The following is a 55,016-nucleotide window of genomic DNA, read 5'->3' on the forward strand; positions in this document are numbered from 1 at the left end:
TTTTCATGCCCGCGATGGTTCTTGCCGACCTGGACGCCGGAATCGCGCAGGTCGGCGCGGCGCGCGCTTTCGGTGTAGAAGATCGGCAGGTTCTTCTCGCGCGCCAGCAGCAGCAGGCGTTCGATATGCGCCACCGCCGCCCAGGCTTCCGGCCCGCAATGGGTGCGGTAGGTCCTGAGCCCGTCTAGGATGTCCTCCGGCCCGTCGCCGCAGAAATTATATTGCACGTCGATGATGAACAGGGCCGGACGGGAGCCGAAGCCCCCGCGTTTTCCGTAGCCCGAGGCGGCATAGACCTGTCGGTCCCGTTCCGTCAGGAACCGGTCCCAGAGGCGTGGTCTCTCTTCCATGGCGGGTGCTCCGTGATCGTTGCGATTCGTGCCGTGTCAGCGCCGCACGAAGGGATTGGGGATTTCGGCGGTGGTGGAGATCCACACGCTCTTGGTTTCGAGATATTCCATCATGCCCGCGATGCCGCCTTCGCGCCCGACCCCGCTCATGCCGAAGCCGCCGAAGGGCGAGGTGGTGCTGGTGGAACGGTAGTTGTTCACCCACACCGTGCCCGCCCGCAGCCGTTCGGACATCAGGAGTCCACGCCGCAGGGACTCGGTCCATACGCCTGCCGCCAGGCCGAATTCGGTATCGTTGGCGATGCGGATGGCGTCTTCCTCGTCGCGGAAGCGCAATACGCTGAGGACGGGACCGAACACTTCCTCGCGCGCGATGCGCATGTCGTTGGTCACGTCGGCGAAGATCGTGGGTTCGAAGAACAGCCCGTTGGGGAAGCCGGGAACCGCGCGGGGTTTGCCGCCGGCCACCAGGCGCGCGCCGTCCTGCCGCGCGATGGCGACATAGGACTGTATTTTTTCGAACTGTGGCCGGGTGGAGATGGGGGCGATCTGGGTTGCCGGATCGGTGGGGGAGCCGAAGCGGACATCGCGGATGAAGTCGACCAGGCGCCCGAGAAACGCATCGTGGATGCTGTCCTGCAACAGCAGGCGTGAGCCTGCCACGCAGGTCTGGCCGGAGGCGGCGAAAATGCCTGCGACCGCCCCCTTGACCGCCTGGTCCATGTCGGCGTCGGCGAAGACGATATTGGGAGATTTGCCGCCCAGTTCCAGCGTTACGCGCTTCATGTGCCGTGCCGCCTTCTCGGCGATGATGCGGCCGGCTTCCGGCCCGCCGGTGACGGCGATGCGCTGGATGCCGGGGTGGCAGACCAGGGCGTCGCCCGCTCCGGCGCCGCGCCCGGTGACCACATTGACCACGCCTGGGGGAAAGCCCGCCAGTTCCACCAGCTTGACGAATTCCAGCAGCGAGGCCGACGTGAATTCGGATGGCTTGAGGACCACCGTCGCGCCCGCCGCCAGTGCCGGCGCCAGCTTGAGGCTGGTCAGCGGCAAGGGCGAGTTCCACGGCATGATGCAGGCGACCACGCCGCAGGGCGCGTAGGTCGTGAAATTGAAGATGCCGGGCTTGTCGGACGGGATCACCGACCCGCCGACCTTGTCCGCCAGTCCGCCGTAATAATAGTAATATTGCGCCATGTAGCGCATCTGCATGGAGAGTTCGGCGATCAGCTTGCCGTTGTCCTGAAGCTCGACCCTGGCCAGCCAGTCGGCATTCTGCTCGATCAGGTCGCCCAGCCGGCGCAGCAGCGCGCCGCGCGCGGTCGGCCGCATGGTGGCCCAGGGGCCGGTGGTGAAGGCGGCCGTGGCCGCGCGGACCGCCCGGTCGACATCCGACGCCGTGCCGTCGGGCACGCGCGCCCAGACCGCGCCCGTGACCGGGTTGTCGGAATCGATCCAGCCCTCGCCATCGGAATCGACGAACGTACCATCGATATACTGACGGTAGACGAAGCATCCGTCCTCGGCACGCCGCGTCGGCGCCAGGCGGGAATCGGTCGGGGTCATATCGACAAGCAGCGCGCTCATGCTGGTTTTCCTGGTCCGTTCGGGAGGTTTGACTTGTTATGTATTATGTGTATGACATTAAGTCATGAACCGCAAGCGACATCGTTTCGGTCCCGGCACCCGTGGAGCATGAAAAGAGACGCCATGACAGGAAACACCGCCCGATGAACGGCACGGTCATCATCTGCGGCGCGGGGCCGGTCGGTCTCGTCACGGCGCTATGTCTGGGCCGCGCGGGGGTTTCGGTCTGCGTGCTCGAAAAGCGCGAGACGATCAACGTTGCGTCCAGGGCGTCGACTTTCCATCCGCCGACCCTCGATATCCTCGACCGGCTGGGGCTGCTGGAGCCGGTGCGCGGACGGGCCCGCGTGGTGCGGGGTGCCCAGTATCGCACGGTGGCGGGGCCGTTCGCGCGGTTTGCGTTCGACACGCTCGCCGACCTGACCGCGCATCCGTACCGCATGCATGTCGAACAGGCGGAGATCGCCCGGGCGGCGCTGGAGGCGCTGGAGCGGCTGCCCCATGTGCGCCTGCTGTTTGGCGCCGATGTGCTTTCGGTGGAGAGCGCCGGCGGCAGCGCTGCCGTGCGGTTCCGCCATGATGGACGCGAGCAGGACCGGACGGCGGATTTCGTGCTGGTGGCCAATGGTGCCGGCAGCGCCCTGCGGGAGGGGTTGGGCATCGGTTTCGACGGCAGGGCCTATCCCGGCGAGGTGCTGCGCGTGATCACCCGTGCGTCCATGGCCGAGTACATTCCGGGGCTGGATGGCGTGACCTACCTGTTCGACGGCAATCGTTCGATCAGCCTGCTGGAGATGCATGATTGCTGGCGCGTCATCCTGCGTCCCGCCGACGCGGCGCTGGCGGAGACGCGGCGCGATCGCGCCTGGGTCGAAGCCGTGCTGCGCGATGTCCTGCCGCCCGGCATCGATATGCCGCCGGTCGATGGCTGGGACCTGTATCGCGCCTCGCGGCGCCTGGCCGAGCGCTATGCGGTGGGCCGGGTCGTTCTGATCGGGGATGTGGCCCATGTGACGAATACGCGCGGCGGAATGAATATGAATTGCGGCATTCACGATGGCTGCGTGGTCGCGAATGCGATCGTGCGCGCGCTGGCGAGCGGCGATGCGGCGCCGGTGCCGGCGGCGGCGGAGCGGCGGCACCGGGTGGGGGCCACGCTGCTGGCGGAGCGCACCGACCGCAGCGTCGGTGACCTGTCGCGCTGGGCCGCGCGCGTGCGCGCGATCGCGGACGATCCATGGGAGGCGCGCGCGTTTCTCATTGAGACCTCGATGCTCGACATGATCGACCGGGAGGACATCGATGCGCTCTGACACCCTGGCCGCCGCGACCCTCGCGGCGCTGACGGACCTGGAGGGGACGCCGCGCCTGGGCGTTCTGGTGCCGCCGGCCAATCCGACGGTCGAGCCCGAGCTGGCGCGTCTGCTGCTGCCGGCGGGCAAGCTGTATGCGGCGCGCTTTCCGCTGATGCCGGATACCACGCTGGAGGAACGCAACGCGCGCTATATCGACCTGTATGCCCCGACGCTGGGACAGATGGCGGGGCTGTCGCCGGACGCGGCGGTGGTGGGGCTGACCGGGCCGAGCTACCGGCTGCTGCCTGACGGCGATCGGGCGCTGTCGGAGCGGCTGGGGACGGAGACGATGAAGGTGGCGACCGCCAGCCATGCCATCGCCTGCCTGCTGGAGGCACTCAGTGTGCGGCGCCTGGCGCTGGTCTCGCCCTACCACAAGGCCCTGACGGCGCAGGCCGTGGCCTATTGGGAGGCGGCGGGGCATGACGTGGTGCAGGTGGTGAGCCTGTCGGAAACGTTCCGTGCCTACGAGATGGGAACCGAGGACGTGCGGCGGGGACTGGCCGGGATCGCGGCCGATGCGCAGGCGGTGGTGGTCAGCGGCACCGGCCTGCTGACGCTGCCGGCGATTGTGGCCGCACGGCGGGCGGGCGGGGTGCCGGTCCTGTCCTCGAACATCGCCTGCGCGTGGTGGCTGCGCCGGGCGACCGGCATGCGCGTGCCCGCGCCGGTGCTGGAAGCCGTTCTGCCGGAGGCGGCATGATCGCGGCCGCCGATTCGGCGCGCGATGGGCGGCGGGGGTGGAGGGTGGATGGATCACGCAGGTCGTTCCGTGCTTCATTGCGGGGCAAAACCACGCGAGTTCCCAGAATTTTCATGTCTGCCAAGAAACCGACCGTCCAGACCGCCCTGCGTGACATCGAGCCCCTGTCGCAACAATCGCTGATTCCGTTGCATCATCGTGTGTATGTCGTGCTGTATCGCAAGCTGATGGAAGGCAGTTTTCAGCCGGAAGAACCCATGCCGACGGAGGCGGACCTGTCGGAGGTCTTCGGCGTGTCGCGCATTACGCTGCGCACGGCGATGAAGCGGCTGGAAAGCGAAGGGTTGATCCGCCGCCTGCGCGGGCGTGGGACGTTTCCGCTCGCCGCCCCGATCCGCGCGGCCATGCAGTCGACGGCGGTGCGGCGCAACCAGGTCTCGCTGGCGTTCAAGACCCAGGTGCGGATCGTCGGCCATGAAGTGATCGGCGCCTCGCCGGCGACGGCCGAACAGATGGGGGTCGCGGTCGACGCGCCGCTGCTGCGGATCGAGCGCGTGCGCTCGGACTCGCGATCCGCGATTTCGCATTCCGTCTGCCTGCTGCCCGCGCAGTTCGCCCGCTTCGTGCCGCGACGCCAGTTGGGGACGCTGCCGGTATCCGCCGCGCTGGAAGCGGCGGGGGTGGACCTGCACGGATTCGACGAGCATCTCAGCGCCTGTCCGGCCGATGCGACGGCGGCCGAGGCGTTGGGGGTGGAGATCGGCACGCCGCTGCTGTCCATGCTGCGCATCGCGCGGGATGCCGCCGGGCGGGTCGTCGAACGGCTGATGGTCGTGTACCGTCCCGACCGGTACGAATATTTCCTGTCCTATTCGGCGGAGAGCCTGCGGCAGGGCGAGCATGGGCTGCATCTGAGCGTGCGCGACCTGGCACCGCCCGCGGCGGGAACGGAATGACCGCCGCGCCGCCCGGCCGCCTGCGCGGCGAACTCGGGCTGGCCGATGTCGTGGCCCAGGCGGCCTCGGGCGTCGGGCCGATCTATTCGGCGATCGTCTTCGTGCCGCTGGTGACGGTGGGGGCGTCCGGCTTCGGAGCCGGAGGGGCGGTGCCGCTGTGCATCCTGGTCGCGGCGGTTCTGCTGATGGCCGTCGCCCGCGTCTTCGCGGGGTTCGCACGGCAGGTCCGGACACCGGGTTCCCTGTACGATTATCTCAAGCTTTCCCTGGGGCGGCGGGCGGGGACTGTGTTCGGGCTGCTGTTCTATGCCTGCGCGATCGCGGCCTTCGTCAACGGCACGCTGACCTTCGGCGGCCTCGCGGCCAGGTTGGCCGAGCATCTGACCGGCCATGCGCTGCCGTGGTGGCTGGCGGCGCTGGGCGGGCTGGCCGTGGTGGCGTTGTCGGTTTCCCGCGGCATCACGCTGGCGGTGCATCTGCAACTTGCCGTCAGCGTCGTCTCGATCGGTGCCGTGGGACTGTTCGCCGCCTGGGTCCTGGTGCGGTCGCCGCATCTCTTTGCGGTGGCGCGGACGGGGCTGGTGCCGTCGGCGCAGAGCCACGGGCTGGCCGGCGTCATGATGGGGTTGAGCTTTGCCTTTTTCATGTATGGCGGCTTCGAGGGGGCGGCGAGCCTGGCCGAGGAATGCCGCAACCCGACGCGGGCCATTCCCCGCGCCATGATTCTGACGATCTGGGTCAACGGGGCCTTCTACCTGCTGACAGCCTTCGCCGCGCTGGCGGGGTTCGGGGCCGATGCGGAGCGGCTGGGCGGACAGGACATGCCGCTGCTGGCGCTGGCGGTGGACCCGCGCTATGGCGGCCCGGCGATCGAGGCCATTCTGATGGCGATGACCATCGCCGACGTGCTGGCCATGATCACGGCCGGCAGCATCGCCATCGCGCGCGGGTTGCTGTGCCTGGCGCGGGACGGTGTGCTGCCCGCCGCCTTTGCCCGCACCAGCGCCGGGCGCGGGGTGCCGGTCCTGCCCAATCTGGTGCTGCTGGGCGGAACGGCCGTGCTGGTCGTTGTCATCCGCGCGGCGGCGGGGGCGGCGGCGGGGCAGGATGCCTATAGGGGGTGGTTCATCTGGATCGGCACGTTTGCCAGCCTCAACCTGCTGATCGCCTGGTGCGCGACCTGCATCGGCGGGTTCGTGATGGGGCGTCGCGGCGGGGGCGATCGAGGGACGCGGGTCTGCGCGGCGACCGGCACCGTCGCAACCCTGGCGGTGATCGCGGTCACGCTGGGCCTGCTGGAAGGGACGACGCGGCTGGTGCCGCTGGCAAGCGCGCTGCTGGCACTGGCTGGCTGGTGGGCGATGCGTCCAGCGCGGTCATGAGGTTGGCGCGCGCCTTTTCGATGTGCTGTTCCATCAGCGAGCGGGCCAGATCGGCGTCGCGTGAGCGGATCGCCCGCAGGATCTGCCAATGTTCCTGGTACGCGACGCCCTTGCGTTCCGGCCGGGCCCCGGACCAGCGCCGGTAGAGCCGGAGGAGCGGGTAGAGGTCGCCGCCCAGCGCCGCCGAGATCCGGGGGCTGCGCGCATGGTCGATCAGCAGGAGATGGAAATCGAAATCGTCGGGCGGTACGTCGGGATCGCCCAGGTCGCGTCGGCGCGCCCGTTCCAGCGCCGCCAGCAGGGTGGTGATCGCGTGGTCGTCCATGCGGGTGGCGGCGAGGGCGCAGGCGCGGCCTTCCAGCGCGACGCGCATGTCGAACAGGTCGTCCACCGCCGTGCGGTCCAGCAGCGCGATGCGCGCGCGGGCGAAGGGTTCGCGGGTGACGAGGCCGATGCCTTGCAGGCGGCGTATCGCCTCGCGCACCGGCCCACGGCTGACGCCGAACTGGCGGGCCAGCGTGGCCTCGCCCAACGTGGCGCCGGGCGCGATCCCGCCCGAATGGATCAGGGCCAGAATGTCGCGGAACAGCGCCTCGCCGAGCGAGCGTGCGCTGTCGTCATCCTCCCGGCCGTCCATGCCGTTCTCCTCGGTCCCGTGGTTACCCTGCGTCGGGCGAGCGGCGAAGATAACGCCCGCGGCGCGTCTCCGCTTCGTCCGTCAGGACGGCGTTTTCCATCAGAACGTGGCCGCCGGCAACCGTCAGGGACGGCCAGCCGCGCAGGGTCATCCCTTCGTAGGGCGAGTAATCGGAATGCGATTCCAGCGTCGCGGCCCGCACCACTCGTTCATTGTCGGGATCGACGACCACCAGGTCGGCGTCGTCTCCGACGCGCATATATCCCTTGCCGGGAATGTGGTACAGGGCTGCGACATTCGCGGACGTGACCGCCGCGAGGCGCTCGGGCGGGATGCCGCGCCGGTGCCATCCTTCGGTGATCAGCACCGGCAGCAGGGTCGCGATACCGGGGAAGCCCGCCGAGGCCTGCCAGATGTCGGGGCCCTTGGTGGCCTGCTTGCGCGGAACGTGGTCGGAGCCGACGGTAAGGATCTGTCCCTGTGCGATGCCGGCCCACAGCGCGTCGATATCGCGCGGGCCGCGCAGCGGGGGATTGACCTTGCCCAGCAGGCCCGCCGGGCTGTCGGTCGACAGGGACAGGTAGTGGGCGCAGGTCTCGACCTCGATCGGCGCGGGATGGCGGCGGCCGCGCAGCATTCGGACGATATCCAGCCCCTCGCCGGCCGACAGATGCACGATATTCACCCGGCAGCGCGTTTTCTCGCTGAAATAGCCGACGCGGAACACGTTCTCGGCCTCGAGGAAATCGGGACTCTGCTCGTCCCACGCCGCCAGATCGTCGCGGCCGGATTCGCGCAGCGGCCCGCGCAGGCCGGGAATGATTTCGACATTCTCGCAATGCACGCCCAGTACCGAACCGGGCAGGAGGGCCAGGCGGCGCATCGCCGCGAACAGCAGGCCGTCGTCGATTTCGGTGAAGCCCTTGGCGGCGCCGGACGCGCCTTTGTACATCAGGTAGAGCTTCGCGGAATTGACGCCGAACCGCTCCATCACCTCGGGCAACTGGGCGACATGGCGCAGGCTGGTCAGGCCGAAATGACAGCCGAAATCGAGGCAGGAAAGCCGTTCGCCGGCGGCGATCCAGCGGGGGGTGGACTCCGCCAGATCGGCCGAGCGGTGGAAGCTGAGATAGGACGTGACCCCGCCCAGTGCCGCCGAGCGGGATTCGGTGCGGAAATCGTCATCGCCCGCACCGAAGCCGAAATGCGTGTGCGGGTCGATCAGTCCCGGCATGATCCAGGCGCCGTGGCAGGGAATGATCCGATGGGCGGGGATGTCTTCGCCGGGGGCGAGAATGGCGGCGATCTTTCCGTCGCGGATGGCGACGGAACCCCGGCCGGTTCCGAGTCCGGGCCAGACGATCAGTCCGTCCTTGAGCAAGAGGTCAGCCTGCATGGTCATCCGCTTCATGTTGGGGCCGCGCGGGCGGTGCGACCGCCGCCAGCAGGGCCTCGTGGATTCCGCCCTGTCGCAGGAGGGCGCGTTCGCTGTCGGTCAGCAATGCCGCATGGGCGACGAAACGCCGGGTCCCGGTGGCGCCCATGGCTTCGACCGTGATCGGGGCGCCGTCTTCGATGCCGGCCCGCAATCCGTGGAAGGAGAAGGTCTCGAGGCCCGTGAGCCCGAGTGTCGGCCAGCTTTCGCCGTCCGCGAACAGCAGGGGCAGGACGCCCATGCCGACGAGGTTGGACCGGTGGATCCGCTCGAAATCGCGGGCGATCACGATCCGCACGCCCAGCATGGCCGTGCCGCGGGCCGCCCAGTCGCGGCTGCTGCCGGTGCCGTAGCGATGGCCGCCCAGCACGATCAGCGGCACGTCGCGGGCGCGCCAGGCCATGGCGGCGTCATGGATGGTCTGGAGCGTTCCGTCGGGGCCCGGTGTTTCCCATCCCTTGCCGTTGCCGGCCAGCGCGTTGCGGATACGGATATTGGCGAAGGTCGCGCGCGCCATCACCTCGGGGTTGCCGCGGCGGGCCACGTAGGTATTGAACGCCGCGTGCGGGATGCCCAGGCCGGAGAGGTAGCGCCCCGCCGGGCTGTCCGGCGGGATCTCGCCGCTGGGCGAGATATGATCGGTGGTCAGAGAATCGCCGAACGCCGCCAGGACCCTTGCGCCGCCGAGCCTGTCCGCCGACCAGTCGGCGCCGTTCTGGGCACCGAGGCGGGGGCGGCAGAGATAGGCCGAGTTCGGCCGCCAGGGGTAGGTGTCGCCGCCCGGCGCCGCGAGGGCGTTCCACAGGCGGCGGCTCTCCTCCGGCGCTTCGCCGGGAGGACCCCGGCCGGCATGGTCGCCGAGCGCCCCCGCCAGTTCTTCCGGCGTGGGCCAGAGGTCGCGCAGATGGACCGCCGTGCCGGCGGAATCATGGCCGATGGGGTCCGTTTCCAGATCGAGATCCACGCGCCCCGCGAGCGCGAAGAGGACGACCAGGGGCGGCGAGGCGAGATAGTTCGCCGGCAGCAGGCGGTGGATGCGGCCCTCGAAATTCCGGTTGCCCGACAGCACGGCGACGGCCCGTACGCCGTGCCGCTCGATCGCCCGTTCCATCGCCGGCAGCAGCGGGCCGGACTTGCCGCCGCAGGTGGTGCAGCCGTAGCCGGCGATCGCGAAGCCCAGCGTTTCGAGCGGGGCGAGCAGGCTGGCGCGTTCCAGAAGCGCTTTCACCGAGGGCGAGCCGGGGGTCATGGATGTCTTGACCCAGGGGGGGACCCGCATGCCGCGCGCGACCGCCTTCGCGGCGACCAGTCCGGCCGCCAGCATGACAGCGGGATTGGCGGTGTTGGTGCAGGAGGCGATGGCCGCTATGGCGACCGCGCCGTCGGCGATGGCGTCCGCCTGGCGCGGGCGGCCGTCTTCCTCGTCCTTCAGCGCGTGGAAGGAGCGTGCGGCCTCCGCCAGGGGCAGGCGCTGTTCCGGACGGCTTGGACCCGCGATCGACCGGCCCAGTGTCGACAGGTCGATCCGGATGACGCGGTCATAGTCCGGAGCGGGCGCGGGGGTGGCCAGCGACCGGAAGACGCCGCCACGCCGGGCCCGTGCCTCCAGATCCGGCGCGTCGCCGCGGGTTGCGGCCATGTAGCGGCAGGTTTCCTCGTCCACCGGGAAAAAGCCGCAGGTCGCGCCGTATTCGGGGGCCATGTTGGCGAGTGTCGCGCGTTCTTCCAGCCGCAGGTGGCGTATGCCAGGGCCGAAGAATTCGACGAAGGCGCCGGCGACGCCGGCGCGGCGCAGGGTTTCCGTCACCAGCAAGGCAAGGTCGGTCGTCATCACGCCCGGCGGTGGGGTGCCGTCGAGCAATGCACCCACGATTTCGGGCACCGGCACGACATAGGGCTGGCCGAGCAGGGCGGCCTCGATATCCAGTCCGCCCACGCCCCAGCCCAGCACGCCAAGCGCGTTGACCATCGGGGTGTGGGAGTCGCCGCCCAGCACGAATTCGGGATGGACGACCGTGCCGGCGAGCGCCGGGGTTTCCACCATGATCCGGGCCAGGCGTTCCAGGTTGATCTGATGGATGATGCCGCTGCCCGGCGGATGGAGCGTCAGCCCCGCCATGGCCTGCCGCGCCCATTTGAGAAAGGCGTAGCGCTCGGTATTGCGTTCGTATTCGCGGGCGAGGTTCCGCACCAGGGCGTCGGGCGCGCCGCTGATGTCGACTTGCAGGGAATGATCGACGATCAGGTCAAGCGGGACGCTGGGCGATACCGCCCGGACATCGCCGCCGCGCGCCGCGACGATGTCGCGCATGCCGGCCAGATTCTGCAGGACCGGCACCCCGCTGGAGTCGGGCAGGATTACGCGGGAGACGGCGAGCGCCACCCCGCGGCCGCGGTCGGCGGGAGCGCGGCGGACGATCGCGACGAGGTCGGCCAGGGTTGAATCCGCCAGATGGTCGCCATCGGCCAGCAGGGCCTGACGCGCGACATTTTCCAGCAGGATGCGCGCGGAGAAAGGAAGTGCGTCGGGGGGCGTGCCCAGCCGGACGGCGATCGCGGCCGGATCGATCTGGCGAGGTGTGGTGTCGGTCCAGTAGGAGCGTTTCATGTGTTGACACTATTTTAGAGCATGACGGTAAATCAAGTCAGATTTTGCCTTAAGTGTTGACAGTTTGTCGGAGCGCTGACTTATTCCGGTTTCGGATATTTGACATGAAGGACTCCGATGACTCGTTCCACGGCTCTTCCCTCCGCCGCCGCGCGCCTGCGGGGTCTGATCTCATCCGGCGCGTTTCTCGTCGCGCCGGGGGTCTATGACGGCTATAGCGTGCGGCTGGCCGCGGCGGCGGGATTTTCCTGCGCGGCCACCAGCGGGGCGGCCATCGCGAACGCCGTTCTGGGTATCGAGGATGTGGGCCTGATGGGGCTGGCGGAAAACGTGGCGCAGTGCCGCGCCATCGCCCGCGCGGTGTCGATCCCCGTGACGGCCGACGCGGATAACGGCTACGGCAATCCGATGAATGTCTGGTACACCACGCGCATGTTCGAGGACGCGGGAGTGGCGGGCATGAATATCGAGGACCAGGCCAGTCCCAAGCGGTGTGGCCACATGCCCGGAAAGACGCTGGTCGGCACGGCGGAGATGGTCAAGAAGATCGAGGCGGCATGCATGGCCCGGCGCGATGACGATTTCGTCGTCATCGCGCGCACCGATGCCCTGGCCGTCGAAGGGCTGGAGGCCACGCTCGAACGGGTGCGGGCCTATGTCGCGGCCGGTGCCGACATGATCTTTCCCGATGCCGTGGGATCGGAGGATGTGATCGCGCGCATCGTCGAGACGGCGGGGGTGCCGGTATCGATCAATATGGGTTTCGGCATCCGTGCGCGGCCCACCACGCCGCTGATCGCGCCGCGACGGTTGAAGGAACTGGGGGTTCGGCGGATCAGCCTGCCGCGCATGCTGCCTGCCGCGGCGATCATGGGCATGCGGTCTGCCCTTGCCGCCATGAAGGAATCCGTCGAGACGGGGGAGGCGGTCGAACGGCCGGACCTGCTGGTGGGGATAGACGATATCTGGTCGCTGATGGGATTTCCCGCGATGCAGGCGCTGGAGCGCTCCCTGTTGACGGTGGGTGCCCTTGAAGAGCGATACGGAAACGGCGCGGATGCGTGATTTCGTTTCCTCCAGCCAAAATCGGAAATTTCTATTCCGGAATCGGATTGGTGCGTTGACGTAAGAGTCTCAGGCGGTAAAGTATTATAGGTATGACAATATACAGAAGATCGCATTGTCCGTTGAAGGTTGGTGCCCCATGTCCTCATTGCATTCGCAGGCTTCACGTCTCGCCCGGTTTCTGATGCTTTCAGCCTCGGGGGTCGCCATGATGGCATCGGCCCAGGCTGAAACCCGGACATGGCCGTCGCTGCCCCCACGGGCCGAAGCCCCTGGCAAGGCGGCATCGTCGGCCCCGGCCTCGCGTGGCGCGATCGCTTCCGTGGTGCCCGAAACGCTCGACGTCGTTGCCAACGGGCGTGGTTCCACCCGCCAGCTTCAGGCGGCGACGCGCACGATGATCGCCAATTATGTGCCGGGTACCAGTCCGCTGAAGATCCTCGGCCAGTTGCCGGGGGTCGTTTTCACCTCCTCCGATCCGATGGGGGCGTATGAATGGTCGGCCCGGATCTATTCGCGCGGGTTCAGCGAAAACCAGCTCGGTTTCACGCTCGACGGCATTCCGCTCGGCGAGCAGGGGTACAATACCTATAACGGGTTGAGTTCGACGCGCGCGGTTCTGACCGAGAACCTCCGTGATGCGACGATCTCGCAAGGCGCGGGTGCGGTCGATGTGGCATCGACCAGCGACCTGGGCGCTGCCATCAGCTTTCATACGCTCGATCCGTCGGACAGGGCGGGGGGGCTCGTCGAGCAGACATTCGGCAGCAACGACGCCTTCAGAACATTCGCGCGCGTGGACAGCGGTGTTCTCAATGCGACAGGCACCAAATTTTCCGCCTCGTTCGCCGATTCGACGATCGACAAGTGGAAAGGCTATGGTGCCAACAAATACCAGCAGGTCAATTTCAAGCTCGTCCAGCCGATCGGTGCGCGCAGTTCGTTGACGGCGTATTTCGACTGGGCCAATCGCCAGGAAGTGGACAACCAGGACCTGTCGCTGAACTATATCCATACGCTGGGAACGCGGGTGGACAATTATTATCCAAACTACAAGGCCGCCTACCTCGCCGCGCAGGGTATCTTTACCCATGGTGAAAACCTGACCAACGATCCGCTGGATGTCAGCTATTACGAATCATCGGGGATGCGGCGCGACTATTTCGGCTACCTGACCTTCAGGTCGGATGTCACCAGCCGGCTGAGCGTCCAGGCTTCGGTCTATGGGGATTACGATCCCGGGTTGAGTACGTTCACGTCGCCCTATGGTTCGTCGCCGAACGGTGCGCCTTTGCAGCTTCAGGGATATTCGTTGGATGTGCAGCGCGTCGGCTTTCTGACGTCGGCCAAATACCATATCGCCCATAATCACCTGAGCGCGGGCATCTGGTACGAAAACAATCAGTTCAGAAACGATCTGCATCTGTATCAGGATCCGCTGCTGGGGCAGGGGTTGCCGCCCGATCCGACCACGTGGCTGGATACGCGGGATTCTTTCGATCATGCCTACGGGTATGTGTTCAATACCAACACGTTCCAGACCTATTTCCAGGATACATACGACATCACGTCGACCCTGCATGTGAATGCCGGATTCAAGTCGATGCTCGTGACCACCCATGACGGGATTACGGGCAACGATCCGTCCTATACCGGGTATGACACGCTGCCTTCGGGAACCAAGACGGCGTACAGCCCGTTCCTGCCGCAGGTGAGCGCGAACTGGCGCTTTACCCATAATGACGAACTGTTCTTCGATTTCGCGCGCAACATGCGTACGTTCAATCAGTTCGGGTTGAGCGGGGGGGCATCGGCATCGGCCTGGTCGGTCGGCGATCCGGCGGTTTTCCAGCAATCGATGAGGCTGAAGCCGGAGGAATCCAATGTCTATGAAATCGGCTATCGTCACGACGACCGGTATCTGTCGGCGCTGCTGACCGGTTATCGCGTCAATTTCCAGAACCGGCAGCAGGTCGTCAGTTCCGGGCCGATCATCCAGTTGATCGGTGCGCTCAACAATGTGGGGGGCGTTACGACCGACGGTGTCGAGGCGAGCCTGACGCTGCATCCGTTCGTCGAGCATCGATACCTGCAAGGCTTGTCGTGGTACAACAGCGTGAGCTGGAATCGATCGACCTTCGACAATAATTTCACGGATTCGAACGGGCTCGAACGGATCAAGGGCAAGCAGGTTCCGAACTATCCGTCCTTCATGTGGAAATCGTCGCTCGTCTATCGTTACGGCAATGCCAGCGCGAATCTGGACGCGACCTATATGTCGCGCCGGTATCTCAGCTACATGAACGATGCGTCGGTACCGTCGAACTTCATCATGAATCTCGGCGCGCGTTACCGGTTGGGAGGTTATGGCATCCTTCAGCACATCACGCTGGAATTCAACGTCTATAATCTGCTGAACAAGAGCTATATCGCGACCGTGGGCGAACAGGGCAATCCCATCAGCGGCGATTACCAGTCGATGCTGATCGGGGCGCCGCGTCAGTTTTTCGGAACCGTGCGCGCGGAATTCTGAGCGCGCGGCCTCGGGCGTATGCCCTCGTCAGGCGGCATCGAGCGTCATGAGCGACGCATTGCCGCCGGCGGCGGTGGTGTTGGTGCTGACCAGCCGTTCTTCCAGCAGCCATTCGGGCAGCGGGCCGTCGGCCGTCAGGGTGTGGACCGTCGCCACCGGGCCGGTCAGGGCCTGCAAGGCCGATGCCAGGTCCGGGGAGTCGGGGTCGGCCAGGATGGTGGCGGGGAGCGGGGCCGCCAGGGCGGCAAGGGCCGCCGCGTCGGGCACCGTGCGGATGTGCGCGCGCAGGGCGGGGGGCAGGCCGGCGGTCCAGCCGGTGTCGCCCAGCAGCACCACGCTGTTGCCGGCGGACAGCGCCATGCCGGTGGCGCGGCGGGCGGCGGCCTCGGTCCGGGTGAGGCACAGCACGCTGCCGCGCGGTTCCAGCGACCAGAGATTGGTCTCGCCCACCGGGCCGGGCATCGGCACGCGCAGCCCGTGCAGGGGGTGGGCGGGGATGCCGTCCGGGTGGCCGCCCCGGGCCGAGAAGGCCTGCCAGTCGCGGGCGGCCTGGGGCAGGTGGCCGGGACGGGCGCCATCCTGGTGCGTGGCCGGCGGGGTGTAGGCGGGGCAGGCGGCCAGCAGGCGGCGCAGGATCAGCGGGCCGCCGGCCTTGGGGCCGGTGCCGGACAGGCCGCGTCCGCCGAAGGGCTGGACGCCGACCACCGCGCCGATCGTGTTGCGGTTGACGTAGAGATTGCCCGCCGCGATGCGGCCGGTGACGTGATCGACCGTTTCGGCGATGCGGGTGTGCAGGCCGAAGGTCAGGCCGTAGCCGGTGGCGTTGATCGCGTCGATCAACGTGTCGAGATGGTCGCGCCGCCAGCGCAGGACGTGCAGGACCGGGCCGAAGACTTCGGGGCCGATGGCGGCGATGTCGTCGATTTCGATGAGCGTCGGCGGCAGGAAATGGCCGCCCGGCACCGCGTGGGGCATGGCGGGGGACCAGACGCGGCAGCCGGCGGCGCGCATGCGCGCGATATGGGCGACGATGCCGGCGCGGGCGTCCCGCGTGATGACCGGGCCGATATCGGTGGCCAGCAGCGCCGGGTCGCCCACGCGCAGTTCGTCCATCGCGCCGCGCAGCATCGCCAGCATCGGTTCGGCGCAGTCTTCCTGCACGCAGAGGATGCGCAGGGCCGAGCAGCGCTGGCCCGCGCTGTCGAAGGCGGAGGCGATGACGTCGGTGACCACCTGTTCGGCCAGGGCCGAGGAATCGACGATCATCGCGTTCTGGCCGCCGGTTTCCGCGATCAGCGGCACGGGCTGGCCGCGGGAGCCGGTGCGGCCGGCCAGTTGGCGGGCGATGAGGCGCGCGACCTCGATGGAGCCGGTGAACATCACCGCCGCGATGCGTGGGTCCGCCACCAGGGCGGCGCCGATATCGCCCGCGCCGGGCAGGAGTTGCAGCGCGCCGGCCGGGATGCCGGCCTGGTGCAGCAGGGCGACCGCGCGGGCGGCGACCAGCGGGGTTTCCTCGGCCGGCTTGGCCAGCACCACGTTGCCGGCCGCCAGCGCGGCCGAGACCTGGCCGAGGAAGATGGCCAGCGGGAAGTTCCACGGGCTGATGCAGGCGACCGGACCGAGCGGCGTGTGGGTGGCGTTGTCGAAGCTGCGCCGGATGGTGGCGGCGTAGTAGCGCAGGAAATCCACGGCCTCGCGGAGTTCGCCCACCGCGTTGGGGTAGGATTTGCCGGCCTCGCGCACCACCAGGCCGATCAGTTCGGCGCGGTGGGATTCCAGCAGGTCGGCGGCGGTTTCCAGGCACGCCGCGCGGGCGGCGGGCGGGCGGGCGGACCAGTCGGGCTGGGCGGCCGTCGCCAGGCCGACGGCGTGAGGGACCTGGGCGGGATCGGTGAGGTGGACCGTGCCGGCGATGTCGTCCGGGCGGGCGGGGTTGGGGACCGGGTGGGCCGGCGTGGCGGGGCTGGCGCCGTCGGCCGGGAGAGGGGCGGCCAGGAGGGGCGTGGCCTGCCAGTGGTGCGGGCCGGCATCCATGGCGTCGGCCAGGGCGGCGAGAGAGGGTTCGTCGGCGAGGTCGAGGCCGGCGGCATTGCGGCGGTCGGGGCCGAACAGGGCGGGCGGCAGGGCGATGGCGGGGTGGGGGGCGCCGACCGGCAGGCCGTCTTTCGCCGCGAGGGCGCGCGCCGTGCGTACCGGATCGGCGATCAGCGTGTCCAGCGGGATGGCGCTGTCGCCGATCTGGTTGACGAAGGAGGAATTGGCCCCGTTTTCCAGCAGGCGGCGCACCAGATAGGCCAGCAGGGTCTCGTGCGAGCCGACGGGGGCGTAGATGCGGCAGGGACGGTCGAGGTTCGCCGTGCCGACGACGTGATCGTACAGCCCCTCGCCCATGCCGTGCAGGCACTGGAATTCATAGTGTCCGTGGTGGAAGTCGGGGCCGGCCAGGGCGTGGAGGGTGGCCACCGTGCGGGCGTTGTGGGTGGCGAATTGCGGGAAGACCGCGTCGGGCGCGGCCAGCAGCAGGCGCGCGCAGGCGATGTAGCTGATGTCGGTATGGGGTTTGCGGGTGTAGACGGGGAAATCGGCCTGGCCGTCGAGCTGGGCCTTCTTGATCTCGCTGTCCCAATAGGCGCCCTTGACCAGGCGGACCATGATGCGGTGGCCGGTGTCGCGCGCCAGGGCGATGATCCAGTCCAGCACGGCGGGGGCGCGCTTGCCGTAGGCCTGCACCACGAAGCCGATGCCGTTCCAGCCCGTCAGGTCGGGGTGGCGGCACAGGCCCTCCAGCAGGTCCAGCGACAGGTCCAGCCGTTCGCTTTCCTCGGCGTCGATGTTCAGGCCGATATCGTAGCCGCGCGCCAGCCGGGCCAGGCGGACCAGCACCGGCAGCAGTTCGGCCATCACCCGCTCGCGCTGGGCGCGGGCGTAGCGGGGGTGGATGGCCGAGAGTTTGATCGACAGGCCGTTGCGGTCGTAGATGTCGCGGGCCTGACCCCGGCCTTGGTCCTGGCCCTGGGCCGCGCGGCCGATGGCGTGGATCGCGGTTTCGTAGTCGCGGCAGTAGCGGGCGGCGTCGGCTTCGGTCAGCGCGGCCTCGCCCAGCATGTCGAACGAATAGCGGAAGCCGCGATCGTGGCGGGGCCGGCTGGCATGCAGGGCGCGCTCGATCGTCTCGCCGCAGACGAACTGCTCGCCCATCATGCGCATCGCGACATCGACGGCGCGGCGGACCAGCGGCTCGCCGCCGCGCGCGACCAGGCGGGCCAGGGCGCCGGACAGGCCGTGCTGGCGCTCGGGCGCGACCAGCCGGCCGGTGACCACCAGCCCCCAGGCGGCGGCATTGACGAACAGCGAGCGGCCCAGGCCGACATGCGCCATCCAGTCGCCGGTTCCGATCCGGTCGCGGATCAGCGCGTCGCGGGTGGCGGTGTCGGGGATGCGCAGCAGGGCCTCGGCCAGGCACATCAGGGCCACGCCCTCACGCGAGGACAGCGAAAATTCCTGTACCAGGGCCTCCACCCCGCCGGGGCGGCGGCCGTCGCGCAGCGCGCGGGCCAGGCGGCGGGCGGTGGCGTCGGCCTGGGCCGCGAGGTCGGGCGGGAGGGTGGCGGCGTCGATCAGCGCCTGCACGCACGCGGCCTCGGGCCGGCGCAGGGCCGCCGCGATGCGGGCGCGGGCGGCGTCGCGCGGCGGCAGGGCGGCGCGCAGCGCCGACGTGGGCGGAAGAGAGGCGGAAGACGACGGGACGGGCTGGGATGTCATGGGGCCGCTTGCCGGTGATAAAGCCGAGAGGGAAAACCGAACGATGGGCGTGCGTATCATATCGTATACGATACGCAAGATAATATATGATCTGTCGGGTCGCGGAACGGGGAGGACAGCCATGCTGCCGGAGAGCATCTTCATGAGCGCGCGCCAGGACGCGCGCGGCCTGGCGTCGGAGCGGGTGGGCGATGCGCTGCGCGAGGCGATTCTGGGCGGGGTGCTGGTGGATGGGCAGTCGCTGCCGCAATCCGAGCTGGCCAGCGGGTTCGGGGTCAGCACCATTCCGGTGCGCGAGGCGCTGAAGCAGCTCGAGGTTGAGGGGCTGGTGCTGTTCCAGCAGAATCGCGGCGCCACCGTGACCGGCCTGTCGGAAGACGATATCATCGATTTTTCCGAGATCCGGGCGGCGCTGGAGGACATGGCGGCGGTGCGGGCGGTGCGGCGGATGACGCGGGTGGATCTGGCGCGGATCGAGGATGCGTACGAGGCCTTCGTGGCCGGAACCAGCGAGCAGCCGGAGGGCATGGCGCGGTCGGGCGCGCTGAACTGGGCGTTTCATGGCGCGATCTACCAGGCGGCGGGGCGGCCCAGGCTGCTGGACATGATCGAGGGCGTGCATCGCCGGGTCGATCGCTATATCCGCGCGCATCTGGAGATCGCGGGACGGAAGGCGGAGACCGATGCCGAGCATCTGGCGCTGCTGGAGGCGTGCCGGCGGCGGGACGAGGCGGCGATCGGCACGCTGACGCGGCAGCATATCCTGGATGCCGCGCGTATTTCGCTTGATGTAATCAGGAAGAATCGGGCCGGGCGGCGCGGGTGAGGGAGCGGGCATGGACGGAATGGGTGTGGGCGTGGCGCCGGTGCGCTACAGTGTCGAGACGCGGTGGCTGCACTGGTCCTGCGCGTGGCTGATCGGGGCGCAGTTCGTGCTGGGCGAGGCGATGCATCGGGTGCCCAGGGCGCTGCATGGGCCGATCGTGTCGGTGCATCTGTCGCTCGGGGTGCTGCTGGCGGCGCTGTTCGTGACGCGCGTGGCCTGGCGCGTGACCGGGGGGAGGGCGATCCGCTTCGCCGCCGGGACGGGGCTGGCCGGACGCGCGGCGCCCCTGGTGCATGGCGGGCTGTACCTGATGCTGGGGGTGGAGATCGCGCTGGGCTATCTGGCCCGCTGGTCGGGGGGGAATCCGGTGGAGGCGTTCGGCGCGGTGATCCGCTCGCCGTTCGGGCCGATGTCGCGGGAGACGCATCATCTGTTCGGCAGCGCGCATGGCTGGCTGGCCTGGGCGATCATCGTGCTGGCGGGCGGGCATGGGGCGGCGGCGCTGTATCATGCGCGGGTCGCGCGCGACGGCGTGCTGCGCCGGATGTGGGCGTGAGGGGGATGCGGGGGCTCTCGTGCGGGGTGCTGGCCGTGTTGCTGCTGGCGCTGGCGGCCTGTGGGGTGGATGATCGCGGCGGCCGGCGGCATCACGCGGCTGGAGCCTATATCGGGGGTGGCGCGGGTTACGGCGGGTGAGCGCGTGCCGGGCGGCATTCCGCGGGAGGAAAACGCGATGAACCACACGACACCCTGGCGGGCCGATCCGCTGGTCTGGGGGCACGGGCCCCGGCTGTTCGAGATGTTTCTGGAGCCGACCTGCCCGTTCTCGGTCCGGGCGTTCGGCAAGATGGATGCGCTGCTGGCGGCGGCGGGCGCGGACCGCGTGACCGTGCGGCTGACGATGCAGTCGCAGCCCTGGCACATGTATTCCGGCGTGGTGACGCGCTGCGTCATCGCGGCCTCGACCTTGCCCGGGGGCAGGGAAAGCGCGCGGGCGGTGCTGGCCGCCGTGGGGGCGCATCGGGAGGAATTCGAGTTCGCCCACCATTGCGCCGGACCGAACATGGACGCCACGCCGCGCCAGATCATCGCCCGGCTGGAAGCCTGTAGCGGCGTGGCGCTGGCCGAGGCGTTCGCCATTCCCGACCTGGATCGCGAGATCAAGCGCCATTGCCGCTATGCGCGGCAGAACGGCATCCACGTCTCGCCGACCTTCATGATCGACGGGCTGGTCGATCCGGCCATCGGCAGCGGCGACGCGGTGGCGGACTGGGTGGCGCGTCTGCGCTGACCGGACCGGATCGCCGCAGGATGGCATGGCGGCCGGGCCGCCATGCCGGCGCCGTGCTTACCAGCGATGGTGGTAGTAATCGCCCCGCCAGCCGCCGCGCTCGTCGTACCAGCCGTAATGGCCGCCGTAATAGCCGTGATGCCAGCCGCGATAGGGAGGGCGTTCCTCATACACGCACGCCGTCAGCGACAGGATCGCCAGCAGCGCGCAGGTCGAACGGATCATCGTGGTCATGGTCTGGTTTCCTTGCCTCTGAACCTTCGTCAGTCTGGCGCGGAATCGTGGCGGGTCCGGGGCAGACATGCCGGAGCGGACGGGTGGATCATTTCCAGACCCATTTGCCGACCACCCGCCCGTTGATATGCACCTCGTCCAGCGCGCGGGTGTAGGTGGGGTAGCCGGGATTGATGCTCATGATCTGCACCATCGCCGGATCGGTGGTGCCGTAGACGATTTCCAGCCGCTTCAGCACCAGGCCGAACCCGTCCCACAGCACATAGACGCCGGGTGGCGAGGGGGTGCGGTGCGCGGTATCGACCAGGACCCGCTCGCCGGCCTGATAGTCGGGCTCCATGCTGTCGCCCGCGACGCGCAGGACCACCAGCGCCTCCGGACTGTCGGTGAAGGCGCCCAGGAAGCGGCGGGGCAGCGACCAGTGATCGACCGGCCGGGGGCCGTCCTCCACCGCCAGGTTGCTGGGCAGGGCGCCGGGGCCGGCCTGGGGGGCGACATTATATTCGGGAATGCGGAACTGGCCTTCGGCCGGAGGTGGGTCGCCGCCGAGCGGGACGGCGCCGAACGGCGTGCGGGGCGCGGCGAGATGCGGCCGGCGCGGCGCCGGTTCGTCATGCCGCTGGTCGGGGGAAAGCGGTTCCCAGTTCGGGTCGGTATCGTCGCGGAACACGTTGGCGCTGACCTTGAAGCGGCGGGACAGGGCGTCGCGCACGTCCTCGGGCAATCTCTGGGGCGTGCCCTTGTGGATATATTGCTGGAGATAGGCGTGGTTGCGCCCCAGGGCGAGGGATTCCGCCTTCAGGTTGCTGCCGGCGTCGGCGATCAGCCTGAGCAGCGCGTAACGGGAAGGGGTCAGGACCGACATGACCCTATTATGCCGAGCGGAATAGGGAATTCCCAATAGGATATATCCTCTTGACGGCAGGATTTAGCCTATTATTGTCCCTATCCATGCGGATTGATCCTGTTTCTTCTTCCTGTCGGTGTGATCCCCTGCTGGGGGTCGTCGAACGGTTCCTGACCGCCAGCGGGCTGTCGGCCACGGCGTTCGGGGTGCTGGCGATGCGCGATCCGCGCTTTGTCCACGAGTTGCGGGTGGGGCGGGAGGTGCGTCGGGCCACGCGGCTGCGTGTCGTGGCCTGGATGCGCGCGGCCGGGGCGGGGGACGCCGGAACAGGTGAGGATCCGCCCGACAGCGCATGGGGGGCGTGATGAGGCCATCGAAATATGACTGGGCGCGGCTGGACCCGCAGGTGGATGCCCTGCTGGCGAAGGGGATGCGGGTGACGCAGGTGGCGCAGGCGCTGGAGATGCGGGTGCAGACGATCCGCGACCGGCTGAGCTATCGGCGCCGGGCGCCGAGGGCGGGGATGAAGCGGGTGGCGCCGGCGCTGATCGACCGGTCGTGCCTGAACTGCCGCGCGGCCTTTCGCGTGGCCTCCCCCTTCCTGCGCCTGTGTCCCGTCTGCCGGGCCGATTGTGGCTGAACGACCGGGGGAGGGGTGGGACGAAGGGGCGGGGGCCCGCCGGGGAAACGAGGAAACATCATGACTGAGGCAACAGGCATTCCGTTCGATGCCATCAACGCCGCCGCGCTGGCGCAATGGCCGTCTCTGGTGGCGGGCTGGCTGCCGGCGGGGCGGCGGCGCGGCGACGAATGGGTGGTGGGCGACCTGGACAATGCGCCGGGGCGGTCATTGTCGATCAATCTGCGGACCGGGAAATGGGCGGATTTCGCCGACGGGCCGCGCGGGGGCGATCCGATCAGCCTGTATGCGGCGCTGCACGCGCGGGACGACCGGGTGCGGGCGGCGCGGGAGCTGGGGGCGTTGCTGGGGACGCTGCCGGGGGGGGCGGCTGTAGCGGAGGCGGCGGGGGAGGATTGGCGGCCGGACGTGCCGCCGCCCGGGGCGCCGATGCCCGACCTGCGGGGCTGGGACCATGTCTATGCCTATCGCGATGCCGCCGGGCGGGTGATGCGCTATGTGGTGCGGCGCGATGCGACCGCGCATGCGCGCAAGCGGATCATGCCGTTGAGCTGGGGCACGCTGCGCGGCGCGGATGGCGCGCGGACGGGGTGGCATCCGCGCCATGCCGGCGTGCCGCGTTCGCTGTACGGGCTGGAGCGGGTGATGCGGGCGCGCACCGTGCTGGTGTGCGAGGGGGAGAAGGCGGCGGACGCGGCGCAATGCCTGTTTCCGCGCATGGCGTGCGTGACCTGGACGGCGGGGTGCGGGCATGTCGGCCGGGCGGACTGGAGCGTGCTGGCGGGGCGGCATGTCATCATCTGGCCCGATCATGACGCGCCGGGGGCCAGGGCGGCGGCGGAGATCGCCGCCATCCTGGGGGGGATCGCCGCGACGGTGCGGCTGGTGGACGTGGCCGACCTGGAGCCGGGCGACGATGCGGCGGACCTGCGCGTGCCCGATGCGCGGGCGTGGCTGTGCGAGCGGGTGGGGCCGGTGCTGTGCGGGACCAGCGTGAAGCGGGTCGGCGCGCGGGGCGGGCCGGCGGTGGAGCGGCGGGTGGCCGGGCTGGAGCCGATCGCGGTGCGCGGCGGGGAGATCGACCTGGTGGCCAGCGCGGGCGAGCGGGCGCTGATGGCGGCGAATGCGCCGGTCTATCAGCGCGGCACGCGGCTGGCGCGGCCGGGGCGGCGGGAGGTGGCGGCGGCCGACGGGCGGCTGACGCAGGCGGCGTGCCTGATGGATGTCGGGGTGCCGGCGCTGACCGACCTGTTGTGCCAGGTGGTGGAATGGCGGCGGTTCGACCGGCGCAGCCAGGGGTGGAAGGCGATCGACCCGCCGGCGGCGGCGGCGCAGGTGATCCTGAGCCGGGCGGGAAGCTGGCCTTTTCCGGTGCTGGCGGGGGTGATCACCACGCCGACGCTGCGGCCCGACGGATCGGTGCTGATGGCGCCGGGCTATGACGCGGCGACGCGGCTGTACCATGTCGACGATCCCACGCTGGAGTTGCATCTGCCGGAGCCGACGCGGGCGGCGGCGGAGGCGGGGCTGGCGCTGCTGGAGGGGCTGCTGGCGGAGTTTCCGTTCGCCGCCGCGAGCGACCGGTCGGTGGCGCTGGCCGCGATCCTGACGACGGTGGTGCGGGGGATGATGCCGGTGAGCCCCCTGTTTGCCTTTCGTGCCAATGCGCCGGGGTCGGGCAAGAGCTTCCTGGTCGACCTGGCCAGCGTGATCGCCACCGGGCGGGTCTGCCCGGTGACCAGCGCCGGGGAGGACGTGGCGGAGATGGAGAAACGCCTGACCGGGCTGCTGCTGGCGGGCTATCCGATCATGTCGCTGGACAATGTGAACGAGGAGCTGGGCGGGGACCTGCTGTGCCAGGCGACGGAGCGGCCGATCCTGCGGCTGCGCGAACTGGGGGCGTCGTCGAGCGTCGAGATCGAGAACCGGGCGGTGATCTTCGCCACCGGCAACGCGCTGCGGGTGCGGGGCGACATGACGCGGCGGGCGCTGCTGGCGACGCTGGATGCCGGGATCGAACAGCCGGAACTGCGCCGCTTCGCCCGCGACCCGGTGGCCGACATCATGGCCGATCGGGGGGCGTATGTGAGCGCGTGCCTGACGATTTTGCGGGCGTGGATGGGCAGCGGGGCGGCGGTGGACCTGCCGCCGCTGGCCTCGTTCGAGGGATGGAGCCGCACCGTGCGGGCGGCGCTGGTGTGGCTGGGGCGGGCCGATCCGTGCCTGAGCATGCAGGCGGCGCGGGAGGACGACCCCGAGCGCGGGGAGTTGCGCGAGATGCTGGGGCTGCTGGCCGAGGCGGCGGGGGTGGGGCGGCATTGCGGGCGCACGGTGCGGGAAATCGAGGAATTGTCGGCGCTGGAGCGGCAGGATCCGGCCGGGTATCGGGCCGGGTTGCGGCATGCCGAATTGCGGGATGCGTTGCTGCGGATTGCCGGCACGCCGGCGGGGCGCGTCAATTCCCGCCGGCTGGGGCGGTGGTTCCTGGCGCGGCGGGGGCGGGTGATCGACGGGTTGCGGGTCGTGGAATGCGGGATGGCGCATGGCGGGGTGAAGCGCTGGGCGGTGGAGCGGGTGTGAGGGCCGGGGCAACCAAGGTGGACGACATGTCGTTGACCTGGCGCGGGAAGTGGCCTTCCGTTGCCGATGGACCTTTTGCCGCCGGGGACGGATGCCATGGGGAACGATCATGTGGGACGCGGCCGATCGTGGCCGTGGGGTGTCGGACCCGGGGTGGCGGCGGCCATTCTGGCGATCGGGTCGGCCTGCGCCGCGTCCGAGCCGCCCCGGCCGACGATGTGGTACTGGCATAACTGGGCCGATCATGACGGCGTTAGCCATATGACGAAATGCCCGGTGCGGGATTTCGACCTGAAGAGCATGTCGGCGCCCGCCGGGCCGCAATGGCAGGACCGGCTGGCGGCCGGGCGGGCGCAGGTGATCTTTACCGTGCAGCCGGCGCATTGGAACGGCACCTGGCACCCGGACCCCAAGGTGCAGTGGATCATTCCGTTGCGGGGCACATGGTACGTGACCGCCATGGACGGGCACCGGGTGGCGATGGGGCCGGGCGAGGTTTCGCTGGGGGAAGACCAGTTGAGCCGGAAGGATGCGCGGGGGCGCGTGGGGCACGATGCCGGGAATGTGGGGGACGGGCCGGTGGAACTGATGGTGATCCAGACCGACGAGGCGCCGACGGTGGACCGGCCCTGCCGGTTTCGGTAAGGGGCGGGACCGAATCGTGCGCGGGAAGTCCTGTCAGGGACTGAAAATTTCAAAAATCATTAATATATGTTCCAAAATATTAAATGAAGATGACGTAAATTTTATAGCACAACGCTTCGTCTGGTGTGATTTTCAGGCGGAACGGATATGATGTCAGTGTTTTTCAGCCGGGTTCGGCTGTCTCCACCGGCTGGCGGTTCAGCCATCCGCTGGATGTCGGGCCGATCGGGCCGATCGACGGACAGGTCTCGTATTATCACGTCGATTTCTCGAATCGGCTGCTGACCGTGAGTTCGTCGCCGCAGATCACCAGCCTGACCGGCGCGGCCTCGCTGCTGGAAAATGTCGGCGGGGTGACGACGAACGGCGCGGACCTGGAATTCACCCTGCATTTCGCGCATCATTTCTCGCTGTATGATGCGGTGTCGTACAATCATTCGGTCTATGACAACGACTATCGCTCCGGCACCGCGACCGTGGCGACCGCCGGCAAGAATGTCGTGGCGGTGCCGGACTGGATGAACAAATTCATCTTCGCCTACAGCAATGACGGCTTCTTCGCGCAATTGACCGGGGATTATATCGGCCGGCGCTATGCCACCTACCTGAACGACCTGTCGGTCGCGCCGATGGCGCTGTTCAGCTTCAGCAGCGGCTATACCTCCCGCGCGCTGCCCGTGCTCAAGGAAGGCAGCATCCAGTTCAACATCACCAACCTGACCGGCACGCGCGCGTGGGATACGATCCTGGCGACCAATGCCGCGAAGCAGTTCACCGCCTATCCGCTGGCGCCCCGGCAGTTCTTCGTTACGCTGACCGGCCGGTTCTGACCCCGGGGGCCGGCCAGGCGTGCATCGCGATCCGCGCGATTTCGCGCAGCCGTTCGCGGGAGGCGCCGTCGCGCGCGTGGACGGCCATGCCGCCCAGGACGGAACTGTAGAAGGCGGCCAGGGCGTCGATATCGGTGCCGGCGGGCAGGTCGCCGGCCTCGCGGCCCCGGCGCAGGCGGGCGGCCAGGGCGGCCTCGGAGCGGGTGCGCTGCGTGGCGAGGAGGTCGCGCAGGCGCGCCTGCGCGGGCGGGCACTGGGTGGCGGCCGACGCGATCATGCAGCCGGCCGGCAGGTCGTCGCGCGTGAATTCCGTGGCGGCCGTCGTGAGCAGGTGCGCGACGGTGGCGCGGGTGTCGGCATCCGTGTCCGCGTCGAGAATGGTGAAATACCAGACGCCGGCGACCGTGATATAGGCCTCGATCGCCTCGTGATACAGGGCTTCCTTGCTGCCGAACGCATTGTAGAAGCTCGAGGCGCTGATCCCCATGGTGGAAATCAGGTCGTCGAAGCTGGTGCCGTCATAGCCGCGATCCCAGAACAGGCGCATGGCGGCGCACAGCGCCTGTTGCCGGTCGAACGCCGGCGGCCGGCCACGGCCGCGGCGCGCGCTTTCGCCGGGCGTCGCGTCGATTTTTTTTGGTGCCATCGCTCCATAAATCCTTGAACGCGGGAAGGCGCGTCTCATATGTACCATGTTGGAGCGGGCGCTCCAAATTTTAAGTCGTCGGTTTTCGCAATCCGGGCATGCCATGCCGACCATGCGTCGCGGCCTGCCCGAGCAGACAGGAACAGCACCAGTGAGCAAGCTTTCGGGAAAAGTCGCGATCGTGACCGGCGCCTCCAAGGGGATCGGCGCGGGGATCGCGCGGGCGCTGGCGGCGGAAGGGGCCGCGGTCGTCGTCAATTATGCCTCCAGCCAGGAGGGGGCCGATGCGGTGGTCGCGACGATTGCGCAGGCCGGCGGCAGGGCGGTGGCCGTGAAGGGCGACGTCTCGCGCCGGGAGGACGCGCAGGGGCTGGTGGAGGCCGCCGTGCGCGCGTTCGGCCGGCTGGATATCCTGGTCAATAATTCGGGCGTCTATGCGTTCGGCACCATCGAGGAGATTACCGAGGAGCATTTCCATCGGCAGTTCAACGTCAACGTGCTGGGGATGCTGCTGACGACCCAGGCGGCGGTCGCGCATCTGGGCGCGGGCGGGAGCATCATCAATATCAGTTCCGTCGTCTCGCGTATCACGCCGCCCAATTCGGCGGTCTATACGGCGACGAAGGGCGCGGTCGATGCGCTGACCGGGTCGCTGGCGCGCGAACTCGGGCCGCGGGGGATCCGGGTGAATGCGATCAATCCCGGGCTGGTGGAAACCGAGGGGACACGGGCCGCGAGCGTCGCCGGCTCCGAGATGGAGGACGCCATCATCGCGCAGACGCCCCTGGGCCGCGTGGGGCAGGTGGGCGATATCGCGCCGCTGGCGGTCTTCCTGGCGTCGGACGATGCGGGGTGGCTGACCGGGGAGACGGTGATCGCCTCCGGCGGGCTGCGCTGACACGAGGCCGCCCGGCCCGGCGCGACGGCGCCGGGCCGGGCGGTCGCGGCATAAAAAAACCGCCCCGAAGGGCGGTTTTCCGAGGGTGCCGCTGGCGGAACCTTCACGCAGCCTTGAGATTGACCGCGGACTTCTTGCCATTGCGGCCAGCCTCGATTTCATACGAAATCTTCTGGCCCTCGTTGAGGGTGGCCATACCAGCGCGCTCGAGGGCGGTGATGTGGACGAATACGTCGGCAGTGCCATCCTCCGGCTGGATGAAACCAAAGCCTTTGGTGGAGTTGAACCATTTTACGGTGCCTGTTGTCATAACGAGGCTCCTTTACTGTAGTGCGGTGGTACATACAAAACGTGTACGCAATCGTAACTTATCACGGGACGGCACTGACGCAACGCGCGACGGAGGTCCTCATAAAAGCATCCACCGTCGCTCTCTATATATGAATAAAAAATCGACGCAAATCAAAAAATCCTCCGATTGTCATTATAACACGGGAATATTTCTTACCCCTTTGATTATAAAAACTGTTATTTCGACTTTCGATGGTGGGGCCGGTGGGATCGGTGAGGTTTCGGTCGTCAGGGGGAAGGAAATGGCGGTGCCAGACGCAGGCCGCCGGCCGGAAAGGACCCGACGGCCCCACCCCAACCACCTCGCGTCCCGACAATCTTGCGCCCCTATCGCGCGCGAGGGGCGATCGCGACCCGGTTGCGACCCGCCCGCTTGGCCCGGTACAGCGCCTGGTCGGCGCGGCGGATCAGGCTTTCCGCGTCGTCGGGCCGGGCCGACAGCGCGAGGCCGATGCTACAGGTGACCGGGATCCGGTGCCCGTCGAAGGCGATGGTCGAGCGGGCCACCTGCCGGCGCACGCGCTCGGCCACGTTCAGGGCCTCCACCCCGTCGATGCCCGACAGGATCGCAAGAAATTCCTCGCCGCCGAAGCGGCCGACCGCGTCCATGGGGCGGATGCCGGCGCGCAGCCGCTCGGCCACCACGCGCAGGACCCGGTCGCCCGCCGGATGGCCGAGCCTGTCGTTGATGGATTTGAAGTGATCGATATCGATCATCAGGATCGCGACCGGGGCGTGGTCGGCCCGCGTCATCTCGATCGTCGCCAGTTCGAGGATCGCCCGGCGGTTCCATAGATGGGTCAGCACGTCGATCCGCGTCTTCATCTCCAGCTCCTCGTTCGCGCGGGCGAGGGCGAGCTGGGCCTCGGACAGGGCGGCGACCTGCAATTCCTGGCCGGCCAGGGCCGCCAGGTCGATCAGGGATTCGACCTGTTCCGGGGTGAAGTCGCGCGGCTTGTCGTCGCCCACGCAGAGGACGCCGACGCGCTCGCCCTCGAAATGCAGGGGCGCGCCGGCATAGAAGATCCAGTCCCAATACGGGTCGCCGGTATGGACGCGCGGGTCCAGGCGGGTATCGCGGATCAGGCACACGCCGTCATCCTGGATCGTGTAATGGCAATACGTGTCCTTGCGCATCCTTTCGAGGCCGTCGAAGCCCTGGACGCTTTTGAGCCAGACCAGCTTTTCCCCGACGATGTCGATGCAGGCCGTCGGCAGGCCGAACATCCGCCGGGCCAGGCGGGTGACGCGGTCGAAACGTTCCTCGGCGGGAGTGCCCATCAGGCGGACCTTGTGGACGGCGGCGAGACGGGGACCGTCATGGGGGAAGTCGGATGGGGCGGGCATCGGTGCGGGACAGTCCTGGTTGGGCCTGCCCGACCGAATAGCAACGCGAAATGAAGAACTCGTTATCCGCCGGCGGGGAGCAGGCCGGCGGCGCGGGCGGCGGCGATGATGTCGTCGCCGGGGACATCGATCCAGTGTTCGGGAGACAGGGCGGCGGTCGGGGGGGCGGCGTCGCGCCAGGCCTGCACCATCCGGCTGCCCAGCGTGTAGCCGAACCAGCGGGGGATGTCGGCGCGGCCGAAGAACCAGAGGGCGTGGTCGTAGCCGGTGGCGGCCATGGGCGGCAGGCGGTCCTGGTGTCGCAGGAGGGTGGCGCGGTCGACCGCGCTCTCCCACGGGGCGGGCGGTGTCTGGCCGAGCGTGCGGGCGAAATGGCAGGCGAGGCCCTCGCTGACCAGGGCCTCGCCGAACGTGCGGCCGTAGCCGGGGCCGGCCATGCGCAGGGTGTGATGGGCCTCGTGCAGCATTTCGCGCGTCAGGATGCCGTCGGCGATGGTGGCCGCCGTGTTGGGGTTGGCGGGGTCGATCGTGAGCGATACCAGCCTGGCGTGCCAGGCGCGGCCGCCGATGCCGATTTCGGGGATCGTGCCGGCGCGGCCGCGCTGGACGAGGATATCGAGCGGCGGCGGCGGGCGCAGCGTCGCGAGCAGGGCGTGGGCCCGCGCGACGGCCTGCCGGATGGCGGCCTGTTGCGCCGCCAGGCCGCCGGTCGCGTGCAGCCAGTGAAGATGCCAGTCGTCCATGATGCGCCCCTGTCCGCCCGTGAGGGAGGATGGCGGAGTGGGCGGGGTGGCGTCAATCGGTCTGTATTTTTCCTGTCCAGATAAAAAACAAACCAAACCATCCGTCGACGGGGCGGGGTGGAATAAGGATATCCGGCACCCCGGATCGGGCGATATGGTCGGCGCTGCGAGACGGGGGGGAGGCGATGGCGGCGGACGCGGGCGGGAGAGACGGGCGGAGGTTGACCGAGCGGCAGGGGCGGTTTGTCGCGGAATATCTGGTTGACCTGAACGCGACGCGGGCGGCGATGCGGGCCGGCTATGGCGCGGGCTATGCGCGGCGGCATGCGTGGAAGCTGCTGCGCTCGGCGCGGGTGCGCGCGGCGATCGGGCAGGCGGAGGCGGCGCTGGAGGAACGGACGAAGTTCAGCCAGGACCGGGTGATTGCCGAACTGACGCGGCTGGCATTCTACGATGTCGGCCTGATTGCCGCGCACAGGCTGAACGGACCGGAGGATATCGCGACGCTGCCGGTGGAGGTGCGCGCCGCGGTGACGGGCTGGTCGTGGGACAAGGCGGGGAATTTCACGGTGCGGCTGGCGCCGCGCACGCCCAGCCTGGACCTGCTGGCACGGCATTTCGGCCTGCTGAAGGATGTGAGGCAGCATCTGGACAGGGACGGCAGGCCGGCCGATCCGCCGGCGCTGTACACCGTCGTCGTTCGCTGACATGGGGGTGGGGCGTGGCCTTGCGAAAAGATCGGGAGCTTGAGATGCGACAGCACAAGGAACTGGCCGAGGGTGAGATGATTCCGGGCGAGGCCCGGGATTTCGGCGTGGAGACACTGGCCCGTGTCCAGAACCGGACGGCGGATGGCGGGATGCTGAAGGACCATGAGCGCGCGGCCGCGCCGGCGCCGCGGCCGCGCGGGGGGCGGATGGCGCCGCCGCCGCCGCCCGACCATGGCCCGCATCGCGCACGCACGGGGCGCTGAGGGCGCCGGGGACCCGTGCTGGGGTATAACCGGGACTCGGTGCCGACGATCCGGCGCTTCATGGAATCGGACGCCTTCATCAGGGGATTGATGGGGCCGTTCGGTTCGGGAAAAAGCTCGGGCTGCGTGTGGGAGATCGTGCTGCGCGGGTTGCGGCAGGCGCCGGGGCGGGATGGGGTGCGGCGCTCGCGCTGGGCGGTGATCCGCAATTCCTATCGCCAGCTTGAGGATACCACGATCCGTACCGTGCATCAGTGGTTTCCGCCGATGACGTTCGGGCGGTGGAAGCCGACCGAGCATGCCTATGTCATCAACCGCATGGTGGCGGAGGGGGACGAGAAGCCGGCCGAGATCGAACTGCTGTTTCGCGCGCTGGACCGGCCGGACCAGGTGGGGAACCTGCTGTCGCTGGAACTGACCGGGGCGTGGGTGAACGAGGCGCGGGAGGTGCCGTGGGCGATCGTCGAGGCGGTGCAGGGGCGCGTGGGGCGCTATCCGGCGCGGCGCGATGGCGGGGCGACCTGGGCCGGCGTGATCATGGATACCAACCCGCCGGACGCGGAATCGGACTGGTACAGGTTCTTCGAGGAAAAGGACCACGGGGAGGCGGTGGCGGCGCTGGCGCGGGTGATCCCGGGCATGAGCGTGGAGCGCTTCGCGCGGATCTTTCGCCAGCCCGGCGGGCGGGCGGCGGAGGCGGAGAACCTGGACAATCTGCCGCCCGGCTATTACCAGCGGCTGGCGGTCGGGAAAAGCGACGAGTGGAACAAGGTTTATATCGACGGGGACTATGGCTTCGTCATGGAAGGGCGGCCGGTCTTCGGCGAGTATAATGACGGGTTCCATTGCCGGGCGTGCCGGACGGTGCCGGCGCTGCCGGTGTATCGGGGGTGGGATTTCGGGCTGACGCCGGCCTGCGTGTTTACCCAGATGCTGCCCTCGGGGCAGTGGATCGTGGTGGACGAGCTGGTATCGGACGCCATGGGGATCGAGCGGTTCGCCGAGATCGTGGCGTGCCATGCGGCGCGGCATTTCCCCGGCACGCGCTTTGTCGATATCGGCGACCCGGCGGGGATGCAGAAGGCGCAGACCGACGAGCGGACCTGTTTCGAGATCCTGCATGCGCGGGGGATCGCGATCGAGCCCGGGATGCAGACGCCGGCGATCCGGCTGGAGAGCGTGCGCCGGCCGTTGCGCACGCTGCTGGACGGGGCGGCGCCGGGCTTCGTGCTGCATCCGCGCTGCACCACCCTGCGCCGGGCGCTGATGGGCGGATACCGCTATCGGCGGATGCAGGTGAGCGGCGAACGCTATGCCGACCGGCCGGAGAAGAACAGGTGGTCGCATGTGATGGATGCGCTGCAATACGTGGCGACGCGGCTGTTCGGCGCCGAACTGCGCGGTGCCGGCGGGGCGGAGACGGACGAGGCGTGGCGGGACCTGCCCGATGAGGGGCGGACGCGATCGAGCATTACGGGGTACTGACATGGCTGGACTGCTGATACCGGCATATCCGGGAGTGGGGCGGCGGAGCTGCCGCCAGTGCCGCCATCATGGGGTGGAGGGCGGCGACGTGGTCTGCCGGCGCTATCCGCCGCAGGTGACGGTGGTGCTGGTGCCGCAGGGGGCGCCGCGCGTGGGGCAACTGGCGCCCCAGCCCTTCGCCACCTTTCCGCCGGTGGTGCCCGAGCATGTGTGCGGCGAGTTCGCGCCCGGCGGGGAGGGGGGATGAGCATGGAGGGACACGACATGGATGGCCCCGACATGGATCTGGCGGAGCGGCTGCGGCGCTGGATCGAGATGCCGAACATCGCGGAGGAGCTGGACGAAGCGACGCGCGGGCAGGTGGCCGACCGGGTGGCGCGCGACTGGCGCGCCGACGATGCCACGCGCGCCGAGTGGAAGGAGAATTGCCGCCGCTGGCTGGACCTGGCGCAGCAGGTGGCCGAGCCCAAGACCTATCCGTGGCCGGGGGCGTCGAACGTGATCTATCCGCTGCTGACGGTGGCGGCGGTGCAGTTCGCGGCAAGAGCCTATCCGGGCATCGTGCGCGATCGCGACGTGGTGCGCGGTACCGTGCTGGGCGACGATTCCGGCGTGCCGATGCCCGACCCGCTGCGGCCGGGGCAGGTTCTGACCGGGCCGGACGGCGGGCCGCTGTGGCTGGTGCCGCCGGGGGCGAAGCGGGCGCGGGCGACGGCGATCGGGCGGCATATGAGCTGGCAGTTGCTGGACGAGATGGCCGAGTGGGAGGAGCAGACCGACAAGCTGCTGCTGAAACTGGCCATTGTCGGCACCATGTTCCGCAAGACCTATTTCGACCCGGCCTTGCAGCGCAATGTCAGCGAGACGGTCGACCCGCTGCTGCTGTGCATCGACTACCATGCCAAATCCTTCGCCACCGCGCCGCGCGTGACCGAGGAGATCGACCTCTATCCCTGGGAGATCGAGGAGCGGATCCGGGCCGGGCTGTTCCTGGAGCAGGAATACGGCGCCAATCGCGAGGCCGGGGAGGATGGCGATGCGCCGGTGACCTTTCTGGAGCAGCATCGGCGGCTGGACCTGGACGGGGACGGCTATGCCGAGCCCTATATCGTGACCGTCGCCCGCGATTCGGGGAAGCTGGCGCGCATCGCCGCCGGGTTCGACATGGATGGGGTGCTGTTCGACGCGCATGACCATCGGATCCGCCGGATCGAGGCGATTGCGTATTATACGAAATTTTCCTTTATCCCGTCGCCGGATTCCGCGATCTACGACATCGGGTTCGGCACGCTGCTGCATCCGCTGAACGCGGCGGTGAATACGAGCCTGAACCAGATGTTCGATGCCGCGCACCTGGCCAATGCCGGGGGTGGCTTCGTCGGCTCCGGCATGTCGCTGAACAGCGGGGCCGTGCGCTTTCAGGTCGGCGAATACAAGGTGGTGAACACGCCCGGCGCCACACTGCGCGAAAACCTGGTGCCGTTGCAGTTTGCCGGGCCGAATCCGGTGCTGTTCCAGCTTCTGGGCTTTCTGGTCGATGCCGGGCGGGAGATCGCCTCGGTCAAGGATATCCTCTCCGGCGCCATGCCGGGGGGGAATGTGCCAGGGGTGCTGGGGCTGGCGGTGATCCAGCAGGGGCTGAAGGTGTTCAGCGCCATCTTCAAGCGCATCCATCGCAGCCTGGGCGCGGAGTTTCGCAAGCTCTACCGGCTGAACCGGCTGTATCTGCCCGACGAGGCCGGGTTTGGGGACGGACGCGCGTTCTTTCACGTCACGCGTGCCGATTACGAGCAGGGCGGGGGCGTGGAGCCGGTGTCGGACCCCGAGATCGTGACCGACATGCAGCAGCTTGCCCGTGCGAACTTCCTGCTGGCCTTCAAGGACGATCCGTGGTGCGACGGGCATGAGATCCGCCGCCGGGCGTTCGAGGCCGCCGCCATCGGGCTGGTGGACAAGGTGCTGCGGCCCGCGCCGGCCTCCGATCCGGCGGCGATGGCGCGGGCGGCGGAGCTGGCACTGCGGGAGAAGCGGGAGGCGGCGGAACAGGTCTCGACACTGGCGGAGGCGGCGCTGCGGATGGCGCAGGCGCGGAAGGCGGAGCGGGAATAAGGCTGTTCCTCCTTTGAAGATAAAAATACAGGACAATTGATTTTTAGGAATACCGCGCGACCATCCGGATGCTATCGAGAGACGTCGAAAGAGTCTTTTTGCTTCTTTTTCTTCAGAAAAAGAAGAGAAACAGAAAAGGGAACCCCGATGGAGCAGCGTCAGGCGATGTTGGAGGATCTGTCGGAGGAGGCGTTCCGGGCCTGGCGGCATCATCCGGTGACGCGGGCGGTGCGCCTGTTTCTGACGGATTATGGCGCGAGCATCGAGCAGCGGATGCTGGGCCGGTGGCGGGCGGGGACGATCACGCTGGCGCAGGAGCATGAGGCGCGGGGGCGGGCGGCGCTGGCGGCGGAGATGGCGGAGCTGCAATGGGCGGCGATGCGGGCGTTTTACGGCGAGGGGACGGAAGAGACGGAGGGGCGCGATGCGTGAGGGGCGCATTCTGAAATTCGACCAGCAGGAATTCGTGGTTTCGGACTGGGATGGGGTGAACCGGGCGGGGTATGTGCCGCTGGACGACAAGATCCTGGTGCTGGCGGATGTGCATGCCGAGACGACCAGCGGCGCGGTGCAGTTGCCGGCGGAGTATGTGGAGCGCCAGACGCTGGCGGCGGAGCATGGCACGGTGATCGCGGTGGGGCCGGCGGCGTTTCGCTGGAACGATGACGGCACGCGGCAATGGGTGGGGCGGATTCCGGCGGCGGGGGACCGGGTTTATTTCGAGCGGTACGCGGGGCAGTTGCTGAGGGGCGAGGACGGGCGGCTGTACCGGCTGATGTCGCAGCGCTGCATCGCGGCGATCGCGGCGGAAATGGCGGATGAGGGAGAGGGGGCATGATGGACGGGCAGGAGCGGGGCGAGGCGCGGCAGGTGGATGGTGCGCGCCATGAGGAGCGGGACCATGGGGCCGAGATGCCGGAGGTGGCGGCGGCGCCTGTGGCGGTGGATGCGGAGGTCGAGGACCAGGCGCGGCGCATGGGGTGGGTGCCGCGCGAGGAATTTCGCGGCGACGGGGAAAAATGGCGGCCGGCGCGGGATTTTCTCGACCGGGGGATGACTCTTCTGCCGGTGTTGCAGCAGCAATATCGGGCGCTGGACGGGCGTTATGCCACCATGCAGGCGCAGTTGCGCGACAGCCAGAAGGCGCTGGCGGACCTGACGGACCGGACGCGGCGGGCCGACGAGCGGGCGTATCAGCGCGCGGTGCGCGATATCGAGAGCCGGCGGCAGGCGGCGGTGGCCAGCGGGGACACCACGGCGTTCGCGGTGGCCGAGCGGGATTTGCAGGACCTGCGGGAGACGGCGCCGCCGGCCGTGCCGACCGCGCCCGCGGCGGCGGCCGCGCCGGTGGAGCGGGTGGAGGCGATGCCGAGCGAGATCATGGCGTTCGTGCAGGCCAATCCGTGGTTTTCGAGCCATGCGGAGGCGCGGCAGGATGCGATTGCGATCCAGTCGGCGGTGGACCGGCAGCATCCGGAACTGAGCCTGGCGGAGCGGCTGGAGATCACGCGGCGCAAGGTGCGGCAGTTGCATCCGGCATTGTTCGAGAACCGGCGGCGGGAGGCGCCGCCGCCGGTGAGCCCGTCGCGCGGCGAGGGTGCGCGCGGGGGCAATCCGCGCGGGTTCGATGCGCTGCCGGCGGAGGCGCGGCGGGAATATGACCGTTATGCCCGAGCGCTGGCGGGCAAGGGCAAGCCGCTGACGAAGGATGAATGGGCCGGCTATTACTGGGAGAACGAGGCATGAGCGACGAGACGCGGCAGCGCGCGCCACTGAACGAGGCGGGCGGGCGCAGGGGGGCGCCGGCGCGCCGGCCGTTCGGGTTGCGCGAGCAGAAGCTGGCCTATCCCGACCGCGAGGGCTATCACCGCCACTGGTTCAACGACGAGCCCGGGCGGATCGCGCGGGCGGTGGATGCGGGCTATGCCCAGGTGAAGGACGATTCCGGAAAACCCGTGAGCATGACGGTGGGTGTCGCGCGTGGTGGCGGGGCGCAGGTGGCGTATCTGATGGAGATTCCGGCCGAATGGTATCGGCAGGACATGGCGGCGCAGGAATCGGGACATCGGGACCTGATGAACCAGATCAGGGAAGGGCGGGTGCCCGGCGGCCCGACCGGAGCGGACCGGCAGGCGCAATATGTGCCACGGGATGTCGGGATTTCGATCCGAGAGGAAAGAAGGTAGGAAAAAACGGAAAGCGCTTCTGATTTTCAGGAATACAGCGCGACCATCCGGATGCTATCGAGAAACGTCCAAAAAGTCTTTTTGCTTCTTTTCCTCGGAAAAAGAAGGCGTCCCAGGCAAGACCGACCTGGCGGGGATCTTCCCGCCATTTCTTCAACCGTGCAGAGGTCTGCCCGATGAATTCCAATGCTCCATTCGGCCTGCGGCCGATGGCCTATGCCTCCGGCGCGCCGTATGCCGGTGGCGTGCAGGTTTATTATGTGCCGGCGAGCAATCCGACGCCGCTGTTTCTGGGCGATCCGCTGGTGGTGTTGCCGGGGGCCGATGCCAATGGCGTGCCGGCGGTGGGGATTGCCGCCGCCGGGGCGTCCGGCATGATCACCGGCGCCATGCAGGGGATCGCCAGCAATGCCGGCGAGCTGGTGCTGCCGCTGTTGCAGAACCAGGCGCCGTATCTGCCGGCGGGGCAGGCGGCGTATGTGTATGTGGCCGACGATCCGAATCTGGTCTTTGCGGTGCAGGAGGATTCGGTAGGGGGTGCGCTGGCGGCCGGTGCGGTGTCGGGCAATGTCAACCTGGTGGCCGGGGCGGGATCGACCGTGTCGGCGCAGTCGGGCTGGCAGATCCAGTCGAGCAGCGCCGGCACGCTGGCGACCGGGCAGATGCGGATCCTGCGGGCCTACCAGGCGATCGACAATGCGATCGGCGCCAATGCGAAATGGCTGTGCCGCGTCAATCTTCATTCCATCACCAGTACGCTCGGCGTCTGAGGAGTCTGTTCAATGGCCGTAATTACGACGGGCGCGCACCCCAAGGCCCTGTGGCCCGGCATCAAGGCGTGGTGGGGGCGCAGCTATGACGAACACCGCGTGGAATATCTGGACCTGTTCGACAGGCAGACCTCGGACAAGGCGTATGAGGAGGAGGTCGAGATCACCGGCTTCGGCCTGGCGCCGGTGAAGCCGCAGGGGCAGCAGATCTATTACGACACGGAAGCGCAGGGGGCGGTCAGCCGCTTTACCCATGTGGCCTATGCGCTGGGCTATATCGTGACCTACGAGGAACTGCGCGACAATCTGTACGAGGCGGTGTCGAAGCGCCGGGCCGCGCAGCTTGCGTTTTCGATGCGCCAGACCAAGGAAAACGTGCTGGCCGGGATCTATAACATGGCGTTCTCGGCCAGTGCGCCGGGGGGCGACGGGGCGCCGCTGATTTCGGCCGCCCATCCGACGCTGGCGGGCAGCCAGTCGAACCTGCTGGGGACGGCGGCGGACCTGTCGGAGGCGGCGATCGAGGATCTGACGGTGCAGATCATGCAGTGCCAGAACAATCGGGGGATGCGGATTTCGGCGTTGCCGCGCACGCTCAACGTGCCGTCGGCGCTGTGGTTCGAGGCCAACCGGGTGTGCAACTCGGTCTTGCAGAACGATACGGCGAACAATGCCATCAACGTGCTGCGGGCGACCAACGCGTTCCCCGAAGGGATCAAGCTGAACCATTACTTCACCAGCCAGACGGCGTGGTTCATCCGGACCAATGTGCCCAATTCGCTGACCTATTACGAGCGGGATGCGATCTCGTTCGATCAGGACAACGATTTCGACACGCGGAACGCCAAGGCGGCCTGTTACGAGCGCTATTCCGGCTACTGGGCGGACTGGCGCGGGCTGTACGGGACGCCGGGGGTTTGAAGATCTTCTTTTTCTGAAGAAAAAGAGGCAAAAAGACTTTTGCTCGTTTTGTATGGTATGCGCGGGCAAGGGGATTTTTATTTAACGAATAAAAGTTTCTGGCTCTTTTTTTCAAAAAAGAACAGAACGCTGACAATGGAGCGATCCCGATGACCAAACGCAAACCGACTCCTCCGGCGCCGCGCCGAACCCAGGTGGTGGAGGTGCATCATCATTACCATGGCGCCGCGCAGGTGCCGGCCGAGGCGAAGACGGTGCCGGTGCGCCGCAAGCCGGCGGCGACGCGCCGGGGCTGACGGCGCGCGCCGGGGGGGCATGTCATGGCCGATGTGACGAGTGTGCAGGTGATCGCGAACGGTCCGCGCAACCTGGTCGTGCGTGTGACGGATGTCAGCGACGGGACCGGGCTGGCGGCGATGAAGATCGTGGATGCGCGGGCCGGGGCTTTTTCGGTCGGCGGGGAGGTGCCGGGAGGGAACCTGAAGGTGCGGCGCATCACCTATGACGTGCATGGGATGGTGGCGCGGCTGCAATGGGAGGCGGCCGCGCCGGTGGACCTGGCGACGCTCTCGGGCTTCGGGCACCTGGATTTTCGCCGCTTCCAGGGGCTGGCGGCCCCGGGGGTGGCGGGGGTGACGGGGTCGATCCTGCTGACGACGATGGGGGCGGGGGCGGGGAGTACCGCCACGATCGTGCTCGAGATGACCAAGGGCGTGCCGCAGGCGTGACGGGAGCGGCGATGTGAGCGAGGCCTGGCGGTATCGGCCCGGAGACCATTACGTGCTGGACGATCTGTCGGGCTTCAAGATCCGGCGGTCGCGGGCGCGCGTGATCCCCGGCGGGCAGACCGGGGAGGCCCTGGTGGATGCCCGGCGGTGGGAGGCGCAGCAGCCGCAGGATTTCGTGCGCGGGGTGGCGGACGACCAGAGCGTGGATCTGGCCCGGCCGCGCCAGCAGACCTGCTTTACCGTGGTGGGAACCTGCGTGGTGGCGCCGGCCGCCGCCGGGAGCGACGTGGTGGCGGTGGCGTCGACGGCGGGTTTTGCCGTGGGCGACCAGGTGCAGATCATGCTGGACAGGGGCGAGAATGTCGTGGCCTCGGTCCTGGCGGTCGGAAGCGGAAACCTGACGATCGCGCCGGTTCTGCCCGGTTCCGTCGGGGTGCTGGGCGGGGGGATGGAGAACATGGTGCTGAAACGGGCGAGCGGCGCATGACGATGGCGGGGAGCGCGGTCTGGAACCCTGGCACCGCCGACATCATCAATGGCGCGTTGCGGCTGATCGGCGCGATCGCCAGCGGGGAGGTGCCGCCGGCCAACGAATACCAGGATGCGCTGTCGGCGCTGAACGGGCTGATCAAGGCGTGGCAGGTGTCGGGCGTGCATGTGTGGGCGCTGGGCGAGGGGACGGTGTTCCTCCAGCCCGGGCAGGCCCGCTATGGCATCGGCGGCGGCGGCGCGGACCAGGTGGCGCAGGCTTATGCCGCCACGGTCGTGTCCGCCCTGGCGGTGGCGGGGGTGGCGCAGGTGACGGTGGCGGCGGCGGCCGGCATTGCCGTGGGGAGCCGGATCGGCATTCTGCTGGATGCGGGCGGGATGTTCTGGAGTTCGGTGCTGTCGGTGGCGGGGGGGACGGTTTATCTGGCGTCCGGCCTGCCCGGGCCGGCATCGGCGGGGGCGGTGGTGATCGGGTATGGCGCGCCGTGCGCGCGGCCGCTGAAGATTGTCGGGGCGCGGGCGGTCGATCTGGCGACGGGGGTGGAGACGCCGCTGGTCCCGATGTCGCGGCTGGATTATGCGAACCTGTCGGGCAAGGTGTCGCCCGGCGGGGCGCCGACGCAGTATTTCTATGATCCGCAATTGGGATCGGGGATTTTCAGCGTCTATCCCGCGCCGTTGGATGCGCGGGCGGCGGTGGCCTTTACCTGCCAGCTTCCGTTGCAGGATGTGGGCGGCGCGGCGGACCAGGCCGATGTGCCGCAGGAATGGATTTCCGCCCTGCGCTTTGCGCTGGCGGTGGAACTGGCGCCGGAATATGACTGCCCGCCGCCGCGCTTCGAGATGCTGAAGGCGATGGCGGCGGAGAAATTCGCCGTGGTGGCGCAGTGGGATCGGGAACCGGAGGGGACGGCGACCGGCCCGTTCGGCCAGCCGGTCTATCGGATGATCGCGGGGGCGCTGCGGCTGTGCGGGGCGGTGGGGCCGCAGGAGGTGCCGCGCCTGGGGCTGGTGGAGAATGCCTTCGCGTCGCTGAACGCGATGGTGCAGGCGTGGCAGGCCTCGGGCATTCATGTGTGGGCCGAGGAGGATTGCACGCTGTTCCTGCAACCGGGGCAGGTGCGCTACCTGATCGGCGCCGGGTCGGCCGATGCGGTGGCGGTGAGCAGCCAGTGCGTGGAAACCGTGCTGGCGGCGGCGGGGGTGGCGGCGCAGGCGAGCGTCGCGGCCGTGGGGAGCATCGCCGCCGGGTGGCAGGTGGGGATCTGGCTGGATGGGGGCGGCGTGTTCTGGACCGGCGTCGCGGCGGTGGCCGGGACGGGGCTGACGCTGGCCTCCGCACTGCCGTCCGCCGCGTCGGCGGGGGCGCGGGTGGTGGCCTATCCCGGCGCCATGGTGCGGCCGCTGCGGGTGCCGGCGGCGCGGCGGCGGCAGTTCGCGGGGACGGGCGGGCAGGCGATCGAGATCCCGCTGGTGCCGATGTCGCGGCTGGATTACGCCAATGTTCCGAACAAGACCGTGCCCGGCATGGTGACGCAGTTTTTCTACGATCCGCAACTGGGGGCGGGGGTGCTGCATGTGTGGCCCGCGCCCGTGGACAGCGGCAGCGCGGTGGTGCTGACCGCGCAGCGGCCGCTGGTGCCGTTTGCCGATCTGGGCGCGGTGCCGGACTTTCCCGACGAGTGGCTGGCGGCGATGCGCTGGAACCTCGCGGTGGAATTGTGGCCCGAATATAACGGGTCGGGGAATCCGGCGCAGTACGGGCTGCTGAAGCAGGAGGCCGTCGGCAAGCTGATGGTGGCGCAGGCCTGGGACCGCGAGCCGCAATCGGTGCTGTTCGGCGCCGGGTGCGGCCCGGCCGGGCGGGCGGGGTAGGGCGATGGCGGTGCAGCAGGTGGCGTTTGCCGCGCAATCGTACCAGGCGCACGCGCTGGCGCTGGATGCGCAGCGTTGCGTCAATTTCTATGCCGAATATGCGCCGAAGGATGCGAAGACGCCGGTGCCGGTGTGGGGGTGCCCGGGCATGGTGGCGTTCGCGCAATGCGGGGCGGGGCCGGTATGGGGCATGTGCCTGATGGGCGGGGCGCTGTATGTGGTCTCGGGGCAGGCGCTGTATCGGGTGGATGCGGACGGGTCGAGCGTGGCGTTGGGCGCGACCTGGGTGACGGGGCCGGTGTCGATGGATACCAACGGCACCGACCTGGTGTGGGTGGATGGGGAATCCGGCTGGTGCTATTCGGTGGCCGGCGGTGTCCGGCGGATCGTGGACGAGAATTTCTATCCGGCGGATTCGGTCGTTTATTTCGATACCTATTTCGTTTTCAACCGCGCCGGGACGCAGGAATTCTTTCTGTCGCCGCAGGAGGCGGTGACGCCGTTCGACGGGACGATGTTCGCCGCCAAGGAGGCGACGGCCGACCCGCTGCTGGCGATCGTGAATTCGCACGAGCAGCTCTATCTGTTCGGCGCGGCGCGGACCGAGGTGTGGTACGATGCGGGGAATGCCGCGCCGTCCTTTCCGTTCCAGCGGTTCGACGGCGCGTTCATCCAGCGGGGGATCGCCGGGCCGCACGCGCAGTGCCTGGAGGACAATACGCTCTTTTTCCTGGGCGATGACGGGATGTTCTATCGCCTGGCGGGGTATCAGCCGCAGCGGGTCTCGACCCATGCGATCGAGGGGGCGTGGCAGGCCTATCCGACCCGGGGGGATGCGCGTTGTTTCAGCTATACGCTGGAGGGACATAAATTCGTCACCGTGCTGTTTCCCTCGGCGGCGGCGACCTGGGTGTATGACGTGGCGACCGGGCTGTGGCACGAGCGGGAATCGTGGACCGGGGGCGGGGCCGACAGTTCGATCGGCCGCTGGCGGGCGAACTGCGCGCTCATGGCCCATGGCCGGGTGCTGGTGGGCGATTGCCTGAGCGGTGTGGTCGGGGTGTTGAACCCGCTGGTCTATACCGAGCTGGGGGCGACCATGCGCGGGCTGCTGGCGGCGCCGCCGGTGCAGGCGTTGCGCGGGCGCGTGTTCATGCGGCGGTTCGAACTGGATGTGGAGACCGGGGTGGGCCTGCCGGCGGGGCCGGCGGCGCCCGGCATGGTCTATCAGCCCCAGGGGGTGCAGGTGACGACGCCCGGCGCGCTGGCGCGTGCCACGGCGCCGGAGGGCATGGCGGCGGGGCTGGCCAATCTGCTGGTCAGCCTGTGGGTGGACCTGCCCGATGACGGCGCGCCGCGCGGGCTGATGCTGGGCAATGGCGCGGCGACGGGCGGCCAGCCGGGCTTTTTCATCGGCGTGGCCAATGACGATACGCTGGCGGGCGCGCAGATCGTGGTGCGGGCGGCCGATGCGCGGGGGGCCGCGATCGTGACGGCATCCTACGGTTTCGCCGGCTGGGGGGCGGGGTGGGTGAACCTGATCCTGTCGCTGTCGCCGGGGGAGCGGCAGGTGCAGCTTTATGCCGGGGGGGTGGCGCTGGCGCCGGTTTCGGTCGCCTGGTCGTCGGCGGCGCCGATCGGCAATCCGGCGGGGCAGGGCTGGCGGGTCGCGCCGTGGAACGGGGCCGGCGGGGCGGGATTGCTGGCGGCGCCGCAGTTCGGCGGCCATACGGCCGGGTCGACCGCGACCTATAACGGGTGGGCGAACGCATCCTGCATGCCGGACCGGGACGGGAACATGGTCTCGCTGGGCAGCGGGGCGGTGAATGCCGTGTCGCCCGCGGGGACGGTGGCGTGGACGCTGGCGGCGGCCGGCGTGCGGGCGGATATCCTGGGCGTGGCGCCGGGGCTGGATATGGTGAATTTCGGCCTCAACGCGGTCTCGGTCCTGTTGCGGGGGCAGTATCTGGCGGTGGGGGTGGGCGACGGCGCGGTGTGGGAGGGCATCGCGCTGTACCAGGCCGGTGGCGGGGTTGCGCCGGGGTTCGCGGGATTCGTCTACAACGCCGTTGGCGGGCCGGGGCCGATCTATGGCGCCAATCAATGTTTCCTGGCCGGGGCGCAGACGATCGACGATCCGATCCTGTCCTATCAGGTCGATTATCCGGCGGTGCCGCGCGTGGTGCTGGTGTTTCCCAGTATCGCGCAGATCGTCGGCGGGGCGGCGCGGTCGGGCGGGTTTGGCGGGTTGTATCCGGCGCTGGGCAACAGCGCGGCGTGGGCGGCGTGCCAGGTGCCGGTGTTCAAATACGCCTATCCGGCGCAACTGGGGACGCATCTGCTGACCCGCCATGGCTATAACGGCAATGTCGGGTTCTTTCTGCCGGACGGGCAGGGCGGGACCAACCATTACCTGTATTTCAGCCGGGGCGACATCGCGGCCAATGCGGTGGCGGGCGGGAACGCCAACCCGGAGCTGGCCGGGGTGATCGGGCCGGCCTGCCCGGATGGGGCGATGGTGCGGATCGCCATGGGGGTGGTGAGTTACGACGCGCTGGCGGCGCGGCTGGCCGGCAATGCCCTGACGGGATGGTCGGGCACCTTGCCGATGTACACGATCGATAATGAAAACTGGACCGATTCCACAGGGGCGGCGCAGATTCCGTTCGCGGACGAATATGCGTTCATCGCCGATGGGCGGCCGGGGGGCAGCGATGTGTATGGCGGCCAGCCGGGGCTGGCGCCGATCGGGGCGAGCGGCGAGTGGCTGGTGTCGTTCCTGCTGGTCGGGCTGTCGGACAGCGCGGCCAACCGGGGCAATGCGAGCCTGTGGGACACGGTGCGGGTGTTTCGCTATGCCGCCGGGCGGGCGACGCAGATCGGGGCGCCGGTTTCGGGCGAGGCTTATGCCGCCGGCGACTGGGCGGGCTACACGGTCGGGCCGTGGAGCGATTTCAATGCCGTGGCCTATGTGAGCGGGCCGGTGGTGACGATCTGCGGCAATATGCGGCAGACGGCGGTGGGCACGTATCCCGTGCCGGCCGGGACCCAGTACCAGACGCGGTTCGGCAGCCTGGCCTTTGCTACCGCGCGGATCGCCGACCTGTTCGTGGCCGCGCCGGGGGCGTTCGTCGACCTGTCGGTGGCGGCGAACCGGGCGCTGTTCGCGGATAGTGCCGGTGGGGCGGTCTATCTGGGGTCTGACGGGTCGCGGGTGCTGGGGGTGGCGCCGCCGGTGTTTCTGACCGTGGCGGCGGGGGCGCCGGTTGCGGCCTTTGCCGATAATGGCGGGACGGGGGGCGGTTTCGCGCTGACGGGGGCGATCGTGCCCGCCGGGTCGAACCCGGCGGGCAGCGCGGTCGCGGACGCGCCCGGTGCGGCGGTGGGCGAGCCGCCCGGGGTGGAGCCGCGGATCATGCTGGACTGGTCGGATGACGGGGCGCGGACCTGGAGCGCGCTGCGGCTGTGGCGGTCGCTGGGGCGGCAGGGGGCGTATCTGACGCGGCTGCGCTGGCTGAAGCTGGGGCAGGCGCGGCAGCGGGTGCTGCGGCTTCAGGTGACCGACCCGGTGCGGCGCAGCCTGATCGGGTTCTATCTCGATACCGAAACGGGGATGGAGTGATGCCGGCGGCGCCGCGCCAGACCCTGCCGGTGGGCGACTGGCCGTTCGTGGAGAGCGCGACCGGCCGGCTGACGCTCGCGGCCTATCAGTTTCTGGCCCGGTTGCAGGCCGGGTCCAGCGGGTCGATCCGCAATGTCGCGGTGATCGCCGGGGCGCTGGGGGTGCCGGTGGGGGAGATTGCGGCCGGCGGCGCAGCCCCGGTCGTTCTGCCGGCGTCGTTTCCGCCCCCCGCGCCGGTCGCGGCGCGGGGGGAGCGGCTGCTGGCGCTGCTGGCGGCGGTGCCGCGCCCGGCGGTGGTCGGTGCGCCCATCTTGCCGGCCGGGCCGGGGCGGCCGGCGGATGTGCTGGTGCTGCATCATGGCGCGCGGGTGATGGACGGGTTCGGCGGGCCGGAAGGGCGGGTCGCGGGCTGGGTGGGCGATGTCTTCCTGCAACGCGACGGCGGGGCGGCGGGGGCGGTGTGGGCCAAGGGCGCGGGGGCCGGGACGGCCGCTGGCTGGCTGGCATTGGGGCAGGCGCTGGGACAGGTGGGCGGCGGGGGCATGCTGCCGCTGGTCAATGGGGATATCGCGCCGGTGGGCATGCTGTCCGACCCGGCGGGGCAGACTATCGGGGTGCCGATCTGATGGGCAACAGCACGCTGATTACCGATTATCTCGGCTATGGCCCGATCGCCGCGCGGCCGGCGGCGCCGAGCCTGCCGGCGGGGTGCCTGGGCCTCTATTACGCCACCGATACCGGGCAGATGCAGGTGTGGAACGGCGCGTGGCAGCCCTGGACGCCCGCCGCCGCGTCGTTCGCCGGCAGCCTGGCGGCGGCGGGCGACGGGCAGGGGACGGCGACCGCCGTGGCGTCGGATGTCAGCCTGTTCACCACCGTCGCGGCCGGGAGCGGGGCGGTGCTGGTGGCGGGGCCGGTGGGCACCGGGCGCCGGGTGCTGAACCGGGGCGTGGCGGCGCTGCTGGTCTATCCGCCCGCGGGCGGGGTGATCGACGCGCTGGCGGCGGGGGCGCCGGCGGTGATCGTGCCCGGCGGGGGCGCCACCTTCTGGCAGAACAGTGCAACGCAATGGTATTCGGAATGAACAGAGACGTGCTGATCCTGGCCGGCGCGCTGGCGCTGGCGCCGTGGCCGGCGGCGGCGCAGGTGGCGGGGCCGGTGGGCCATGGCGAGATGCCCGCCTGCCCCGACAGCGGCGGCAACCACCTGAACTACGTGCCCGCGACCGGAAGCTTTGCCTGCGGCGCCAGCGGACCGGCCTGGAGCGGGGCGATGGTCGGTGTCTCCGCGGCGGTGTCGATGGCGGCCACTGGCGGGAGTTTCACGCAGATGCAGGTGTGGAACAGGAAGATCGTCGATACCGCGTCGTTCTGGTCCGCCGCCGCGCCGGGGCAGTTCACGATTCCCGCCGGGGTGAGCCGGGTGCGGGTGTCGCTGTCGGTGGGGCAGACGGGCATCGGCAGCAACCAGTTCGTGGTGCTGCATAACGGGCTGCTGGCGACCGGGTCGTTCAGGATCTCGGTGCCGTCGGGCTACAACAATAACGGGGCGACCGGCATGTCGGGCGTCATCGCCGTGGCACCGGGCGATACGGTTGCCGTTTCCTATGCCTCCGCCTTGGCTTTTACGCTTTCGGCCGACGTCACGACCTGGTTCCAGATCGAGGCCGTGCCGTAGCGGCCTGGCGGGGCACGCGGCCTTCCGCTCTTGACCGGCTGGCCCGCGTCGGCCCACCTTCGCCGATCGAAAACAATGACGGGGTGACCGGACATGGATCTGAGCACGGTTCTCAGGCAGCGCTACGCGACCAAGGCTTACGATTCGGGGCGCCGGCTGCCCGACGCGGTCGTGGCGCAGTTGATGGCGGCGCTGCGCGACAGCCCGTCGTCGGTCAACGCGCAGCCCTGGCACTTCATCGTCGCCGACGACGAGGCCGGCAAGGCGCGGATCGCCACGGGGGCGACGGGCGCGTTTTCCTATAACACGTCGAAGATCCTCAATGCCTCGCATGTCGTGCTGCTGTGCGCGCGGACCAGCCTGCCGCCGGCGCATCTGCTGGCCGTGCTGGACCAGGAGCAGGCGGATGGCCGCTTTGCCAGCGAGGAGGCGCGCGAGGGCCAGCGCAAGACGCGCGGCGGCTATGTGACGCTGCATGAGGAGGCGGGCGACCTGCCGGCCTGGACGCAGAAGCAGGCCTATATCGCGCTGGGCTTCCTGCTGCTGTCGGCGGGCGCGCTGGGGGTGGATGCGACGCCGATGGAAGGGTTCGATGCCGGGGCGCTGGACGCGACCTTCGGCCTGGCGGACAAGGGGCTGGCGCCGGCGGTGATCGTGTCGCTGGGCTATCATGCCGAGACCGACTTCAATGCCAGGCTGCCGAAATCGCGCCTGGCGGCGGATGTGGTGTTCTCGCGCGCCTGATGCGTTTGCCATGAGCACCCTGTCCGGCGCCGATGCGCGCGATGCCGAGCTGGCCGCGCAGTACGAGGCCTATCCCTATCCCGCGCGCGATCCGCGCGACGAGGCGAAGCGGCTGCTGATCGGCAGCCCCAGCCATCTGCGGGAGATCGATTACTGGGTGTTCGGCGCCCGGCGGCCGCAGGCGGTGCCGTTGCGGGCGCTGGTCGCGGGGTGCGGCACCGGGGACGGCGCGATCATGCTGGCCACCCACATGGCGCGCGCCGGCCGGGCCGGCGAGGTGGTGTGCGTCGATCGCTCCGCCCGGGCGCTGGGCATTGCCCGCGCGCGGGCGGAGGCGCGGGGGCTGGCCAATATCCGCTTCGTCGAGGGCTCGCTGACCGCGTTGGACGCGCTGGGGCTGGGGGTGTTCGACTACGTCGATTGCTGCGGCGTGCTGCATCATCTGCCCGACCCGCCGGCGGCGCTGCGCGGGCTGGTGGGGGTGCTGGCGCCCGGCGGGGGGATGGGGCTGATGGTCTATGCCCCCTATGGGCGGACCGGGGTCTATATGGTGCAGGAGGCGCTGGAGACCCTGGCGCCGCTTGGCGAGGCGCCGGCGGAGCGGCTGGGGGTCGCCAGGCGGGTGATGGCCGCGTTGCCGGCCACCGCGTGGCTGCGCCAGAACGGCAATTTCGGCGATCATCTGACCGGCGGGGATGCCGGATTGTACGACCTGCTGCTGAATCCGCGCGACCGGGCCTATACCGTCACGGATTTTCTCGACCTGCTGGATGCGGCGGGGCTGGAGGCGTCGTGCCTGATGGAGCCGGCGCGGTATGATCCGGCGCTGTTCCTGCCCAATCCGAAGCTGCGCGCGCGGGTGGGGGAACTGAGCCGGCGCGAGCGGGCGCGGGTGGCCGAGGCGCTGACGGGCAACATGGCCACCCATGTCGCCTATGTGGTGCGCAAGGGGGCGCGGGCCGTGCCGCCCGATTGCTGCGACCCGGAGGCGGTGCCGGTGATGCGCGAGATGCCGGGGGCCGAGCTGGCGCGGCAGATCCGCCCGGACGGGGTGCTGCCCTTCGCCTTCGGCACGCTGACCGTGCCGGTGCCGGTGCCGCCGCGGATGCGCGCCATCCTGCCCCTGGTGGACGGCGTGCGCAGCGTGGGCGCGCTGATGGCTGAATCGGGGATGGACGAGGCGAGGTTCCTGGCGGTCTGGCGCGTGGGGTTTGCCGTGCTGGAAAGCCTGAACCGGTTGTTGCTGCGGGCGGTCGGATAAGGAGGCCCGCGAAACGGGACATTACGATATGTCGGCATATCAGCGCAGCTCGTCGGGGCTGGTGGCCGGGCCATGGCGGAATGGTGCGCCGCCGGTCCGCCGTCGGCTGAGCAGCGGATAGGCGAGGGTGGCGGCGAGGCAGCCGACGAACCAGGAGAGGCCGGGAAACGCGCCGGCGAGCCGGGTGAACAGGACGAGGTTCGCGCAGCCGGCGGACAGGAGCAGGGTGAGCAGGGCGGCGGGGTTGACCCCGTTGCGATACCAGTAGCGGCTTGTCGCATCGTGGATATAGAGATCGGCGACGGTGATGCGGCCGCCGCCGACGAGGAAATAATCGGCCAGCAGGATACCGTAGAGCGGGCCGATCAGGCTGGCCAGGACATCCAGCGTGAGATGCATGGCGAGCGGATTGTTGTAGAGGTTCCACGGCGTCAGCAGGATGGAAAAGAGGGCCGCGCCCGTGCCTGCCGCCCGCCAGCCGATCCTGTCGGGTGCCATGTTCGAGAAATCGAAGGACGCGGACACGAAGTTCACGACGACGTTGATGCCCGCCGTGGCGAGCATGAAGGCCAGGATGGCGAGGACGATGATCGTGGCGCTGTCGGTGCGGGCGACCGTTTCCACCGGGTCGGTGAGGCGCGCGCCCAGCGCCGGGCCGGTCAGGGCGATGGTGGAGACGGTGAGGGCGATGAAGGCGAGGAAATTGACCGGCAGGCCCCAGCGATTGCCGCGCGTGATGTCGGCGCGGGACCGGCCGTAGCGCGCGAAATCGCCGAAATTGAGGATCGGCGCGGAGAAATACGAAACGGTGAGCATCATCGTGCTGAGCAGCGGTGCCAGGGAGCCGGCGTGCGCCTGGCCGGTGAGGCGCAGGCTGGCCAGACGGCAAAAAGCCCTGATCGACCGTGGCGATGCCAGCCTCACCCCGGAGGGCATGGTCCGCTACCGGAAGAACCTGCTGGCGACGCTGGAAGGGCGGGAGGTGGAACGGGTGGGACAGGCCATGGCCGAAAAGCGGGGAAAGCTGTGGCGTCCGCTTGATCGTTTCGAAACCATCCAGGGCACGATGAAAGGCCCGGTCGATCTGGCCAGCGGGTGCTTTGCTGTAATGGAGAGCGGGCATGAATTCTCGCTGGTGCCCTGGCGGCCGGAGATCGGCAGGCAGCGCCAGAAGGAGATGGCGATACGCAGACGCTTCCCCCGGCTACGCCACATCTTTGCCGACGGTGGCTATGCTGGAGATAAACTGCGTTCCGCGCTTGCCGACATGGGACAATGGACAGTGGAAATCATCAGGCGGTCGGACACAGCGAAGGGCTTTGAACTCCTGCCGCGCCGCTGGGTGGTTGAGCGAACAGTCGCGTGGCTTGGTCGCTGCAGGCGGCTTGCCAAGGATTGGGAAAAGTCCATCGCCTCATCAACCGCATGGACACTGATCGCCTCAATCCGTATGCTTACACGACGGACCGCAAGGCATTGTCAGGATTGAGAAACTTTCGAATCAGGCTCTTATGCATACGTCCTATCATTTTGTGGGTGTTGGATCGCAATTTGAAGTGAATGTTGGTATCGGCCAGACCGTGCCCCCGGATCCGCCTTATTGCCCGAGCGAACAGGGCCTGGCAGGACCATGCCGTCCGCCTGGACGGTCACTGGAGGATTCCGCCCGCATGGCGACCGGCGACGCGGCCGGGCCGCTATTCCTATTTTACCCGCGTGGAGGAGGAGATTCTTGACGCACTTGCCCATGTCGATGCCCGCTGAGGCGTCTCCTCGGGACCCGGACCGGCGCGCCATGCTGCGCGGCGCCGGGATGCTGGGCCTGGCGCTGGGGGGCGCGGGCTGCGCGTCGCGCGCCGGGGCCGATTTCGCGCCGGTGGATCGCCTGCTGCGGGACGCCGTGGCGCGCGGCGACGTGCCGGGCGTGGTGGCGGCGGTGGGGCATGGCGGGCGGATCGTCTATCGCGGGGTCCGTGGCCATCGGGCGCTGCTGCCGGCACCCGAGCCGGAAAGCTGGACCACGCGTTTCGACATGGCGTCGCTGACCAAGCCGACGATCACCGCGCCGGCGGTGATGCAATTGTGGGAGCAGGGCGCCTTCACGCTCGACGAGCCGGTGGCGCGGCGGCTGCCGGCCTTTGCCGCCGCCGGCAAGCAGGACATCACCATCCGCCAGTTGCTGACCCATTATTCCGGCCTGGCGCCCGACCTGGACCTGGCCACGCCCTGGCAGGGCCGGGACGCGGCGGTGCGCCGGGTGATGGCGGCGCGCCCCGACCGGCCGGCCGGCGAGCGGTTCGTCTACAGCGACATCAATTTCATCACGCTGGGGCTGCTGGTGGAGACGGTGAGCGGCCTGCCGCTGGACCGGTATGCCGCGCGGCATATCCTGGCGCCGCTGGGGATGGCGCATTCCGGCTTTCGCCCCGATGCCGCGCTGGGCCCGGAGATCGCGCCGACGCAGTTCGACGACGGCAACGTGATGCTGCGCGGGGTGGTGCATGACCCGACGGCCCGGCGCATGGGCGGGGTCGCGGGCCATGCCGGGCTGTTTTCCGACGCCGACGACATGGCGGCCTATGCCCAGGCCCTGCTGGACCGCCGGGCGGGGCGGGGCAGCGCCTTTCCGCTGAAGCGCGGGACGGTGCTGCTGATGACCACGCCGCAGCAGCCGGCGGACAGGACCGACCTGCGCGGGCTGGGCTGGGACATCGCCACCCATTATTCCACGCCGCGCGGCGACCTGTTTCCCGTCGGGTCGTTCGGCCATACCGGCTTTACCGGGACCTCGCTGTGGATGGACCCGGCCAGCGACAGTTTCGTGCTGATCCTGACCAACCGGGTGCATCCCGATGGCGGCCATGGGAGGCAGATCATCCGGTTGCGCCATGACGTGGCGACCGCCGCGGCGCGGGCGTTGGGGGTGACGTAGGCCGGGCGCCTCAGGACCGGTAGAGCAGCACGTCGCGGCGGCGCCGCGCGAAGGCGGCGAGGCCCGCCTGCCAGCCCGCCGCGATCGTGGCCGGGCCGGTGCCCGCGTCGATCGCGTGGCGGATGGCGTCGGTGCCGCAGAGCAGGTCGAACATATGCCCGTCCGCGCGCCAGAACGCGCCCCGGCACAGGGGGCGGGCGGTGTGGAGCAGCGCCAGGCCGGTCGCCACCGGGTCGAAACGCCGCCGGTCGGTGACGACCAGGTCGAGGCCGTGGACCAGACGGTCGCGATCGACCTGGGCGCTGGGGGTGAACCAGGTCTCGCGGAACAGGACGCCCGGCAGGCCGGCCTGCCGCAGGGCGGCGACCCAGGGGCGGGCATCGACCTCCGGCCCGCCCAGTTGCAGGAACGGTTGGGCGGTGCCGCGCCCGACCGACAGGACCGTGCCCTCGAACAGGCAGGTGCCGGGATAGGCGAGCGCGGTGTCCAGTGTCGGCATGTTGGGGCTGGGAGCGACCCAGGGCAGGCCCGTCTGGTCGTAGAACAGGGCGCGCGACCAGCCCCGCATGGCGACCACGCGCGGCGGCGCGGCGGGGGCGGCGAGGCTGTAGCGGTGGAAGAACAGCGCCAGCTCGCCCATCGTCATCGCATGGCGCAGGGCGATCGGCGCCCGGCCGACGAAGGAGGCGAAGGCCGGTTGCAGCACCGGGCCGGAAGGGGCGACGGCGCCGATCGGGTTGGGGCGGTCGAGCACGATGACGGGGATTGCCAGCCGGGCGCAGGATTGCATGACGTCGTGCAGCGTCCAGGCATAGGTGTAGAACCGCGCGCCGATATCCTGGATGTCGAACAGCAGCAGGTCGATGCCCGACTCCCGGAGGATGCGGTCCAGCGGGGCGCCGGCCTTGTCGTAGATGTCGAAGACGGTGATGCCGGTGGCCGGGTCGGTGGTGCGCGCCTCGGACGCGCCGGCGGGGGCCGAGCCGCGAAACCCGTGTTCCGGCCCGAAGATCGCCGCCAGGCGGACCGTCGGTTCCGCGTGCAGGAGGTCGGCGATATGGCACAGGGCGCGGTCCACGCTGGTCGGGTTGGCGACCAGCCCCACCCTGTGGCCGGCCAGCAGGCGGTAGCCGTCGGCGCGCAGGCGGTCGAACCCCGTCGCGACCCGTGCCGGGACTGGCGGGGCGCAGGGGGCGTCGGCGCGTGCGCGGGTGGCGGCCAGGGTGGATGCCAGGGTGGATGCCAGGCCTGCGAGGACCGTCCGGCGGGGGGGCGTCACGTGACGGCCCTGCGAAACCGCCGGCAGCCGGAGGCCAGGAGGCCGAAGCCGGAGAACAGGACCACGCCCAGCGGCACGATCCAGGTGAAGGCGAGGGCGTGGCCGCCGGGGCGGACCCAGAGTTCGACCAGCCCCATCGCCGCCAGCGTCGCGCCATAGGCCGCCAGCACGGCCCGGCCGTCCGCGCGGGGCGCAAACAGGCCGAACAGGAAGGCGCCCAGCATCGGGCCATAGGCATAGGCGCCGACCGACAGGCCGAACACGACCAGCGAGGTCGCGCCCTGGCCGAAGGATTGCGCCACCGCGATGAGCAGCGCCGCCCAGGCGCAGGTCAGCCACCGGGCCAGCGACAGGTCGCCCAGGCCGGTGGCGCGGGCCACGCGCCGGCACTGTGCCGGGAAATCGGTCATGGCCGCGCTGGTCAGGGCGTTGAGCGTCGAGGACAGCGAGCCCATGGTGGCGCTGAGGATGCCGGCGACCAGCAGGCCGGACAGGCCGGCCGGGGCGCCGTGGACGATGTAGTAGGGGAAGATGTCGTCGCCGCGCAGGGACGGGTAGGGCGACGGGCCGGCCGCGCCGGCCGCCGGCGCGGCCGACAGCAGGATGCCCAGCAGGGAGAGCGCGGCGAACAGCAGCCCGACCACCAGCGCGCTGGCGACCAGCGCCAGCCTGGCGTCGCGCAGGCTGCGGGCGGCGAGCAGGCGCTGCACCATCAGGTGGTCGGTGCCGTGCGAGGCCATGGCCAGGACGGCGCCGCCGGCCAGCGCCGAGGCCGGGGCGAACGGGTCGGCCAGCAGGGCCGTGCCGTGGTCGAACAGGTGGAAGCGCCCGGCGCGCGCCAGGTCGGCGACCGTGCCGGGGGGCAGGCCGTGCCAGAGGATCGCGGCGCAGAGGATCGCCCCCAGCAGGTAGGTGCAGAACTGGATGACGTCGGACCAGATCACGGCCTTGAGCCCGCCGAACACCGTGTAGAGCAACGTCAGCGCCATCAGGGCGCCCATGATGGCCAGCGGGCCGTGCGGCAGGTGGAACGCCGCCAGCAGCATGGCCAGCGGCAGCGTGCCGGCCAGCAGGCGCACGGCCTCGCCGATCACCCGCGTCACCAGGAAGGTGAGGGAGACCGCGCGCTGCACCGTCGCGCCGAAACGCTGGCCCAGGAACTGGTACGGGGTGTGCATGTGGCCCGCGACGTAGCGCGGCAGCAGCAGCCACGCGACCAGGCAGCGCCCGAGCAGGTAGCCCGCCGCCAGCCCGACGAAGACCATGCCGTGACGGAAGGCGACGCCGGGCACGCTGACGACGGTGAGGGTGGAGGTCTCGGTCGCCACCAGCGACAGGCAGATGCCCCACCATGGCAGGTCGTGCCCGCCGCCCAGATAGGAGCGGGCGGTCTTCTGCCGGCCGGCCATCCACAATGTCAGCAGCGGCAGGGAAGCGAGATAGAGGCCCATCACCAGAAGATCGCGCGTTGACATGTCGTTTCTGGCGTCCGTTCGCTTGGGTCGTGGCACGATTAATACCAAAACAGAACCATAGGGAGATTGGTTTTGCAATGGTATTGTCGCGGCGGTATGCGGTATAGAGTGGCAAACCCAACCGCCCCCTCCCCAGGATGACCATGACCATGACCCAGACCGACGCGCCAGTTGCCCCCCTCGCCGGGACCGAGCAGCGGGACCCGCGCTATGCCGATATCGATCTCTGGCCGGTA

General features: G+C 69.2%; 54 protein-coding genes and 2 pseudogenes (2 of these 56 cut by a window edge). 41 read left to right on the plus strand and 15 right to left on the minus strand.

The genetic code is table 11. The annotated features are described in order from the left end of the window. Together HLH48_RS03365 and HLH48_RS03370 are read right to left on the minus strand one after the other, a co-directional pair. Window positions 1-350 carry the 5' portion of an isochorismatase family protein gene (locus tag HLH48_RS03365; RefSeq protein ID WP_182996100.1) on the minus strand. Its footprint begins 373 nt before the window's first position, so the window shows 350 of its 723 coding nt (coding positions 1-350); it begins with the start codon at window positions 348-350; the stop codon falls past the left edge of the window. A 36-nt stretch (window positions 351-386) separates the two neighbouring features. After that, on the minus strand, window positions 387-1,937 hold the full coding sequence (locus HLH48_RS03370; protein ID WP_246386787.1) for an aldehyde dehydrogenase: 1,551 nt from the start codon (window positions 1,935-1,937) through the stop codon (window positions 387-389). 143 nt (window positions 1,938-2,080) lie between these two features. On the opposite strand from HLH48_RS03370, the gene HLH48_RS03375 reads away from it, so the two are divergent. From HLH48_RS03375 to HLH48_RS03390, 4 genes are all read left to right on the plus strand, one after another. Further along, on the plus strand, window positions 2,081-3,250 hold the full coding sequence (locus HLH48_RS03375; RefSeq protein WP_182996101.1) for an FAD-dependent oxidoreductase: 1,170 nt from the start codon (window positions 2,081-2,083) through the stop codon (window positions 3,248-3,250). After that, complete coding sequence (locus HLH48_RS03380) at window positions 3,240-3,995, plus strand: maleate cis-trans isomerase family protein (RefSeq protein ID WP_182996102.1); 756 nt, start codon at window positions 3,240-3,242, stop codon at window positions 3,993-3,995. Before HLH48_RS03375 ends, HLH48_RS03380 begins: the two co-directional genes overlap by 11 nt. 113 nt (window positions 3,996-4,108) lie before the next feature. Next, window positions 4,109-4,951, plus strand: coding sequence for a GntR family transcriptional regulator (locus HLH48_RS03385; RefSeq protein WP_182996103.1), 843 nt, complete (start codon window positions 4,109-4,111; stop codon window positions 4,949-4,951). Further along, window positions 4,948-6,333 carry an APC family permease gene (locus HLH48_RS03390; RefSeq protein WP_182996104.1) on the plus strand — a complete coding sequence of 462 codons (1,386 nt, stop codon included), beginning with the start codon at window positions 4,948-4,950 and terminating at the stop codon, window positions 6,331-6,333. Before HLH48_RS03385 ends, HLH48_RS03390 begins: the two co-directional genes overlap by 4 nt. On the opposite strand, the gene HLH48_RS03395 is transcribed toward HLH48_RS03390, so the two are convergent. Genes HLH48_RS03395 through acnA form a run of 3 tightly spaced genes read right to left on the minus strand, consistent with a single transcriptional unit; the run spans window position 6,233 to window position 11,013 of the window. Further along, on the minus strand, window positions 6,233-6,970 hold the full coding sequence (locus HLH48_RS03395; protein ID WP_182996105.1) for a GntR family transcriptional regulator: 738 nt from the start codon (window positions 6,968-6,970) through the stop codon (window positions 6,233-6,235). The two genes, HLH48_RS03390 and HLH48_RS03395, sit on opposite strands and share 101 nt — an antisense overlap. A gap of 22 nt (window positions 6,971-6,992) precedes the next feature. Then, window positions 6,993-8,366 (minus strand): dihydroorotase, encoded by a 1,374-nt coding sequence (locus tag HLH48_RS03400; protein ID WP_182996106.1) that lies wholly within the window; start codon window positions 8,364-8,366, stop codon window positions 6,993-6,995. Next, window positions 8,356-11,013: an aconitate hydratase gene (gene acnA, locus HLH48_RS03405; protein ID WP_182996107.1), complete on the minus strand. Its 2,658-nt coding sequence runs from the start codon at window positions 11,011-11,013 to the stop codon at window positions 8,356-8,358. The genes HLH48_RS03400 and acnA overlap by 11 nt, the downstream gene beginning before the upstream one ends. A gap of 117 nt (window positions 11,014-11,130) precedes the next feature. Here acnA and HLH48_RS03410 point away from each other — a divergent pair, with 117 nt between their 5' ends. Then, complete coding sequence (locus HLH48_RS03410) at window positions 11,131-12,078, plus strand: isocitrate lyase/PEP mutase family protein (protein WP_182996108.1); 948 nt, start codon at window positions 11,131-11,133, stop codon at window positions 12,076-12,078. Window positions 12,079-12,286: 208 nt separating this feature from the next. Beyond that, window positions 12,287-14,611, plus strand: coding sequence for a TonB-dependent receptor (locus HLH48_RS03415; RefSeq protein ID WP_246386789.1), 2,325 nt, complete (start codon window positions 12,287-12,289; stop codon window positions 14,609-14,611). Between the two features lie 27 nt (window positions 14,612-14,638). Here HLH48_RS03415 and putA read toward each other — a convergent pair whose 3' ends face one another. Further along, on the minus strand, window positions 14,639-18,376 hold the full coding sequence (gene putA / locus HLH48_RS03420) for a bifunctional proline dehydrogenase/L-glutamate gamma-semialdehyde dehydrogenase PutA (protein WP_343065388.1): 3,738 nt from the start codon (window positions 18,374-18,376) through the stop codon (window positions 14,639-14,641). A 121-nt stretch (window positions 18,377-18,497) separates the two neighbouring features. Here putA and HLH48_RS03425 point away from each other — a divergent pair, with 121 nt between their 5' ends. Genes HLH48_RS03425 through HLH48_RS03440 form a run of 4 tightly spaced genes read left to right on the plus strand, consistent with a single transcriptional unit; the run spans window position 18,498 to window position 20,493 of the window. Beyond that, window positions 18,498-19,202 (plus strand): GntR family transcriptional regulator, encoded by a 705-nt coding sequence (locus tag HLH48_RS03425; RefSeq protein ID WP_182996110.1) that lies wholly within the window; start codon window positions 18,498-18,500, stop codon window positions 19,200-19,202. A gap of 10 nt (window positions 19,203-19,212) precedes the next feature. Further along, window positions 19,213-19,758: a cytochrome b gene (locus HLH48_RS03430; RefSeq protein ID WP_182996111.1), complete on the plus strand. Its 546-nt coding sequence runs from the start codon at window positions 19,213-19,215 to the stop codon at window positions 19,756-19,758. Continuing rightward, entirely contained in the window at window positions 19,755-19,898 is a 144-nt protein-coding gene (locus HLH48_RS03435; RefSeq protein WP_182996112.1) for a hypothetical protein, read from the plus strand. Before HLH48_RS03430 ends, HLH48_RS03435 begins: the two co-directional genes overlap by 4 nt. Window positions 19,899-19,935: 37 nt before the next feature. Further along, window positions 19,936-20,493: a DsbA family protein gene (locus tag HLH48_RS03440; RefSeq protein ID WP_182996113.1), complete on the plus strand. Its 558-nt coding sequence runs from the start codon at window positions 19,936-19,938 to the stop codon at window positions 20,491-20,493. A 57-nt stretch (window positions 20,494-20,550) separates the two neighbouring features. Here HLH48_RS03440 and HLH48_RS03445 read toward each other — a convergent pair whose 3' ends face one another. Together HLH48_RS03445 and HLH48_RS03450 are read right to left on the minus strand one after the other, a co-directional pair. Further along, window positions 20,551-20,727, minus strand: a complete 177-nt coding sequence (locus HLH48_RS03445) for a hypothetical protein (protein WP_182996114.1) — start codon at window positions 20,725-20,727, stop codon at window positions 20,551-20,553. Window positions 20,728-20,815: 88 nt separating this feature from the next. Further along, window positions 20,816-21,592, minus strand: a complete 777-nt coding sequence (locus tag HLH48_RS03450) for a S24 family peptidase (RefSeq protein ID WP_246386790.1) — start codon at window positions 21,590-21,592, stop codon at window positions 20,816-20,818. A 50-nt stretch (window positions 21,593-21,642) separates the two neighbouring features. Here HLH48_RS03450 and HLH48_RS03455 point away from each other — a divergent pair, with 50 nt between their 5' ends. The 5 genes from HLH48_RS03455 (at window position 21,643) to HLH48_RS03475 (ending at window position 26,269) form a co-directional block, all read left to right on the plus strand. Beyond that, window positions 21,643-21,939 (plus strand): hypothetical protein, encoded by a 297-nt coding sequence (locus HLH48_RS03455; protein WP_182996116.1) that lies wholly within the window; start codon window positions 21,643-21,645, stop codon window positions 21,937-21,939. After that, window positions 21,939-22,214, plus strand: a complete 276-nt coding sequence (locus HLH48_RS03460; protein WP_182996117.1) for a hypothetical protein — start codon at window positions 21,939-21,941, stop codon at window positions 22,212-22,214. Before HLH48_RS03455 ends, HLH48_RS03460 begins: the two co-directional genes overlap by 1 nt. A gap of 60 nt (window positions 22,215-22,274) precedes the next feature. After that, a complete protein-coding gene (locus tag HLH48_RS03465) occupies window positions 22,275-24,794 on the plus strand; it encodes a topoisomerase (protein ID WP_182996118.1) in 2,520 nt (839 codons plus the stop codon). A 96-nt stretch (window positions 24,795-24,890) separates the two neighbouring features. Further along, window positions 24,891-25,439 (plus strand): cupin domain-containing protein, encoded by a 549-nt coding sequence (locus HLH48_RS03470; RefSeq protein ID WP_182996119.1) that lies wholly within the window; start codon window positions 24,891-24,893, stop codon window positions 25,437-25,439. A gap of 125 nt (window positions 25,440-25,564) precedes the next feature. Further along, the gene (locus HLH48_RS03475) at window positions 25,565-26,269 is read left to right on the plus strand and encodes a porin family protein (protein ID WP_182996120.1); all 705 of its coding nucleotides are present in this window, start codon (window positions 25,565-25,567) and stop codon (window positions 26,267-26,269) included. Here HLH48_RS03475 and HLH48_RS03480 read toward each other — a convergent pair. Next, window positions 26,247-26,915, minus strand: a complete 669-nt coding sequence (locus HLH48_RS03480; RefSeq protein ID WP_246386791.1) for a TetR/AcrR family transcriptional regulator — start codon at window positions 26,913-26,915, stop codon at window positions 26,247-26,249. The genes HLH48_RS03475 and HLH48_RS03480 overlap by 23 nt on opposite strands. A 151-nt stretch (window positions 26,916-27,066) precedes the next feature. On the opposite strand from HLH48_RS03480, the gene HLH48_RS03485 reads away from it, so the two are divergent. Continuing rightward, entirely contained in the window at window positions 27,067-27,813 is a 747-nt protein-coding gene (locus HLH48_RS03485) for an SDR family NAD(P)-dependent oxidoreductase (RefSeq protein WP_182996121.1), read from the plus strand. A 103-nt stretch (window positions 27,814-27,916) separates the two neighbouring features. Here the strand turns inward: HLH48_RS03485 and HLH48_RS03490 are convergent, their stop codons facing one another. The 3 genes from HLH48_RS03490 to HLH48_RS03500 form a co-directional block, all read right to left on the minus strand. Beyond that, window positions 27,917-28,123 carry a cold-shock protein gene (locus HLH48_RS03490; RefSeq protein ID WP_182950141.1) on the minus strand — a complete coding sequence of 69 codons (207 nt, stop codon included), beginning with the start codon at window positions 28,121-28,123 and terminating at the stop codon, window positions 27,917-27,919. 368 nt (window positions 28,124-28,491) lie between these two features. Further along, entirely contained in the window at window positions 28,492-29,511 is a 1,020-nt protein-coding gene (locus tag HLH48_RS03495) for a sensor domain-containing diguanylate cyclase (RefSeq protein ID WP_182996122.1), read from the minus strand. A gap of 62 nt (window positions 29,512-29,573) precedes the next feature. Beyond that, window positions 29,574-30,254, minus strand: a complete 681-nt coding sequence (locus tag HLH48_RS03500) for a DUF2268 domain-containing putative Zn-dependent protease (protein WP_182996123.1) — start codon at window positions 30,252-30,254, stop codon at window positions 29,574-29,576. A gap of 185 nt (window positions 30,255-30,439) precedes the next feature. On the opposite strand from HLH48_RS03500, the gene HLH48_RS03505 reads away from it, so the two are divergent. The 21 genes from HLH48_RS03505 (at window position 30,440) to HLH48_RS03605 (ending at window position 49,094) form a co-directional block, all read left to right on the plus strand. Then, on the plus strand, window positions 30,440-30,961 hold the full coding sequence (locus HLH48_RS03505; protein ID WP_182996124.1) for a terminase small subunit: 522 nt from the start codon (window positions 30,440-30,442) through the stop codon (window positions 30,959-30,961). A 44-nt stretch (window positions 30,962-31,005) separates the two neighbouring features. Beyond that, window positions 31,006-31,227, plus strand: a complete 222-nt coding sequence (locus tag HLH48_RS03510; RefSeq protein WP_182996125.1) for a hypothetical protein — start codon at window positions 31,006-31,008, stop codon at window positions 31,225-31,227. Between the two features lie 60 nt (window positions 31,228-31,287). After that, the gene (locus tag HLH48_RS03515; RefSeq protein WP_182996126.1) at window positions 31,288-32,712 is read left to right on the plus strand and encodes a hypothetical protein; all 1,425 of its coding nucleotides are present in this window, start codon (window positions 31,288-31,290) and stop codon (window positions 32,710-32,712) included. A gap of 1 nt (window position 32,713) precedes the next feature. Continuing rightward, window positions 32,714-32,959, plus strand: coding sequence for a hypothetical protein (locus tag HLH48_RS03520; protein WP_182996127.1), 246 nt, complete (start codon window positions 32,714-32,716; stop codon window positions 32,957-32,959). Continuing rightward, window positions 32,956-34,821 carry a co-chaperone GroES gene (locus HLH48_RS03525; RefSeq protein ID WP_182996128.1) on the plus strand — a complete coding sequence of 622 codons (1,866 nt, stop codon included), beginning with the start codon at window positions 32,956-32,958 and terminating at the stop codon, window positions 34,819-34,821. The genes HLH48_RS03520 and HLH48_RS03525 overlap by 4 nt, the downstream gene beginning before the upstream one ends. Window positions 34,822-34,968: 147 nt before the next feature. Further along, window positions 34,969-35,253 carry a hypothetical protein gene (locus tag HLH48_RS03530; RefSeq protein WP_182996275.1) on the plus strand — a complete coding sequence of 95 codons (285 nt, stop codon included), beginning with the start codon at window positions 34,969-34,971 and terminating at the stop codon, window positions 35,251-35,253. Then, on the plus strand, window positions 35,246-35,659 hold the full coding sequence (locus HLH48_RS03535; protein WP_182996129.1) for a co-chaperone GroES: 414 nt from the start codon (window positions 35,246-35,248) through the stop codon (window positions 35,657-35,659). The genes HLH48_RS03530 and HLH48_RS03535 overlap by 8 nt, the downstream gene beginning before the upstream one ends. After that, window positions 35,656-36,567: a hypothetical protein gene (locus tag HLH48_RS03540; protein ID WP_246386793.1), complete on the plus strand. Its 912-nt coding sequence runs from the start codon at window positions 35,656-35,658 to the stop codon at window positions 36,565-36,567. The genes HLH48_RS03535 and HLH48_RS03540 overlap by 4 nt, the downstream gene beginning before the upstream one ends. Continuing rightward, the gene (locus HLH48_RS03545; protein WP_182996130.1) at window positions 36,564-37,007 is read left to right on the plus strand and encodes a hypothetical protein; all 444 of its coding nucleotides are present in this window, start codon (window positions 36,564-36,566) and stop codon (window positions 37,005-37,007) included. The genes HLH48_RS03540 and HLH48_RS03545 overlap by 4 nt, the downstream gene beginning before the upstream one ends. 176 nt (window positions 37,008-37,183) lie before the next feature. Next, window positions 37,184-37,777, plus strand: a complete 594-nt coding sequence (locus HLH48_RS03550; RefSeq protein ID WP_182996131.1) for a hypothetical protein — start codon at window positions 37,184-37,186, stop codon at window positions 37,775-37,777. A 12-nt stretch (window positions 37,778-37,789) separates the two neighbouring features. After that, the gene (locus HLH48_RS03555; protein ID WP_182996132.1) at window positions 37,790-38,698 is read left to right on the plus strand and encodes a phage major capsid protein; all 909 of its coding nucleotides are present in this window, start codon (window positions 37,790-37,792) and stop codon (window positions 38,696-38,698) included. 149 nt (window positions 38,699-38,847) lie between these two features. Then, a complete protein-coding gene (locus HLH48_RS03560) occupies window positions 38,848-38,994 on the plus strand; it encodes a hypothetical protein (RefSeq protein ID WP_182996133.1) in 147 nt (48 codons plus the stop codon). Window positions 38,995-39,018: 24 nt separating this feature from the next. Continuing rightward, a complete protein-coding gene (locus HLH48_RS03565; protein ID WP_182996134.1) occupies window positions 39,019-39,426 on the plus strand; it encodes a hypothetical protein in 408 nt (135 codons plus the stop codon). Between the two features lie 13 nt (window positions 39,427-39,439). Then, window positions 39,440-39,913 (plus strand): hypothetical protein, encoded by a 474-nt coding sequence (locus HLH48_RS03570; protein ID WP_182996135.1) that lies wholly within the window; start codon window positions 39,440-39,442, stop codon window positions 39,911-39,913. Next, entirely contained in the window at window positions 39,910-41,790 is a 1,881-nt protein-coding gene (locus tag HLH48_RS03575) for a phage adaptor protein (protein WP_182996136.1), read from the plus strand. The genes HLH48_RS03570 and HLH48_RS03575 overlap by 4 nt, the downstream gene beginning before the upstream one ends. Window positions 41,791-41,794: 4 nt before the next feature. Then, window positions 41,795-45,412, plus strand: a complete 3,618-nt coding sequence (locus HLH48_RS03580) for a packaged DNA stabilization protein (protein ID WP_182996137.1) — start codon at window positions 41,795-41,797, stop codon at window positions 45,410-45,412. Beyond that, window positions 45,412-46,038 (plus strand): hypothetical protein, encoded by a 627-nt coding sequence (locus HLH48_RS03585; protein WP_182996138.1) that lies wholly within the window; start codon window positions 45,412-45,414, stop codon window positions 46,036-46,038. The genes HLH48_RS03580 and HLH48_RS03585 overlap by 1 nt, the downstream gene beginning before the upstream one ends. Next, window positions 46,038-46,496, plus strand: coding sequence for a hypothetical protein (locus HLH48_RS03590; protein WP_182996139.1), 459 nt, complete (start codon window positions 46,038-46,040; stop codon window positions 46,494-46,496). Before HLH48_RS03585 ends, HLH48_RS03590 begins: the two co-directional genes overlap by 1 nt. After that, window positions 46,493-47,089 (plus strand): hypothetical protein, encoded by a 597-nt coding sequence (locus tag HLH48_RS03595; protein ID WP_182996140.1) that lies wholly within the window; start codon window positions 46,493-46,495, stop codon window positions 47,087-47,089. Before HLH48_RS03590 ends, HLH48_RS03595 begins: the two co-directional genes overlap by 4 nt. A gap of 93 nt (window positions 47,090-47,182) precedes the next feature. Continuing rightward, on the plus strand, window positions 47,183-47,833 hold the full coding sequence (nfsB, locus tag HLH48_RS03600; protein WP_182996141.1) for an oxygen-insensitive NAD(P)H nitroreductase: 651 nt from the start codon (window positions 47,183-47,185) through the stop codon (window positions 47,831-47,833). A 10-nt stretch (window positions 47,834-47,843) separates the two neighbouring features. Further along, the gene (locus HLH48_RS03605) at window positions 47,844-49,094 is read left to right on the plus strand and encodes a class I SAM-dependent methyltransferase (protein ID WP_182996142.1); all 1,251 of its coding nucleotides are present in this window, start codon (window positions 47,844-47,846) and stop codon (window positions 49,092-49,094) included. Window positions 49,095-49,133: 39 nt separating this feature from the next. On the opposite strand, the gene HLH48_RS03610 is transcribed toward HLH48_RS03605, so the two are convergent. Next, a complete protein-coding gene (locus HLH48_RS03610; protein ID WP_246386795.1) occupies window positions 49,134-49,913 on the minus strand; it encodes a cytosine permease in 780 nt (259 codons plus the stop codon). A 43-nt stretch (window positions 49,914-49,956) separates the two neighbouring features. Here HLH48_RS03610 and HLH48_RS03615 point away from each other — a divergent pair. The 3 genes and pseudogenes from HLH48_RS03615 to HLH48_RS03625 all read left to right on the plus strand — a co-directional run. Beyond that, window positions 49,957-50,265: pseudogene (locus HLH48_RS03615) on the plus strand (DUF3363 domain-containing protein); the annotation flags it as partial. A 9-nt stretch (window positions 50,266-50,274) separates the two neighbouring features. Further along, window positions 50,275-50,583, plus strand: a pseudogene (locus HLH48_RS03620) (transposase); the annotation flags it as partial. Window positions 50,584-50,841: 258 nt separating this feature from the next. Further along, the gene (locus HLH48_RS03625) at window positions 50,842-52,026 is read left to right on the plus strand and encodes a serine hydrolase domain-containing protein (RefSeq protein ID WP_408871444.1); all 1,185 of its coding nucleotides are present in this window, start codon (window positions 50,842-50,844) and stop codon (window positions 52,024-52,026) included. Between the two features lie 10 nt (window positions 52,027-52,036). Here HLH48_RS03625 and HLH48_RS03630 read toward each other — a convergent pair whose 3' ends face one another. Beyond that, window positions 52,037-53,305 (minus strand): exo-beta-N-acetylmuramidase NamZ family protein, encoded by a 1,269-nt coding sequence (locus HLH48_RS03630; protein ID WP_182996144.1) that lies wholly within the window; start codon window positions 53,303-53,305, stop codon window positions 52,037-52,039. Beyond that, window positions 53,302-54,780, minus strand: coding sequence for a sodium:solute symporter (locus HLH48_RS03635; RefSeq protein ID WP_182996145.1), 1,479 nt, complete (start codon window positions 54,778-54,780; stop codon window positions 53,302-53,304). Before HLH48_RS03635 ends, HLH48_RS03630 begins: the two co-directional genes overlap by 4 nt. A 149-nt stretch (window positions 54,781-54,929) precedes the next feature. Here HLH48_RS03635 and HLH48_RS03640 point away from each other — a divergent pair, with 149 nt between their 5' ends. Beyond that, window positions 54,930-55,016 carry the beginning of an N-acetylmuramic acid 6-phosphate etherase gene (locus HLH48_RS03640; protein WP_246386798.1) on the plus strand. The gene runs 846 nt beyond the window's last position, so only the first 87 of its 933 coding nucleotides appear in the window; its start codon is at window positions 54,930-54,932; its stop codon lies beyond the right edge, outside the window.

Source organism: Gluconacetobacter sacchari (assembly GCF_014174255.1).
In the GTDB taxonomy this organism is placed as follows: Bacteria; Pseudomonadota; Alphaproteobacteria; order Acetobacterales; family Acetobacteraceae; genus Gluconacetobacter; species Gluconacetobacter sacchari.

What these genes read in the sequence shown, in the direction of transcription:
- HLH48_RS03505 (WP_182996124.1), top strand. Translation starts at nt 30,440, where the DNA reads ATGGCGGCGGACGCGGGCGGGAGAGACGGGCGGAGGTTGACCGAGCGG.
- HLH48_RS03450 (WP_246386790.1), bottom strand. Translation starts at nt 21,592, where the DNA reads ATGTCGGTCCTGACCCCTTCCCGTTACGCGCTGCTCAGGCTGATCGCC.
- HLH48_RS03575 (WP_182996136.1), top strand. Translation starts at nt 39,910, where the DNA reads ATGACGATGGCGGGGAGCGCGGTCTGGAACCCTGGCACCGCCGACATC.
- HLH48_RS03590 (WP_182996139.1), top strand. Translation starts at nt 46,038, where the DNA reads ATGGGCAACAGCACGCTGATTACCGATTATCTCGGCTATGGCCCGATC.
- HLH48_RS03470 (WP_182996119.1), top strand. Translation starts at nt 24,891, where the DNA reads ATGGGGAACGATCATGTGGGACGCGGCCGATCGTGGCCGTGGGGTGTC.
- HLH48_RS03430 (WP_182996111.1), top strand. Translation starts at nt 19,213, where the DNA reads ATGGACGGAATGGGTGTGGGCGTGGCGCCGGTGCGCTACAGTGTCGAG.
- HLH48_RS03465 (WP_182996118.1), top strand. Translation starts at nt 22,275, where the DNA reads ATGACTGAGGCAACAGGCATTCCGTTCGATGCCATCAACGCCGCCGCG.
- HLH48_RS03460 (WP_182996117.1), top strand. Translation starts at nt 21,939, where the DNA reads ATGAGGCCATCGAAATATGACTGGGCGCGGCTGGACCCGCAGGTGGAT.
- HLH48_RS03390 (WP_182996104.1), top strand. Translation starts at nt 4,948, where the DNA reads ATGACCGCCGCGCCGCCCGGCCGCCTGCGCGGCGAACTCGGGCTGGCC.
- HLH48_RS03555 (WP_182996132.1), top strand. Translation starts at nt 37,790, where the DNA reads ATGGCCGTAATTACGACGGGCGCGCACCCCAAGGCCCTGTGGCCCGGC.
- HLH48_RS03520 (WP_182996127.1), top strand. Translation starts at nt 32,714, where the DNA reads ATGGCTGGACTGCTGATACCGGCATATCCGGGAGTGGGGCGGCGGAGC.
- nfsB (WP_182996141.1), top strand. Translation starts at nt 47,183, where the DNA reads ATGGATCTGAGCACGGTTCTCAGGCAGCGCTACGCGACCAAGGCTTAC.
- HLH48_RS03375 (WP_182996101.1), top strand. Translation starts at nt 2,081, where the DNA reads ATGAACGGCACGGTCATCATCTGCGGCGCGGGGCCGGTCGGTCTCGTC.
- HLH48_RS03445 (WP_182996114.1), bottom strand. Translation starts at nt 20,727, where the DNA reads ATGACCACGATGATCCGTTCGACCTGCGCGCTGCTGGCGATCCTGTCG.
- HLH48_RS03515 (WP_182996126.1), top strand. Translation starts at nt 31,288, where the DNA reads ATGGAATCGGACGCCTTCATCAGGGGATTGATGGGGCCGTTCGGTTCG.
- putA (WP_343065388.1), bottom strand. Translation starts at nt 18,376, where the DNA reads ATGACATCCCAGCCCGTCCCGTCGTCTTCCGCCTCTCTTCCGCCCACG.
- HLH48_RS03525 (WP_182996128.1), top strand. Translation starts at nt 32,956, where the DNA reads ATGAGCATGGAGGGACACGACATGGATGGCCCCGACATGGATCTGGCG.
- HLH48_RS03540 (WP_246386793.1), top strand. Translation starts at nt 35,656, where the DNA reads ATGATGGACGGGCAGGAGCGGGGCGAGGCGCGGCAGGTGGATGGTGCG.
- HLH48_RS03625 (WP_408871444.1), top strand. Translation starts at nt 50,842, where the DNA reads ATGTCGATGCCCGCTGAGGCGTCTCCTCGGGACCCGGACCGGCGCGCC.
- HLH48_RS03530 (WP_182996275.1), top strand. Translation starts at nt 34,969, where the DNA reads ATGGAGCAGCGTCAGGCGATGTTGGAGGATCTGTCGGAGGAGGCGTTC.
- HLH48_RS03495 (WP_182996122.1), bottom strand. Translation starts at nt 29,511, where the DNA reads ATGCCCGCCCCATCCGACTTCCCCCATGACGGTCCCCGTCTCGCCGCC.
- acnA (WP_182996107.1), bottom strand. Translation starts at nt 11,013, where the DNA reads ATGAAACGCTCCTACTGGACCGACACCACACCTCGCCAGATCGATCCG.
- HLH48_RS03500 (WP_182996123.1), bottom strand. Translation starts at nt 30,254, where the DNA reads ATGGACGACTGGCATCTTCACTGGCTGCACGCGACCGGCGGCCTGGCG.
- HLH48_RS03490 (WP_182950141.1), bottom strand. Translation starts at nt 28,123, where the DNA reads ATGACAACAGGCACCGTAAAATGGTTCAACTCCACCAAAGGCTTTGGT.
- HLH48_RS03565 (WP_182996134.1), top strand. Translation starts at nt 39,019, where the DNA reads ATGGCCGATGTGACGAGTGTGCAGGTGATCGCGAACGGTCCGCGCAAC.
- HLH48_RS03425 (WP_182996110.1), top strand. Translation starts at nt 18,498, where the DNA reads ATGCTGCCGGAGAGCATCTTCATGAGCGCGCGCCAGGACGCGCGCGGC.
- HLH48_RS03385 (WP_182996103.1), top strand. Translation starts at nt 4,109, where the DNA reads ATGTCTGCCAAGAAACCGACCGTCCAGACCGCCCTGCGTGACATCGAG.
- HLH48_RS03400 (WP_182996106.1), bottom strand. Translation starts at nt 8,366, where the DNA reads ATGCAGGCTGACCTCTTGCTCAAGGACGGACTGATCGTCTGGCCCGGA.
- HLH48_RS03595 (WP_182996140.1), top strand. Translation starts at nt 46,493, where the DNA reads ATGAACAGAGACGTGCTGATCCTGGCCGGCGCGCTGGCGCTGGCGCCG.
- HLH48_RS03395 (WP_182996105.1), bottom strand. Translation starts at nt 6,970, where the DNA reads ATGGACGGCCGGGAGGATGACGACAGCGCACGCTCGCTCGGCGAGGCG.
- HLH48_RS03635 (WP_182996145.1), bottom strand. Translation starts at nt 54,780, where the DNA reads ATGTCAACGCGCGATCTTCTGGTGATGGGCCTCTATCTCGCTTCCCTG.
- HLH48_RS03605 (WP_182996142.1), top strand. Translation starts at nt 47,844, where the DNA reads ATGAGCACCCTGTCCGGCGCCGATGCGCGCGATGCCGAGCTGGCCGCG.
- HLH48_RS03610 (WP_246386795.1), bottom strand. Translation starts at nt 49,913, where the DNA reads ATGATGCTCACCGTTTCGTATTTCTCCGCGCCGATCCTCAATTTCGGC.
- HLH48_RS03415 (WP_246386789.1), top strand. Translation starts at nt 12,287, where the DNA reads ATGATGGCATCGGCCCAGGCTGAAACCCGGACATGGCCGTCGCTGCCC.
- HLH48_RS03410 (WP_182996108.1), top strand. Translation starts at nt 11,131, where the DNA reads ATGACTCGTTCCACGGCTCTTCCCTCCGCCGCCGCGCGCCTGCGGGGT.
- HLH48_RS03545 (WP_182996130.1), top strand. Translation starts at nt 36,564, where the DNA reads ATGAGCGACGAGACGCGGCAGCGCGCGCCACTGAACGAGGCGGGCGGG.
- HLH48_RS03535 (WP_182996129.1), top strand. Translation starts at nt 35,246, where the DNA reads ATGCGTGAGGGGCGCATTCTGAAATTCGACCAGCAGGAATTCGTGGTT.
- HLH48_RS03370 (WP_246386787.1), bottom strand. Translation starts at nt 1,937, where the DNA reads ATGAGCGCGCTGCTTGTCGATATGACCCCGACCGATTCCCGCCTGGCG.
- HLH48_RS03580 (WP_182996137.1), top strand. Translation starts at nt 41,795, where the DNA reads ATGGCGGTGCAGCAGGTGGCGTTTGCCGCGCAATCGTACCAGGCGCAC.
- HLH48_RS03480 (WP_246386791.1), bottom strand. Translation starts at nt 26,915, where the DNA reads ATGGCACCAAAAAAAATCGACGCGACGCCCGGCGAAAGCGCGCGCCGC.
- HLH48_RS03560 (WP_182996133.1), top strand. Translation starts at nt 38,848, where the DNA reads ATGACCAAACGCAAACCGACTCCTCCGGCGCCGCGCCGAACCCAGGTG.
- HLH48_RS03585 (WP_182996138.1), top strand. Translation starts at nt 45,412, where the DNA reads ATGCCGGCGGCGCCGCGCCAGACCCTGCCGGTGGGCGACTGGCCGTTC.
- HLH48_RS03380 (WP_182996102.1), top strand. Translation starts at nt 3,240, where the DNA reads ATGCGCTCTGACACCCTGGCCGCCGCGACCCTCGCGGCGCTGACGGAC.
- HLH48_RS03550 (WP_182996131.1), top strand. Translation starts at nt 37,184, where the DNA reads ATGAATTCCAATGCTCCATTCGGCCTGCGGCCGATGGCCTATGCCTCC.
- HLH48_RS03440 (WP_182996113.1), top strand. Translation starts at nt 19,936, where the DNA reads ATGAACCACACGACACCCTGGCGGGCCGATCCGCTGGTCTGGGGGCAC.
- HLH48_RS03510 (WP_182996125.1), top strand. Translation starts at nt 31,006, where the DNA reads ATGCGACAGCACAAGGAACTGGCCGAGGGTGAGATGATTCCGGGCGAG.